The following is a 57,671-nucleotide window of genomic DNA, read 5'->3' as shown; positions in this document are numbered from 1 at the left end:
CGGCATTTGGTGGGGCAAGAGGGCGTACTGATGTGCCAAAAATTGTGGATTGGTATATGCAGGGCAAAATCAACATCGATGATTTAATTACTCACGTTATGCCAGTGGAAAGCATTAATGACGCTTTGCATTTGATGCATGAAGGCGAATCGATTCGTAGTGTGGTGACTTTTAATTAAATGTAGTAGCGCATCTAGGCTAATTTGTTGGGTAGAAATTAATCGGTTAATTAGTCTACAATCCTTTCCCCCCTGCGCCCCTGCCCCCTGCACCAGAGCAGCCTCAACCTAACATTTTAAGGTGGATGTGGTAGTAGGGTGGGCATAGAAGCGCCCTGTCAAGGTGACTCACAAAATTTTGATTCAGCCGACAATTTCTCATCTTTTTTCTCTGCGACTATTAATTTCCTGAAATTTTAATCCACCTTGACAGGGCTAGGTGGGCAGTGCCCACCATTTGACTATTTGGGCATTTAGTATTGCTGCTAAATCCTGGTGGGATATCGCTAACAGGAGCAGGCAAGCACAAGCTAGAAATCATCAAAAATAGACAGATATGGGCTTGAGTTGTTCTATGTACCTACCTGCTCGATTAGTATCGCCCATATTATTGATTTCGTTAATAAGGAATAATAGGGTGGGGTAATTTCGACTTGGATTACCCCCCTTAATCCCCCCTTATAAAGGGGGGAAACTAGATTTCTTGTTCCCTCCCCTTTCCAAGGGGAGGGCTAGGGTGGGGTAATTTCGACTTGTGTGTACACCGCAGCAAGGCATCGGGGGGATGAAAGGGGGGTGTACCTCATTCAGATGCAAAGCGCTGTATCATCCCGATCGCACTAAAATAACATGGGCGAAGACGTAAAAAATTAATTATGTCAAAAGTTGGAAGCCATAATTAAAAATTACTGAGAGAATAGAGAAAATTCTATGGTTTGCACTTCAACCGCCTTTTAGGGGCGGTTTTATCTGTTAGCTTCAGGCATTAGCTTGAGGTTTCCATGTACCGTGGAAACTGTGGGGAATAACGCTTGGCAATTCCAGTTTGCACGCAGGTTCTTCGTCTAAACGATCTGCATCATAAACCCAAACTTCACTACAATCGCAATTCCCATCATACACAACTGTCATCACCCAACCTTTTTCAGGATTTTGGGAATCTGGAGTGTAAATTGGTTCTGAAGGATAGCGATTTTCACCACTATCTGCAACTGTCAGAGTATCTGTTTTGTGGTCAAAACGGGCGATCGCACCGAAGATTTCTTTTCGAGAATCGACTCCAGTACGATGTAGCGTGAGATAAGTTTGACGGCTGGTTTGTCCCTGGTGTTGTGGCGGTACAACTGGAAACTCACAATGACGATCCATAATTTCTGCCATTGCTTTTACCTTGACTGAAATAGGATCGAGGCACATTCTCCATAACGTGCTAACTGCTAGGGTATGAGTTTCTCCCGTTGCAACTTCCCTTAAATACTGGTTAGTCTGAAAATTTGGATACCTGACCATATCCACAATAACCGATCCGCTAGCATCTACATAACCGTTAGCAAAATGCCACTGATACCAAGGTTCAACTTCACCCTGACTAACCACTTGCAGTGTGTGGCGGTCAACGACTAAAATTTGAGTTCCCTTGTTTGATTGCCACTCCAAACAATGACCAAAGTCACTCAATCCTATGGCGGTAGGTAAAAGGTTAAGCCGCACGGGGGGAATACAAAAGATAAGATATTGCCCTGCAAAAACAAAATCATGCACCAATGGCACTCCCTCTAGAATATGGGATGCTTTTTGCACAATTTTACCCGTGCGATTGCTCCTATAAATATTGAGTGTTGCATTTAATCCTGGGGTGATGCCAAAGTTAAAAATTTCCCCTGTCTGGGGATCTCGCTTGTAGTGGGCAGAATAAGGCATTCCCACCGTTAACCCACCTAAATCATCTTCACCAAGAGTTGCCAAATTCTGCAAATCAAGACTGTGAGGTTTACCACCTTCCCACAATGCCAAAAGTTTATCAGGTAGCGCTAATACATTAGTATTGGCAGCATTCTTAATTGGTTTCAACCATTGATTCCATATTGGTCCGGGTGCAGTCATGCCATAATTGCCATAAACCAATCGACCGTTTGCTTCTTCTTCTTGATAACCCGCCGTTTGTACGTAGCGATATACCCCTGTTGCACCTGAATCCGTAAAATGTACGGCAAGAATGGCTCCATCACCATCAAACCAATGCCCTACATGAACACCACCGCGCTCCAATCTTGCAGGACCATTACGGTAAAGTGTACCTCGCAAACCTTCAGGAATTTTGCCAGACAGGATTTGCAGTTGGGTTGGTGGAAATTCCTTGGCAGGTTGGGCTAGGGCTTTTGCCCACGCTTTTTTTGTTGACTTTTTTTTGTCAATGGTTTGCATGAATCGCTCTTAACCGTACTAACAACCAGAGTAGAGATATTGCACCTCTAGCATCTAATTATTGATACATTTTTGTTACACTGCTTCATTCGATAGCAAGAGAAGCTAAGTCAGCCGATGCAAATAATTTGGTTCGTACTAGCGAGATTTTGCCTTTCTTTGTATACTTCAATACAGTTCAGTTAAGGATAATTGTAGGTTGGGTAGAGCGATCGCTTTACTCAACAAACTCCGCGAGAATGTTGGGTTTCGTTCCTCAACCCAACCTACGCAATAGAACCGTATTGTACTATACTTGTGTACTGACAAACTGTTGAGCTAACTCCAAGAGCAGATCGAGACGAAAATTAATCAATTGTTCAAAACACGCAATGCTTCGCATTGAGGGTAGCAAGTTTTACTGAGATTTTCTTGAGAATTTATAGTGAAAATTCTCTTTTGCAGCCAATTTTGTGCTGTAAAAACACTTCAATGGGAACATAGTTGTTGAATTGTCGTCTACATTTTAGGCTATTGACTTGAATGACAACATATGCTAAAAAGCTTGAAAGCTTTGCAAAAAATTAACAGAAAATTTGTTGTTAATTTAGCGATTTTGACTCTGACAGTTATAGTGGGTTGTGCTTCGCTACCCACAATCAATGCCGATTCACGTCAAGGTAATGCCAACTCACCTCAAGGTAATGTCATATTCATTCATCCTGATGGTACGAGTGCATCGCATTGGGGTGCAGCCCGAATGCTTTACTATGGTCCTGATGGCAGATTGAATTGGGATAAAATGTCCAATCTCGCTGTCTACCTGGGACATATGAAAAACCAACTGACAGGAACTTCCAATGCTGGTGCAGTTACCCATGCAACAGGAGTGAAAGTGAATGCAGACTCCTATGGCTTAGATGAAGCGGGGCAACCAGTGGTAGCAGCATCCGGTCAACGTAAGACTATTATGGAGGAAGCCATAGCAGCAGGAAAAGCAACTGCGATCGTCAACTCCGGTATTATTCCCGAACCAGGAACTGGTGCATTTTTAGCCAAGTCAGCAAGCCGCCGTAATTTTGATGAAATTACCAAACAAATTGTTGAGTCTGGTGCAGATGTGATTTTGGGAGGTGGTGAAGCGTGGTATCTTCCCAAAGGAACTGCGGGAAGACACATAACTGCAGAACAAGCTCAACGTACTGACGGATTGAATTTGATAGAACTAGCAAAAAGCAAAGGTTACACCGTTGTTTACACTCGTGATGAACTTTTGAAATTACCAAGCAATACTAAGAAGGTTTTGGGGATTTTTGCGGCTGAAGATACTTACAACGACGCTCCAGAGGAAGAGTTGAAAAAGCAGGGTTTGGCGTTGTATGTTACCACCGCGCCAACGGCTGCTGAAATGCTGCAAGCAACTCTTAAAGTTGTATCGCAGAACCGCAATGGTTTCTTGATTGTGTTGGAAGAGGAAGGTAGCGATAATTTTTGCAATTATAACAATGCTGTAGGTTGCATTGAAGCAATCAAAAGAGCTGATGATGCGATCGGTGTAGCCATGAATTTTATTGAAAAGAACTCCAATACTCTCCTGGTGACTGCTGCGGATAGCGATGCTGGGGGGTTAGAAGTTGTAGGAGTGAGAGTTCAAGATTTTCCAATCGATAAACCCGTTCCTGAAAAAACTGATAATGGCGCACCTCTAGATGGTAGGGAAGGTACAGCAACATTACCATTTGTCTCTGCACCCGATAAACAAGGATCGCGCTTTCCCTTTGCTGTTGCTTGGTCGGGTTTTAACGATAATTCGGGAGCAATTGTTTCCAAAGCACATGGGTTAAATGCAAATTTGTTGAATGGAACTGTTGATAATACTGCTATTTATCGTTTGATGTACCGTACTCTCTTTGGTAAGGAAATCCCACAGCAGTAAATATTTTTCCTTGAACGATAATTTTGCTTTAAGAAGTAGGCAAGCGCCCTTTGCCTACTTCTTATATCTTTATGCGATGATAATTATTTTTATGAAGAGCCTTTAGCATAAATCAGTAAACTTTTGTACTGACCAATTAGTCTAATTTTGCCAGCTTCTTCAAAAGATTTAACGATTTCAGAACATTTCACGGCGAACTTTGGCTCGTTCCAAGCGAATGAACGCGAATAGAATAAAATTTTTCCATCAGGATTAAGCTTATCTAGAAATAGCTGCAATAGAGATTCATCATTATGATGAACAAAGGGAGCATCTTCACGTATATAAAATTCACATAAGTGAAAGAGGTTAACAATATCTAGCTGTGGTAAATTGTTAGCTGTTAATGTGTAAATGTTTCCAAAAATGACTTTATAATACTTTGCCAGTACCCTATTCTTAAGGACTAACCGGACGTATGCTTGGTGTTCGGGAGCAGAGGCTGTAATGCCGATAATCTCATTTGGTCGGTTTAGATTCTGATTTTCTAGACCAATAATATGGTGTACACCTGTACCAAAATGGAAGATAGTTTTCCCCTCAATCTTTGATTCCTTAATATACTCCACAAATTCTATATCACACGGGCAGCTTTTTGGATCTAGTTTCCAAGATGAATATTTCTGGTAGTAAAACATCCCAACGATTGAAGGTATTCCTGGTCGTCTAATCTTAATTGTGTAAAGTATCTTCTTTAGAAGAGGATTTTGGGATATAATATTAAGATTTAGGGCACCCATGTTATTTTCTCCTAAGAAATAAAACCTAAAATTGTGAATTTCTCATAGAGATTACAACTACTGCCATCTTGTTACAAGCGACTTTACAACGAATTCATGTGACTGCATACTAGTTCTATGATAAATTCATACAAAATTTATGTGACTGCATGCTAGTTCTATGATAAGTTCGCGTAGGAAATAAGTAGGGTGTGCAATGCCCACCACAAGTGTTAGTTGGTGGGCATTGCACACCCTATGTGTAGTTCAAAAATCAAATAGGATTGCTATATTCCTTGTAGTATTGACTTATGAATAACTTTTTAGTTTACTGAACTCTGCATAACATTCCATCTAAGAAAACTTCATAAAAACTTTAAAAAAAAGCTGCCTCTTCTTTAGATACTCTATTTAGTAAAAGCAACATTTGCGTACAAGATAATACAAAACTCATTGGAGGATTTGTGGTGAAAACGTGTAAAGCTTTTGCACTGTTTGCGATTTGTGCTGTGTCAACATTCAGCGTTCCTGCCTCAAGTCTACATCCAGTAGCGGCTGAACAAGTTGATACCCATAGTTACCGGGCTGATTTCCGCAAGTTTGCTGGTACTTATCTCATAACTGTATCCACATCAAATGGTGAATTTGCATCCCGCTCAATTATTACGTTTACACAAGATGGCAACTTCTTTGTTGTTGATTCGAACCAAGGGGGTGTTCCAGGTCAATTCAATCCTTTCAGCGATTCACAAGGTAGTTGGAAATATAGTGATAATCAAGAGATTATTGCAACAGCACTTAATTTCAGTTATCCGGGAAGTTCTGGTTCCGCCGGCATTGCTCGACAAAATTATCGTGTAACTTTCAATCCTCAAACTAAAACATTGCAAGGGGAGATCACGCTTCGTTTTTACGATTTAAAGGCAAATCCTCTAGAAACGAATGCTCCAGTTGCAGGAACGTTTACCTTCACAGGACAGCGAGTTAATGCTAAGTAGATTATCTTAAATAACTGGTTTACCCATGAAAATTAATGTGGTAGACCACTAGTAGTCTGTCAAGCCAAAATTGACGGGTTAAGGCAAGCTTCGGGAGCAGAGGAAGCACAGGGAGAAAGAGATTTTTCTTGCTGCTGTGAACCCAGCAGGCGTTAATGTGACGGACTACTAGTACTACAACGAGACTTTAACGCTTGCCCTGTGGTGTTGTGGGTAGGGGAATGAGAAAGGGCAAGCGATAAGCTGTTATAGGTCGAGTCTGCCATACCATTTAACTATAATTTAACTTTTAATTAACTAAAATATCTTCAATGTATAATTTAGTTTTAAATACATTGACAATCTGTTTAATCAATAAAATAAAAACTCCTGATTTTATAAAAATTTTTCACTTTTTATATAAAAAAATATGGTTCTTTCGTACAAAGCGCGTGCCTGCTTTATGATTACAGTCGATAACTTTCCTTTAAAATCAAGGCTTACAGGCACTTACAGTCGCGGATTTCAACCCGAATACGTTTGTTGCGGTCAATAATGGCTGTAATAGAAGCCCCGTAAAGATTTCAAGCTGATTTTTCAAATAATTTAGCACGCTAATTACGCAAGAACCGCTTTTCAATCCAAAATCCAAAATCCAAAATCCAAAATCCAAAATCCAAAATCCAAAATCCAAAATGAGTACCGTTAGGGACTGGGGAAGAGTGATGCTCTCTCGCCTCTCTCGCCTCTCTCGCCTCTCGTTCCCAGGCGGAGCCTGGGAATGCAAACTGCGAGGCTCTGCCTCGCAAGCAAGCTAGAGCACAGGAGGCGGAGCCTCCCGTAAGGCATTCCCAGGTAGAACCTGGGAACGAGGTGGTACAAAGTCTCTACAGCCCCTCAAAATTGATGTAGCAGACTACCAGATAAGGTCACTGCTCACTGATTACCGATCGCTGCTTACTGAACGACGATTTGCCAAAGGACAACGTTGAACAGTATCTGATGCCTGTTGCCGACCCCGCAATTGACGTATTGCAACCTCCATTTCGCTCAGCTTTTCCTGCATTGCACAATACTGTACTTGTACTGCAGTCAGTTTTTCTGTTGTAACTCGCTTCTTCTCATCCATCTGTCGTAATTCTACTTGAGAGAGTTTGAGTTTTTCTTCAGAAGTGCGTACTTCGCTTTGCAGCGCGACTATCTTCTGTTGTAAGGTTTTGACCTCAGTTTGAGATGCACTTAGCTTAGTCTCACTCGTTTTAATTTCCCCTCGTATAGCGACCAATTTCTGTTCTAGGGTTTTGACTTCAGCTTGAGATGCTGTTAACTTCGCCTCGCTAGTTTTTATTTCCTCACGCACAGCAACCAATCTTTGTTCTATTTTCCTAGTCTCGGCTTGAGAGATTTTTAGCTGTTCAGAGGAGGCGCTGACTTGTCCTCGCACGGCAATTAATCTTTGTTCTAGTGTACGTAATTCCGCATTGGAGGTTTTTAGCTTATCTTCGTTCGTCTTAATTTCTCCACGCACGGCAACTAATCGCTGTTGAAGTGTGTCTATCTCAACTTTAGAAATTTTTAACTTATCTTCAGATGTTTTGATTTCCCCTTTGAGAAACGCTAACCTTTCTTCTGATTGAACCACTGCCATTTGGGAGACTTTGAGCTTCTCTTCTGATTTTGTGATGTCCCCACGCAGTGCTACCAGTCTTTGTTCAAATTTGTCTGCGTTGGCTTGAGATATTTTTAGTTTTTCTTCTGCTTGGCGAATCTCACTTTGCAGTGCAACTAACTGGGTTTGAGAAACTTTTAATTTGGCTTCTGATGCACTGACTTCATTTTTAACAGCAACTAGCCTAGCTTCAGATGTCCTAATCTCAGCTTGAGATGTTTTTACTTTGTCTTCAGCTACGCGTACTTCGTTTTGTAATGCTATTAATCGAGCTTCCGATACTTGGAATTTTGAATCTGATTCGCGCATCTGATTTTGCACTAAAGCTAATCTTGCTTCAGATGTCTTGATTGCTTCTTGAGAAACCTTTAATTTATCCTCTTGAGTGCGAAGTTCTCTTTGTAGTTGAATAAGAGACTGTTGTGATGTCTGGCTTTGGCTTTGGTTTCCGACGAGTTGTCCTTGATTTTCCGAGCCATTAAAGTTTTTGAGAGCTACAATTAAGCCAGCAATTTCTAGGTCATCTGGTTTGAGTTTCGATGCAGTTTCTAAAGCAGAAATTGCTTCTTTATGGCGATTCAAGCGATACAGGGTAAGCCCTTTACCATTCCATGCTTGATAGTCTTGAGAGTCAATTTGAAGTGCTTTGTTATATGATGTCAGTGCTTCTTGGTATTGACTTGTCTGATAAAGTGCGTTGCTGCGGTATGTCCAAATTGTAGCCATGTTAGGATTTATGTTAACAACTTTGTCGCAATAAGCGATCGCCTCATCATAGCGTTTCAAGTCATTTATGAGAACTCGAGCAATTTTCTTAGGTAATATATTTTTAACCAGAGACACTTCCATCTCAGATTGAGGACGGATTTTGACTGCTTGCTTCCAACTATTAATTGCTAAGTCGTAACGTTGCAATTCATAAAGTGAGTTGCCTTTCTCAAATATAGCTAATAAATAATCAGGCTTGAGTTTGATGGCTTGTTCGTAAGCTGTGAGTGCTTGATTGTGATTGCCAAAATTGTTACTGTACGTGTAGCCTAGCAAGTACCAAGCCAGAAAATTATCTGGTTTAATTTTCACAACCTCTTCCAAGACTTGAAGCGCTTGTTTATAGTCTCCAGTTCCTCTTAAAGCACTTGCTTCTTTGAACAAATCATCAACTTTAACTCTTTGGGTGATGCGTTTCTGAGAAAGCGAATGATTATCAATATAAGATGGCTGTGCAACTGCTGCATTGTTAGTAATAGCGATGCCCGTGCCGATCGCAGTACTAAATGCTAAGAGAAGTAAACTATAATTTTTCATAGTTAAATTTAATTGGTTTTATAGATCTTATGTGCTATCCCAAAATAACCATCCTTTTAAATAGCAACCTGAGTAAAATCCCCTAAATACGTCTATAATTGCAATTTTAAAGATAAAAGCAAATTGCACCCATCGCTGCCAAGAAATATAACCATATTCAAAATCAATGTTCGCTACTTTATAACAATCATCCCTATAGTTTTAGCAATACAGCCTCGGTTTTTACTTGTAGTCGATTTTGGCAACATAACCGAAAACATACCGTCACTACTTGTAGTGATTCTTTAAGCTTAAATAAACTTTTTGCTAAAAACACTTTTAACTCTGCTTTCTTATGAGCAACAACGTATCCGTTCAAACAATTTTAATACTATCTGCCAATCCAAGAGGTACATCTTGGCTAGAAGGCTTGAGTGAAGAAGTCAGGGAAATTGACGAGGGATTGCGACGTGCAAACAAGCGCGAGCAGTTTAAACTGCAAATGAAGTTGGCTGTGAGGACTGAGGATTTTTATCGAGCCCTTCTAGATTATCAACCCCAAATTGTTCACTTTTGCGGACATGGATCTGGGGAAAATGGAATCGTGTTAGAAGATGATATGGGACAACCAGTATTGTTGCGAGCAGATGAGCTTGCTGGTTTGTTTAAGGAATTTGCTACTAAGGGTGTAGAGTGTGTGGTATTAAATGCTTGTTACTCAGAAGTACAAGCTAATGCTATCAGTGAATACGTTAATTATGTGATTGGTATGCATCAGTCTATTGGAGACAGAGCAGCCAAGAATTTTGCTGTCACATTTTATGACGCTATAGGAAGTGGAGAAAGTATAAAAGATGCCTTTAATTTAGCCCGCAATCGACTCATTGATTTAAGAGAAAACGAAGCTCCAATATTGAAAATTAATCCTTCAATAATCAACAAAGATAACTTAGAGGATATCTCATTAATTGAACTCAATAAACTTATAGAGCCAAGATATCAAATATTAGGAAAACTTATTAAAAGTAGTATTGCTCCAGTATATAAAGCATACGATCGCACGTTAGAACGTGATGTAGCTATAAAAGTTTTAAATCGTGAAGATTTACAAGCAGATTTTGATGAAAGTCTTAGAAAGGCAGTTCAGATTTCCGATGAAGCCAATTTTATTACTATTTATGATGCGTATTTAGACACAAAACCTCATTACTGCATCTTGCAATTTATTGATGGGGAAACCATCCGTCAAACGTTAACAGATAAAGGTAAATTACCATTTAATGTAGTTAGCAAACTCATTTTAAAGATTGGAGATGCACTTGTTCGAGCCAGAGAATTAAAAAATATTTATGGGAATATCAAGCCATCAACGATTATGCTTCTTTGTAAGGATAATGAATATGAGCCTTTTATCTCGCCCTTAGACTTGTGTAAAGATTTTTCTCCTAACCGAATTTTAGAAGAACTTGACCGGAAGTCAAAAAGTTATGGAAAGCAATCCATTTTAGAAGATTTAGCGTACTTACTTCCTGAAAATTTTAGTAAAGTAGCAATCGATTCTTCTACGCCCGACCAATCCGATCAATACAGTCTCGGTCTTTTAGCATATGAACTTCTTACCGGTGAATTACCACCTACTCTTAAGGATATTAAAGACTTAAAGAGAAATGGGAATAAAGCATTTAAGTCTCTCATATCAATAACAGACAAATGTCATGGATGTCCTACTATCTTTGAAAAAGCCATTCTTAAGATGACATCACGCGATCCAGCAAATCGTTATGAAACACTTCAGGATGCGTTAAACATCATTCGTGGTGTCAGTGTTTATTTGAACACTGCAAAGGAAAGTTATGCAAGGTGTACGAGTGATGCAGATTTTGATAAAAAGTTTTTCAAAACTTTCTATCATAAATTTTTGACACAATTTTGTCCTCATGCTGCACAAAAGTTTCTTTCTCTTGAAGCTCAAGGGCGTTGGAATCATCAACATCAGCAACTAAAAGAAGCTATTGTTTTATTATTTGCTTATTATGAACATATTGAGCGATTCCCCAAGGAAAACGAGCAAGAAGAACCCAATGTTCTCAGCCGTATTGCTGAAATGCACAGTCATACCAAGCATGATATTCCCAAAAATTTATATACAGACTTCGTCAATGCTTTGATTAATACAGTCATTGAATTCGATCCTTTGTGTCAGGAAAATGATGATTATAAAGAATTGATTGGGAAAGCTTGGCAAAAAGTTTTGGCACCGGGAGTTGAATATATGAAATCAAAATATTAATTTGACCCTCTCTCTTCTCTCGTTCCCAGGTAGAACCTGGGAACAAGGCGATCTGAGTGATTAATGAGGGCAAAACTATTCTTTTAGGTGATAGGCAATTGCAACCCATTCATCCAATTGTTCCTTGTCGATCGCTTCAAATCCGACTTCTGTAAAGGTTGCAGTCACTGCATCCTCATAGTCGGTATCAAAACCCGACGCAATCAACAAACCCGATCGCGTGCTATCCCGACGCAAAGCTCGCTGAAAATCTGGGGCAAGGGTAATGTGTATCCGTGCTAGAATATTAGCGGTAATTAGGTCAAAAGTTTGTGTTTCCTCGATAGCAGACACATTATCAATAGTACCGCCCATCCAATGCCCCAGTTCACTACCACGTCCCAGGCTTCCTCTCATAACCGTGACGTGTTTCTCTACCCCATTACGATGGACAGCATCTTGAGTTGATTGCACGGCAATGCTGTCGTTATCTACTGCCAAAACGTATGCTCCAAGTTTTGCCATAGCAACACTCAAAATTCCCGAACCAGAACCAAGATCGAGAACGTTCATCTTAGGAACTACGTGGCGTTCGAGGAGTCGCAGATTAAGAATGGTTGTCGGATGCAAACCACTACCGAATGCAAGATTTGTTTTGAGCCTCAAGACAATTTCGTCGGCTGTGGGTTCATAAGGGGTTTCGGGAGTCAGGACGACAAAGCGTTGCCCAATACGGTGAATAATGGGGTTAATTCCTTCCAACTGAGGTTTTTTCTCCACAAAAGCTTCTTGAAGAGGACTACATAGTCCAGCCCGTTGCAAGGATAAGAGTGAATTAGCAATTTCTTCTATATATACATCGCTAGCTAGGTAGAGACGGATTGTAAACGCCCATTGGGGTTGTGTGATATCTGGAGTAATTGGGAAGTTCGCATCTAAGTTAGTATATTTAGTCACATAAATATCATCTGTATAGCGGGTCGCAGCTAGCAGTGTACAAACCCAATCAACAGCCTCATGCTTGATGTTGAGGCTTAGTTCTACCCACGACATATTATTTATCTTTTGTTTTAACTTAAGCCTTATGATAAACTGATTACTCCACAATTAACACTGTACGTTTGCTCCTGATTGAAGGGTGAGAGGAGTCAGCACCCCGTACTAAAGTAACGGGGCTTCGTGCCTCGGAATTTTAGTTAGTTGACCAGCTTAAGTCTTAACTGACTACGTTATTGGCAAGAGTTAAAGTCTCACCTACAAATGCGTTGCCAGTTTGTAGCTCTGAAATTGGATGGTTAAACAGGTTTACAAGGGGTAAGCCAGTGCTGTCCGAAAAGTACCGACCAATAACCTTGGCAAGGCTAACATTACTCCTGAAAGGGAAGGCTCTACGGAGCAAAACCATTATGCGTACAGGGTAAACGGTTTGAGATGGTAACTGTCCCATTGAAAGTACAGCACAAAAGTACACCGAACTTAGTCACCCCAAGGCGGTAATGGTTCAAAAATATAAAGTCGTCCTAAAAGGACGAGGTTTCTACCCATTTTTCTGATGAAAGCCTTACTTCTGTACAATCATCCCTTAGTTATCGCCAACGCTGCCCAACATCAAATTGCAGTTAATAGTACAATTAAGTGAAATTAAAGCGCTTCGGGGATTGGAGAGCGAGTTTTTACCCAAAAGTGTACTTTTTTGTGAAAGTGAGAATTGCAATGGTAAGATTTATCAAGTTCCAACTAGGTGAATCAAAAAATGGACGATCTTTTATCAAGAGTTGTTATAGATTTGCAGGAAAAATACAAGCCGCATACCATCATTCTGTATGGTTCGCGTGCTAGAGAGGATTGTACTCCTTCAAGTGATATTGATGTTGTTTGCTTTGTAGAAGGTGCTACACCAATTCAGGATGCGCGTGAGTTTGAAGGACTTTATCTTGATGCATGGGTGTATGGTTCCGATGCAATGTCAGCCTCTAGTGATGAGTTATTACGGGTTGCAGATGGCTACTGTCTCTACGATTGTGAAGGGCATGGAGAAGCTTTTTTGAAACAGTTACAGCAGCGTATTGAGCAAGGTTCAAAGCCACTTTCTTCTTCTGAAAAACAGCACACAAAGCAGTGGGTTGACAAAATGCTGGAGCGAGCGAAGAGTTCAGATGTTGAATCTTTATATCGGCGCTACTGGCTTGCTATTGATTTATTACAGATATACTTCGAGTTACGCGGACGATGGTATTTGGGACCAAAGAAAAGCTTGATATGGCTAAGAGAACATGACTCTACTGGTTATCATCTTTTTTCACAGGTTTACGAGCGCAGTGTTAGATTTGACGATCTTGGTAAGTTGTCTGAATACGTTACAAATATTTAGAAAATAATTGTTGTTAACTCAACAAACAATCACCGTCCAGAGCAGAGGGATTATAATGCAAGCGTTACCTGCCAATTGTGATGTTACTGGCAATAATGCTGTGTGCTTTTGCGATAACTTCCGGGTTTTTTGAATCAATTGTGTTGACCCATTTATTACTTTCGGTGGCGCTTTCCATACAAAAGATGGGACTTACGCAACTGGCACAGGCGTTTGCATAAATACTTATGGATAAATATTTATATATTTTGTAAACCACTTCGATAAGATCGCACTCACTTGAGGTGGACGCCTAAGCCAGGAGATCGCCCTCTTGACTGAGGTGTCCCCAATTACCAGTTTTTCTGAGAAAGGAGAAATACATAGCCATCCCTCCTTTCCCATAAAAAACCATCAATACCCCAACTCAAGCCACCCAACCTAACAGCGACAGCAGGTAAATGCCCAACTGGCGATGAAAGATTAAAGGACAACTCATTAACTTGCATCCACTTCTGATGCACGCGCCATCCAACAAGATCGCCAAATGCTTCGTAAATTTTGTCATTAGCGTTTAAATTTCCACCGACACTTTTCCAAATTTCCTGTTGAACGCTAAATCCAAAGCGACCGTTGGAAGCTTCTACCCAAAGTTGGTCGATAGCGCGTAACTCTTGCTGGGGAAAGTTTTGAATGGATGCTACATCTAGCCAACCTTTTTCTTCTCGATTTGTTACTTGGAGCATAATTCTGAGCGTTTCTTTGTCCGCTTTTTTCCATCTGCCAGATCCTAAGAGTTCTTGTAGTGTTGCGGTTAACTTTGATTCCTTTTGCTCTTGTCGAAGTTGCTCGCTAGAAGACATCTCTGAAAGCAAATCTGTATCTCTTGTGTTACTTTGACTAACATCTAATTTCTGGAGATCTCCACTGCTGTCTTCCAGTTTTCTTGCTTGTTGAGGTTGGTGTTTTTCCTGGTTTAACTTAGCTGCATCGCGAGCGCTTCTGCGGGGGATGCTAACAGAGCTAACAGAGCGATCGTGCTTTTTCCGTTGAGATGACAGTAGTATGGCAACGAAGAATGTTACTAATACTACAAAAAATATACTGATGGTCAGCCAATTCATTGACATAGAAGGGGAAATAGGTCTGGGAAATAGGTCTGGTATATAACCCCTCCAATTTTAGCCAGCCCGTGATTAAGCTGCCTCTTCTGAAGATTTCTCTAATTTAGAACACTTTTTAGTTTTTCTTTGCGGAATATCTTCAGGTTGTCTTATGTGTAATAAATCACCCACATCCTTACCATTGAAACTGCTTTCAAACTCCTAACTTGCTATATGATAACAAGAGGTATAGAGTCTTTTGTTAAGGTTGCAAACCGAGCGGCAGTTGACTGTATTGGATGGCAAATCATCTTAATGAACGGGGGGATAGCTTGTTATGCTGTGCGTAGATGATTTACTGAAACTAGATGCCTTTCGACAGCTTCCACCAAAGCAATTGGAATGGGTGTGCGATCGCGTCGAACCTATCGATTTGCTTCAGGGAGAAACGCTCATTCATGAAGGTGACCCTAACAGTACCACAGGCGTGTTTATCTTGGCTAAGGGAAGAATGAGCATTACTCGTGTGAGCGATCGCGTTGAAATGCCCATCGGTCAGCACAATGCTCCTAATTTTTTTGGAGAAGTTCCAGTGTTGACAGAAGAACCGATGGCAGTGACTATGCGAGCAATAATAGATTGTAGGCTGTATAAACTGGCGGCGGCAGACTTCCTCACACTGCTTCATGAATATCGTGATTTTGAACGAGTTGTCTTTCGTACCGTTGAACGACGCTTGCGAGGTTTGGAGTCTTTTATTCGCACTCGTGAAAAGATGGCTGCATTGGGAACTCTAGCAGCAGGATTAGCTCATGAAATCAATAACCCAGCCGCCGCCCTGGTGCGATCGCTCAATGGAATGGTTCCAGCAGTACGAGAACTAGAGCGGATGAACTTGATCTATGGACAACAACGTGCAGACCCCGAACATACTCAGCAATGGCTAGACGTGAGAGATGCTGGAGTCGATTCTATTGTCAACGATTTGGTTGACCCCATCACGTTAAGCGATCGCGAAGATGAACTTTTAGAATGGCTGGAAAACTATGGAGTTGAGCAGGCGTGGAAACTAGCAACACCCCTAGCATCAGCAGGTATCAAGATAGAGATTCTTGAGAAGCTGATTCAACCTTGGCGAAATACGACCACAGAACTACGGGATTTGGGAATTCGCTGGCTAGCACTATCATTTGAGGTAACATCTATGATACGTAGCGGATTGCGCGGAGCCGAAAGGATTGATACATTGGTAAATGCAATGAAATCCTACTCCTATCTAGACCGAGGCGCACAACAAATCATCGATGTTCATGAAGGAATAGAGAATACATTACAGTTGTTCTCCCACAAACTAAAAGAAGGTATTACGGTAAAGCGTTGCTACGATCCATCCCTTCCCAAAATCTCAGCTTATGGCAGTGAATTAAACCAGGTTTGGACAAATCTTATCGACAACGCCATAGACGCAATGAACGGTCAAGGGATTTTAGAAATCAAAACTTTATCTAAGGGACATCGTATCCTAGTTGAAATTACCGACTCTGGTTGCGGTATTCCTGCGGATATACAATCCCGTATCTTTGAGCCATTCTTTACAACTAAAGCCGTAGGTAAAGGGTCAGGGCTGGGCTTGGAAACTGCTAGACGAATTGTGGAAAATCGTCATCATGGAGCTATTTTGGTTGAGTCCGTACCTGGGAAAACCTGCTTTATAGTCTGCTTACCTATCGATAAAAATTAGCACTCCATTTATTTCAGCCTTTTCTGCCAAAAATTGCGATCGTGTATGCCTTTGGCATTGCTGTAGGCTAGTGAACGTAATTTTTAGTATTGTGTAGGTTGGGTATAACGAAGTAACATCTAACAATTTCATTAAATGTTGGGTTTCGTTCCTCAACCCAACCTACTTATAAAAAATAATATTCTTGACTGGACAGCTTTATTTGTAATGCCCAACTTACAATATGCTATTTTTACGTATAACCGCTTCTAACTTAGCAGAAATTTTGTCAATCCTCTGCTTGATTTTTTCTGGGTCTATATTCTTCCAAATATCTACACTCATAGAGTGTTTGTCATCTTTATTAATATCAAACATGGCACACCTACAAATAATTGAACCTATACTTTAATTCTTTATTTACTACCAGCTTTACAAATTTTAAGAACTTTGGGTTCTTTCTTTCGGTGTAAGTTGATTTTGTACTTACGTATACCTTACACCCGAACGGTACAAGTTTAAACATCCAGCAAAACATTGGAGGAAAGCTTTGCTAACCTAGGTACTATGAACTACGAACAAACTGAAGTGTAAGGCTGTGCTGTCTGGTCAATCTCCATTTTTTATTGGTTGTGCTGTTTGGGCATATAAGGGTTGGATTGGTGAACTCTACCCCCAAGGTACTCGTGCTGCTGACTTTTTACACCTGTACAGCAGACGCTTTACCACTGTTGAAGGCAATACGACTTTCTACGCTGTCCCTAACGCAGAAACTGTCACTCGTTGGGCTGCGGATACCCCTCCAGGTTTTGAGTTTTGCCTAAAATTGCCAAGAGATATTACCCACAAAGGTTTGCTAAAACCCAACATCCCCACTGCTTTAAAATTTTTTGAGGAAATGAGCCTTTTAGGTAAACGCCTCGGACCTATCTTTGCCCAATTACCTCCGAGCTATTCACCCAAATTAATTGATGACTTAGCGTCCTTTGTCGAAGCATGGCAACAAACAGGAACTCGTTTAGCATTGGAAGTTAGGCATCAAGACTGGTTTGCAGAACCACATACCAGTCATTTAACAGCACTGCTAGAAAAGCTGAATGTAGGTAAAGTATTGCTAGACACGCGTCCTATCTATAGTGAAGATGATGACCCTCAAATAGAATCCGAACGGCGCAAACCCAAACTTCCAGTACAATTTAGCGTCACAGCACCCTTTAGTTTGATTCGGTTTATTTCCCATCCCACCTTATCGGTTAATCAGCCCTTTATGGAAGAGTGGGTTACTCAAATTAAGCAGTGGCTTTCGCTTGGAACGCAAATTTATTTTTTTGTTCACTGTCCTGTAGAAGAGAAGTCACCCAGTACAGCACGTTATTTCCAAAAATTATTAGAACAAAATCGTGTAGAAGTTCCTTCTCTACCTTGGAATACTCTTGATAGTACACCCAATCAACTGAGTTTGTGGTGAAAGTGATGGTTTTCTTATGTGGTTAAAGTATGGTGTAGATAAAAATGGAGCATTAGTCGGTATTGAAGATGTTCCTAAAGGGAAAACTCCGTTGCAGTGTCCCTATTGTGGTGGAAGTCTCACAGCTAAAAAAGGCAAGATAAAAGAGCATCACTTCGCTCATACTGAGGAAACCTGTCGTGCAGTTGCAGCTACTAACAGGGAGATACCCGTACTGCCTTTATATGAAAATTTTAACCTTCAGCTTTCAGGTAAGGAGTTCGATCGCTTAAAACTTCTTTGGCGAGAATTTGGCTCGAAGAATCAAATTATTATGAGAGAATTGATTTTTCCCAGCTTTTTATATCGTGAATTGCTGCAAGAAAAACCTGGCTTTAACCCTTCAGTTTATGAATTTACAAAATTAGGAAAAATTCCTTTTGGTGGTTTACCACTTGTACATTTTAATCAAGTGCAGGAACCACTCTTGTTAAAAAAACTATCGGATTTGGAAGAAAAAACAGAGCGTGCTCAACTTATTAACTTGTCTAATTTACCAGAATTGCTTGTTGATTTGCGAATATACCGCACCCAACTGAAAAGAATTTTATCTACGACTCTTTATTATTTAAAAATTCAATGTGATGGTAAAATCCTCCATAAGATTGGAGTGACACAGAGGTCTGTAGATGAACGAATTGAAGAGATACAACGCGAGCTAAAAAAGTACTTTCAGATAGTGAGTATAGAAGTGCTGGGAAGTTGGGTACATCGAGGAAATGTAGAAAAATATTTCAAGCATCGCTACCAAGAGTTCAATCACCCCATAGGAAATTTGACAGAATACTACAACTTCAATACTGAGGATGCTAAGATTGCGCTGCGGGATTTACAGCAAATGAAGCCAAAAGTGCTCAGTCAAGCTGAATTAAATATTCTGCAAACATAGAATAATATTGTCATTACCCTCGTTACAAGGCTACCTCCTCGTTACAAGGCTACCTCCTCGTTACAAGGCTACCTCCTCGTTACAAGGCTACCTCCTCGTTACAAGGCTCTGCCTTGTAATGCAGTTCCCGGAGGCTCTGCCTCCAATCATTGAGAGGTAGAGCCTCCAGATTTGCATTCCCAGGCGCAGCCACCAGATCGAGTTGGTATCCAGGCTGTTCGCGAAGCGCAAGCTGTACTCAACTTATCGCCACCGCAACCAAGACTGCGTAGGTTTTGCATAAAAACACGCAATTACGTACAAAAATTCTTATCCGAGCAGTATTGGAAGCTGTATGACTGACATTGTAGTTCTTGTAGAAGACACCAAGGAACCAAGAAATTTTTCCGTCTTCTATATGTACTAGTAAATCCGAGGTGATAATGAAGGCATTCAAGGTACTGACTGCGACCTTAATCAGTATTGGATCTGTGCTCGCGAGTTTACCTGCTAGCTGATTGCTTGCAATCCGGGCGAAAAGTTAACCCTAATTCTCAGCCAGAATCCGCGTCACGAAGCGTGCGCGGAGTGGCTCAATGTTTACATTACTGCTCAAGATATTAGAATGGCATATCAGCATGGAGATGCTGCTTTAGCTTACATTATTGGTCACGAGTATGCCCATGCTATGCAGACGGCTTATGGTTTTCAACCCAGAGTTACGCCTATCTCAGAACTACAAGCAGATTGTTTGGCAGGTGTTTACTTAGCATTAATTCCCAATATCGTTTTTGACAAGCGAGATATTTTGGAGATTGCAACTCTAGCTCATCGAATTGGGGATTATCAATGGGGTCACAGACACCATCATGGAACTCCGGAACAACGTGTGAGGGCTGTTGTTTTGGGAATGAAAGGTGCTGTTAATAGAAGTGGTATCCGTGCTTGCCAAGTTCGTAGAATATAAATGATGGCTCTCAGGGGAGATGGTCGGGTTTGCTGTAGCGCATGATTAGGGCGTTTTTCAATGTCTTTGAATGAGGATGACTCCAATAAGCAATAATGCCGTTCCCAAGACGCGAGACGTGTTGAGGGAAATCTGGGCAACGCCAAATGCGCCAGTAGAATCTAAAATGAGTGCCGCAACCATCTGTCCGGCAATAACTAAAGAAAAAACCACTGCGGCTCCTAATTTTGGGATCGCGATTAGGGACGCCACAAGGTAGTAGGCGGCAAAAACCCCACCGAACCAAGCCCATTTTGGAACAGAATTAAACGCGGGGATGGAACCACGGTTGGTTGCGCCGCTAATCCACAACAGCACGAGTGAAAGGAGAGTTACGAACACTGAGATCATCGTGGTGAGAACCGGAGAGCCGGTTGACGTTCGCAAACGTGCATTCCAAGCCATCTGAATTGCGAGACCCGCTCCGCCGAGCGCGACTAGAAGAAAGAGTACGAGTCTTGTAAACATGATGTAGAGCTGTGAATCATTTGTGCCGCCATGACACATCTGATGCTACGACGAATAACTCGCAAAAGCAATCCTTCAACTGCTTAAATTTCAATGTGATGGCAAGCGATCGCACCATGGCAGGCGCTACTAAAAACTCTTGATTGGATAGATACACGCTGATAATGTCCTTTTTTACATCCACCAGGTAGTACTGCAAACTTATGCGAATACTATTCCTTCAGAGCTTACGCTTGTATTACAAAATCAGCGGCACTCAGAGATGATGCCGAAGATATTGTCGCGAATTGTGCTCCACTACCTAAACCAACATCAATACCGTTTTGGTTGTAGAATAGCTTACCATTTGCAGAGTTGAAAACAATGCGTGCGCTGACTGAAGATGCGGCAGCATCACTCGTTACACGAGCAAACTCGGAAGCTACGCTGAAACCACTACCCGTAACACTTGTTAAAGCATTAAAAGTTGTTTTGTCTAAGACAATCTTATCTGTCCCAACAGTAAATCCTCCAATTGAATCGGTTCCGATGGAAGATGAAAACGCACTTGCTGTGTCAAAGACATGAAGATCGGTGCCACCTCCACCGAAAAGAGTATCGTTTCCAATACCTCCTATAAGAACATCATTACCGTTGTTACCGTTGATATAATCATTGCCGCTCCCACCAATAAGAGTATCGGCACCGCCACCCCCTTGCAAATTATCGTTCCCATCTCTGCCATCAATTGAACGATTGTCATTGCCAACAACCGTAATCGTGTTATTGAGATTATTTCCGATAATTGATGCAGTACCGCGAACCGTTAAATTCTCAACGTTATCAGGGATAGTGTAAACGCCACTTACTTCATACCACAAGTCAATCGAGTCGATCCCATTGTTTACCGTTTCAATAACGATATCTCCGACACCAATTGTATAGCTGTCGTTACCACTTTCACCATATAAGATATCTGCTCCACTGAAATTGTGAGCAAGGAGTGAGTCATTTCCGCTCCCACCATAAAGCGTATCGTTACCTCCCCAACCATTTAAAACATCATTACCACCAAGCCCATACAGAACATCATCGGTATTGATAGGATTCCATGTCCCATATACACCTTCACCTGCATCTGTACCAGTGAAAATAGCCATCTAAATTTCTCCAAAAAAATGATTTCAATAAGTACTGCACGGAAGTAGAGCACGGAAGAACAGCCCACCAAGGATAATTCGTAAGTCGTAATTCGTAATTCGTAATTGAAGTCAAAAATTACGAATCTAGAATCTATTTAACAACAACCCCAACCAAAACTGCTAGTCGCTTCGGTTACAACCGATCGCATAGAACTTCGAGTCTTGACTCAATGTGGAGTCAGCTCGCTAGTACAATTCGTCAGAAGTACATAAGGTCAGAGGGTAGAAGGCGCAAAAGCTTTTATTGTAAGCTTTTGGTCTGTTACCAATGGTTGCCCTATTTCCGCTGATTTGTACTAGTGATTCTACGTAATTCTCATCTATTATAAATCATATACTTACCGAAAAAGCTCTGACAATTTAAGTTATATTAAGCACAGTTCTGAAGTTTTCATCAGAGTAACAGTTGCTTTATTTAGGGCTAGAAAGCCTCGCAATCGTAGGCAAACTAAATTGACTCAGATTTCTCTAGATTTAAATTAGCAGTGTGGTTCGGTAGCGTACAGACAAAAAAAAGGGGTTATGTTAAGTTTTATGTTTAATGCTAAAAAATCGTCAAGATTGGATAAAACTGATGACTTTTAACCCAGAAAAACGCAGTCAAGAACTCATCGAAATAATTGAGCAGCAATTACAAAAAATTGATGAATTACTAAGTAGTACTAAAAATGAGTTTGGTATTGAACAATCAGCAAATAATTTAAAAATAAGTGAGCTTAAAGTTAATTGTGACAGGGATTTATCAGTAATAGTTGTCGCTCGGACGGATGAATTGGTAAAAAACGATTTAGATCTTTTACGCACTAGAGTTGAATTTAAGCGTGTTCAAGCTAAGGCTATGTTCACTCAGAATCAAATAAGATTTGCGAAGAGTCAAGTAAAATTTGCTTCGAGACAAGGCAGATCTACTGATAGTCTGTTTTTATGTTAAAAACCGGATTTGGTATCAGATACCAAGTTTCTCGTTTCTCACGAATGATGCTTGGAATTTTCTATTGGATAATTTCCCGGTTATGCGACTGGTGTGGAGATTCAACGAAGTCCTTGCTGCCGCAACCAAGCATCATTCCATGTGGCATTAGCTTCTGACAATGGTGGCACTGGCTCAAGGCTATAATCTATCACTAGATCGTAACTAGCGCGGTCATATAGTTCGCTTAATAATGTTTGTAAATCTATCACTGGTTCAACATCGTCTGAACGCAACGGCAACGGAGTTCCCAGGCTCTGGCTGGGAACGAGGTGAGTGCTTATCAAAATCAATGTGGTGAACCACTAGCGCGATTGGGTTAACTTTGGTTGATTGATATAGCCATAGACAAGTTTGGAAACTTGACTGATAAATTCCCTTGCTCTTGTATCACCAAAGGGTCTTTTAACAAAAATTCCTGCCAAATAACGCTTGCCTGTGGGCAATTCAACAATACCCGCATCCCCAAGGATAATTCCTAAGGTTCCTGTTTTATGAGCGATCGTCGCACCTTTACCAAGACCGGATGGCAACAATCTTCTGTTCTGCACCCGACGCATGATACCCAAAACTTTGGCACGGCTGGTATTACTGAGCATTTTGTCGTTATCTATCATGACCGACAGCCTTGCTAAATCTTTGGGGCTGGTTGTATTTGTTCCTTTAAAATCACCTAATAAATTGCGAATAACAGTATTTTGCAGTCCCCAACTCCGAAACCGCTGATTTAATTTAGCTTTACCACCTAAACGGTCAATGATCATGTTGGTGGCAGTATTGTCACTAATAGTAATCATCTTAGTGGCGGTCTCCAAAACACTGAGTTTGGTTCCCACTGGTTTAAATTGCAAGACTCCTGAACCTGCAGCTTCAGCCTTCAAACCGCGCCGCAAGACCAGAGTTTCATTGAGTTTAATCTTACCTGCGTCTATATCTTGAAATAGAGCAATCAGAATAGGATATTTGATGGTGCTAGCAGCCGGAAATACCTTTTCCCCATAGATATCTAAATAGTTGCCTGTTTCTAAATCGAGGAAAAACATCCCAGGTGAAAGAAAGCTGTAACGAGACATCAATTTTTTGACCTGAGGATAAATCTGTGACATTTCCTTGTTGAGTGGCACAGTCCCAGCAAAGGTGAATTCGTTGCTGATTTCAATGGGAATTTTTTCTTCACTGGATGTCGTATTTTCTGGTGTGGCGCGATCGATGGATGAAAATCTGACTATCCAGTGAGAGGAAGAATCTCCTTTAACCAGTGAGTTTTCTGGGGAAACGGTATAACCGGGTGCTAATTCAATCACCATTCTGGTTGTTTTGGCGTCTGGCTGTCCAATACGAATCTCCCTAACGGCTGAGCCAAAACTTTTACGAACTGTAGTATCGTTTAATTTAGTAGTTCCCGGTAAGTCAATAACCAGTCTGGTTGGGTTATTGAGTAGGAATGCTTGAGGTCTGACTCCAGAGTCTGTGGTTAGGTCGAGCTGATTTTTAGCCGGATCGAAGCGCCAAGACTGCAAACGTGCTCCAAAGGCTGGAGACGATAGCAGCATAATGCTGATGGCACTGAGTAATAGAACACGTAATCTCATCTGCGTAACTTTAGAGCGAGAGTGGATTGGCTTGCAAAAATTTTCCAGGTGTTAATACTCTTGTCCGGAAGAAAACCACATCCAAGTGTAGTTAACTATTTTGGCTGTACTTTCTACCAAACAAAGTTTTGACTCAGTTTTAACCTGCTTGGTTCGCAACGACAATCTACAAATCACTCAATTATTAGCAGCTCTGTTGGTTTGCAATTTTACATTTAGATAGCACGTGAAAATCTCTTTTCTTGCTTCTTCACATGTGTATCAAAAAGAACTGCAATATTTCTGACTAGCAATCTACCAATCTCTGTAACGCTAATATGGTTTTTCGATAATCTAACGAGTCCATCGTCTTCCAAGCGCTTCAACTCTTCTAACTCTGATGCAAAATACTCATCAAAGCTAAGGTGGTACTTGTGTTCAATATCTTGCTTGTAAAGTTGAAAATGACACATGATACACATGATGATTTCCCGTCTGAGGATATCATCTTGAGTCAGTTTAATGCCTCTGCTCGTTGGTAAAAGCCCTCTATCAATTGCTTGATAGTAATCTTTCAGTTGCTTGTGATTTTGAGTATAAGTATCTTCAAGCATACTGATAGATGTTGCACCAAGACCAAAGAGTTCTGCTTGTGCTAGGGTGGTGTAGCCCTGGAAGTTACGCTTTAAGGTGCGATCGCGTTGGGAAACAGCCAATTCATCATTAGGTTTGGCAAAATGATCCATCCCAATAAACAAGTACTGATGGTTTGTAAGTTCCTCAACAGTCATTTTGAGGATTTCTAGCTTTTCCTCTGCTTTTGGAAGTGCATCAAGTGAGATATTTTGCTGCACTGGCTTGAGCCACGGTACATAGGCAAAGTTAAAAACCGCAATCCTATCGGGGTTGAGTGCGATGGTTTTTCTGAGCGTTTCCTGAAAAGTCTCAACGGTTTGATGGGGTAAACCGTAAATGAGATCTACATTCACGCTTTCAAACTTTGCTTCTTGAATGGAGTTCATCACGTCAAACAGCATCTCTTCCGGTTGGATGCGGTTAACTGCTGCTTGAACTTGAGTATTAAAGTCTTGAATTCCAAAGCTAATTCGATTAAACCCAATTTCTCGCAAAGCGAAAATATAGTTTTTATCAATATAGCGAGGATTGATTTCTATCGAGACTTCTGCTGTAGGGTTGACATCAAAGTGTGAAGTGATATTTTTCCACAGATGTTCTACTTGTTCCAAACTCAAGTAGTTAGGAGTTCCACCACCCCAATGAATTTGAACCACTCTTCTATCTGCATCAATTAAGCTAGCTGTTTTTTTGATGTCGCGAACCAAATAATCCACATAAGGCTTAGCAATATTTTTGTTGTTAGAAATCACAACATTACAGCCACAAAAATAGCAAGCACTTTGACAAAAAGGAATGTGGAAATATAAGGATAGAGGAGATTTTCTTTGATTAGAGGCAGCGATCGCAGTTTGAAAATCCCTCTCTGTAAATTCTTCCGTTAACTCAGTAGCGGGTGGGTAACTCGTGTATCTAGGTACGGGGGTATCATACTTTTTGATGATATCCAAATCAAATTTAACATCAGGAATTTGAAAAACCATTGAGGTGCTTCCAATAGATGTACAAAGGATAGGTTGGTGGCTGGGCAATGCCCACCCTACTTAAACAGCTGTCACCTCGTTCCCAGGCTCAGCCTGGGAACGCCTTACTAGAGGCTCCGCCTCCTGTGCTCTACCTGAAGTGCGAGGCGGAGCCTCGCGACCTGCATTCCCAGGTAGAACCTGGGAACGAGAGTGGGGATCTACCTATCAGAATTAATGTGGTAAACCACTAGTAACTACTAGCAGTACTACCAGAGTTGTTGCCATTGATGAGAGCATTAAACATTGCTTGACCAATGGTTTTAATAAGTCCTTCCTCCAATTCTTGCGCTATCTGCATATTTAGCAGAAAAGCATGATTAGCTTCTGCAACAATTTTGTCTGCCGTTCCTTCATCTACAGGCAATAAATCCAAAGCTTGACGATAGCGATCCTTAAATGCCCTCTTATCTGGAATTTGCTCAAAATTGTAAAAAGATGTGCCTTCATAACCTGAAAGCTTTAAAACTGATTGAGCAACTTTTTGCAACATCTGACCCCCAGAAAGGTCACCCATATAGCGAGTATAAGCATGACCAATTAATAACACGGGTTCGCGAGCAGACAATTCTCGAATCCGGGCTATGTAACTTTGAGTCGCTTTTAGAGGTAAACTTTGTCCTCTCCAGTCATAACCGTAGTAAAACTGTAAATCTTGTTCCAGATTAGCTTTACGATTGAGTTCTGGAAAATATACAGAATTAATTAAAGAATGGTCTTTATGCTCCTCTAATGCTGCTTCTAATTCACCATAAATGTAATATAAATTACCTAAAAAATTGGCAAAGCTGCTTCTATCAACAACTCCTTGAAGAAAACATTTCATGAATCCCATATTTTCAATCGCTGCGTGAGATTGTTGTGTTCCACAGCGAAGTTTTTGAGCTAGATTACTACTCATCTTTGTGGCAGTTTTGTTAAAAATACACAATTTGTTGAACAGTTATCAGTTAACAGTTTGCTGCTAACTGTTAGCTGGTAGGACTTTCGCAGAATTTTTACACCTTATCAGGCAATTTTTTGCCCCTCTATTAATACTGCCCCTTCCTCACCTGTTAACTCAATAAGCATTTTTTCACTGGAATTAAATGCAGTTTGTCGCTAATCTCAAAGTTAGGGGCAAATCGTTCTTTTCAGTTATGAGCAAAACTGTATCAGCAATTACCACTGCCAATCACAGCATTTAACTTTGTTCACAACTCTTTCAAATATATAACTTTATCAGTGACCAGTAATCAGTGACCAGTGACCAGAAATTGATGAATTTCTATACTAAAAATAGGTAGATTTAAATCAAGTAGGGTGGGCAATGCCTACCATATTCTACTTTTGTGCAGCATAGCCTTACCTACTAAATTTTTTTTGAAAATTATTTTAAAATTGATAGATTTTTATCAAAAATTATGGTTAGATAACTTTAAAAACATTAATCAATTGTATATTCTCATGGCTAAGACTCTTCATACTTTGGAGCCTGAGTTGCTTAAGCCCGGTGTTAAAGCGCCTGTTAAGGAAACATTGTTAACACCTCGGTTTTATACCACTGACTTTGAGGCTGTAGCGCAGATGGATATATCAGCACACGAGCCTGAGTTACGGGCTATTGTGGAAGAACTGCGTGCTGACTATAACCGCCATCATTTTGTCCGTGATTCTGAGTTTGAGCAGAGTTGGGAACACATAGATGGAGAAACGCGCCGTTCTTTTATTGAGTTTTTGGAACGCTCGTGTACATCTGAGTTTTCTGGATTTCTTCTCTTTAAAGAGTTATCGCGCAGACTGAAAGACCGAAATCCCATTTTGGCAGATGCGTTTCATTTTATGGCAAGGGATGAAGCTCGCCATGCTGGATTTCTCAATAAGGCAATGTCAGATTTCAATCTCTCTTTAGATTTGCGTTATCTGACAAAAAATCGCACTTATACTTTTTTCCCACCAGAGTGGATTATCTACACGGTTTACCTATCTGAGAAGATTGGTTACTGGCGCTATATTCTTATGTTCCGTCATTTAGAGTCCCATCCAGATAAGCGGTTCTATCCTCTTTTCCGTTACTTTGAGAGCTGGTGTCAGGATGAAAATCGACACGGGGATTTCTTTAAAGCGTTACTGCGATCGCAACCCAAATTGTGGAACAATTGGAAATCTCGTTTGTGGGTCCGTTTTTTTCTCTTGTCTGTATTTGCTACCCATACTTTAACAGTGCTTGAACGGGCTGCTTTTTATCGTTCGGTTGGAATCAATCCCTACGAATATAACGTTCAAGTCATCGAAAAGACGAATGAAACCGCAGCACGGGCGTTTCCTGTGATTTTAAATACAAAGCATCCAGATTTTTTTGAGCGCCTGGAGCAGTGTTCGGACATCCAATTTAAAATGGCATTGATCGAGCGAAGCGATCGCCCGCAGATTGTCAAATTCTTCCAAAAGCTACCCAAGCTACTCTCAATCTTTGGGCATTTGTTGCGGCTTTACTTGATGAAACCCATTAACGCTGAATCTTCTCGGGAAGTTGTTTGTTGATAAACTTCGTGCATACCGGGTAAACCTAGAGTAAATTAAAGGGGGATTAAATTCGGATGTAGTATCAAAAACACAATGACTATTTGGGTAAACGAACAAATAGATCCATCAGGCATGATCCATGCCTGTATTGCTTGCTGTGATGAATCCCAAGCGTTAGCTTGCCATGAGTCCTTTAAGCAAAACTTGACTGAGACGCAAAAAACATGGGGGTGGGTAGCGCGATTGCGAACAGTGGATTCTTGGGATGAAGTTCCAGTCAATGCCTTAAAGTTGAATTAATCTTTGTAGAGACTAGCCATGCTTAGTCTCTACGCCAAATTGCCCGTATGAAATGGGCGATCCTACAAAATAGATAAGGCAAAATTATTGATGTAGAAGTAGGTTAAGAAAAGATAAGGTTTAGATGAAAAATTAAGTTTTTATTAAAAATTTTATATAAGGACTGGGGTTTTAGAAGAATTTGATAACTTTCTGCGCTATTAAAGAGTTATCATCAAAAAAAATATGAATTGAAAAAACTTGTAAAAAAAACGAATTAAGGTAAGTGAGCTACCCAACAGTTTACACTTTTGAACGAGTCAGCCCCATTCATTTGGTTGGTAATATGGGGCAATCTGTTCAAATTTCAATTCATTCTCCCAGTCAGTACATCTGTACCAACCGCGAGCAGATATTCCCTGATTGGAAAAATCCGCTTTCTTTATGGATAGCGATTGTTTTACAAGAAGCACGATTTGAACTGCTGGAAACAACACCAGAAATAGAAGCAGAAAAAGAACGATTGCGAGAAAAGTTTATGAGGTTTGGCTGCGATGTCGCATTTAATTTGCGCGATCGCAATTACCAAACAGATCTTGTCGATCCCCGCACGGGCTACCCCTTACTTTCCCGTCCTGGGAAAAAAAATCACGACGATACAGCAACAGTAAAAGCTTTACTCCACTACGCGATCGTTCAAAATAGGTGTCGGGTATTAGTCCATCCGGAATGGGGGACAGCAGTATATCCCGGTATCTTGATATCCGAAGCTCCCCCAAGCGTTCTTGAATGGATAATAAAGAGTATTGCTCCTTTACATGATTGGAAACCAAAAGAGATTAACAATGCAAAAACGTTTTTCTTCCTGGATTCGTAAACCTGTGTATTTTGTATTACTAAGTATTATTCTGACTGGATTTGCAGTGATTGCCAGTGCAACAGTAGCTGTAGCAGAGGGAGGAAATACTGCATCCTGGCATATTTCTCAACTAGTAGCAAGTAACCCAAAATCCGTAACTCATACCAGCATTTGGGAAAACGACATAGAAGCGAATACAGAAACCCAAAAAATCACCGTTTATCGCAGTCCTTCTTGTGGCTGTTGTGGGGCTTGGGTCAAACATATGCAAAAGCACGGGTTTCAAATCAAAGATATAAAAACCGACGAAATAGAAGCCATTAAACAAAAATACAACGTACCTCAAGAGTTAGCATCCTGTCATACAGCAATTATTGACGGTTATCTAATGGAAGGACACATTCCCGCCAACGACATCAAGCGCTTCCTCAAACAAAAGTCTACTCTTGCAGGTTTAGCTGTACCGGGAATGCCTGTAGGAACACCAGGGATGGAAATAGAAAACAAAAAACAGCCATTTGCAGTTGTAGCTTTTGGTAACAAGGGTGAAGTTAAAGTTTTTCAGGAATATCAATCATATTGAACCTTCAGACCCTCACTCGTTCCGGTGTTTTTACCTGGGAGTGCTGCACTGCAGGCTCTGCAGAGCGATACAGGAGGCGGAGCCTCGAGTAAGGCATTCCCAGCCTGAGGCTGGGAACGAGAGTGGGGGTCTCTTACCGTTGCAACTGGAATGTGTTTGATAGCCGATCGCTAATTTGTGCGATCGCCATCGCTTTGCGGTAGGCTTCTTCTACGCTAACGCCCAGCCAAACTAACCCTTCTGCATACCGACGACGCTTTAAACCCAGTTCTACATGGGTTCCAGGATTGCGATAAAGGGATAAGATTTCCGGTAGTTCTTCCCATTGCTTGTTTTTGAGGATGCGACGAATAGAATCAAAATCGCCCTCGGTCATAAATTTACTACCCAAGTTGTAACCAAAGGAGAGCAATGCTCCTTTTTGGTATTCATTCATCTGTTCCCAAAAAGGAACGCTTTGTTCTAAGTCTCTCATGTACCGAGCACCTAGCTGCGAGATTAATAATTTATCTGCTCGCTCTTGAGTGATGCGATCGCCAAGCTGCCATTTCGATCCATCTTCTTTGATAGTACTACCCCACAATGTTGTTATCCTAAAGGCTTTTTATCCTTTAGCTCTTACTATCCCTAGTAAGTTCAGCTCATATCTTTATCTGGTGAGAGATAATGGATTTTCGTGGGGGGATTATTTATTAGGCTTATCACCCCCTGAGCGTTGAACCTTCTACCTACTTTGATGCCCTTCAGTAGCTTGGCTGCTGGTTATCTGTTCTAGACTTTCCAGCAATTTATCCATTCATACTCCCACGCATCGCTACGTAGGACGGCTAGTCAATGACTTGCTCTTGCCTTGAAATTTTTTATCCGTCTTATGTGCTGACGAGTCAAATTTAATTCCCCTTTTTGGTATATCGTTCCAGTCTTTTTAGAGCGGATTCTTTGATTTCTTTGTTTTGCAAAAGCTCGTGAATTGTCTTGGTCATACATTTGAACAATCTCTTATAATACCGTACAAATGTACTTCTCAAGTTGTCAACCTATTGTAATGGGTTCGTTCCCTGAGAGTGGATCGGGATAGGCATCAAGGAAACAGCTTTCAAACTTTTTTATAAGTTCTACTCCTGGACGAGGGAGTGTGTTTGAGACTTGAAAAACTGCGTATACAGAAGGACAACTGCCAAGGTTCCAATCAACGTATAAGTATCTTGGATCTGTGTCGCGCAACCATGTTATAACTTTTTTCATATCATTTAAATGATACGTAACTGGACATCCTACAGAACCCAATTTTCCTTGTTGAGCGTTGTGGTCGTTATGAATAACAATTGCAGATCGTTCCGTCGTGCCAGGTCCATCGTAAGTTAAAGGAACGCTAACGGGTCCAATACCCTCGCCGTGACTGGCATTCCAGTTATCTTTACCACCTGCCCAAAAAAGATTTTCTATTCTCCAACGTCCTTCCGGTAGAGGTTCGCCACTGCCAGAGATGCTATCTACTCCTTTGCGGAAGTACTGCTTTGATGGCTGTCCGGAACGCATATTTATTTCATCAACCACTTGACCAGCTTTAAAATACTGTAGTTTAAGGACTTGGCAACCAAACTGGTCTTTTGCCGGAGTTCGGGTTAATCTTAAATAGTTTAATCCGGGCTGGGGTTGGGGGGCGGTACTGGTTTTCTTGAGTTTCAGTAATGCTTTAGCTGTGGTCGGTCCGAGGTATTCAGGATCTTGCAAGTATGATGCTTTCTTAAAGTCAGCAAATGCCTGCCTTGTGGCTGCGTCAGCAATGCCATTAATGATGACTTTGTAACCTCCATCGTTTAAACATTGCTGTACTTCTGTTATCAGTTCTTTGGGGAGTTGGCTGAGCTTTAAGTTAGTAGAGTAGGTTGCTAAATCCATGTTGTCTTGTTACCCTGATGCAATATTTATAGCATCACGATTGTGGTATTTTTTTGCATCCGTAGGTATAAGGAATTTTACATAAGGATTCTATGAGGACGTAAACAGTGACCAGTAAACAGTAACCAGTAACCAGTAATACGGGTGTAGAAAGAGAAGTTTTCTTGGCTGTACGATAGGATATGTAGTGCGTGGAATTAAAAATTTATTGGGTTCTTCCTAACACATGACATTTGATGTTTTACCGGGCAAAAGCTTCCCAATTGGTGCTACTATCCGTGATGGTGGTGTAAATTTCTGTTTGTTTTCTAGAGATTGCACTGCAATTGAACTTTTACTATTCGATCGCCCTAACGACCCTCAACCAAGTCAAGTTCTGCCACTCGATCCCAAACAAAACAAAACAGCTCATTACTGGCACGCTTTTGTCCCTGGGATTGGAGCCGGACAAGTTTATGCCTACCGGGGACATGGACTGTTTGCACCCGAACAAGGGTTGCGCTGTGATGGCAACAAGGTATTGCTCGATCCTTATACGAAAGCGATCGCAAACTGGGAAAACTACAGCCGTCAAGCGGCAAGTCAACCAGGTGACAACTGTGCTCAAGCTTTAAGAGGCGTTGTCATTGATAGCAGTGCCTACGATTGGGAAGGCGACGCTCCCCCAAAAACTCGTTATAACAGAACTATCATCTACGAACTCCATGTAAGTGGTTTTACACAACATCCGAACTCTAGTGTGTCTCCAGAAAAACGAGGAACATACGCAGGATTAATTGAAAAAATTCCTTATCTCCAACAATTAGGTATAACAGCTGTAGAATTACTACCAGCGCACCAATTCGATAAAGAAGACGCTCGACCGGGGCTAAAAAATTATTGGGGGTACAGTCCCATCGCCTTTTTTGCACCTCACGTTGGCTACAGTTCCCGTACCGATCCACTCAGCCCAGTCAACGAGTTCCGCGACATGGTAAAAGCTTTGCATCGGGCGGGAATTGAAGTGATTTTGGATGTTGTATTTAATCATACAGCAGAAGGTGACGAGCAAGGACCCACGTTATCTTTTCGCGGTTTAAGTAATTGGGACTACTATATACTCGGAGAGAACCGAGCAATTTATCGTAACTATAGTGGTTGTGGCAATACTTTTAAGGCAGATAGCGTAGCGGGAAATAATTTAGTTTTAGATTGCCTGCGCTATTGGGTTTCAGAAATGCACATTGATGGATTTCGCTTCGATTTGGCGGCGGTACTTGCTAGGGGAGCGACAGGGCAACTCTTGACTCGTCCGCCAGCATTACTGATGATTGATGCAGATCCGGTTTTGGCAGGAACTAAGCTCATCGCAGAAGCGTGGGATGCCGAAGGGCTATATCTGGTGGGAGCTTTTGTCGGCGAGCGCTTTGCTGAATGGAATGGACCTTATCGAGATGATGTGCGCCGCTTTGTAAAAAGCGATGTGGGAGTGGTGAAGGCGCTTGCCAATCGCATTCTGGCAAGCCCCGATATTTACTCTCAGCCAAACCGCGAACCTAACAGAAGTATCAATTTTATCACTTGTCATGATGGATTTACGCTAAACGATCTCGTGTCGTATAACGACAAACACAATCACGCCAATGGAGAAGACAACCGCGATGGCACTAACGCCAACTATAGTTGGAATTGCGGTATTGAAGGAGAAACAAATGATGTAGCAGTTAATAAATTGCGGTTGCGTCAAATCAAGAATTTTTTAACTATTCTGTTCGTGTCTCAAGGAACACCTATGCTTCTTATGGGTGATGAGGTAAGGCGATCGCAACAAGGCAACAATAATGCTTACTGCCAAGATAATGAATTAAGTTGGTTTGATTGGAGTGCGATTGACAAGCATACTGAGGTATTGCGATTTACTCAAAAACTCATTTCATTCACACAATCACTCAAAATTTTCCATCAAGACCAGATTTTAGCAGTCAGTTACGGTAGCCACCAACCACATATTATCTGGCATGGAAAGCAATTGGGACAGCCTGATTGGAGTTATGAGTCGCACAGTTTGGCATTTACTCTTCGTCACCCAAAGTTTCACGAGCATTTGTACGTTATTCTCAATGCTTATTGGGAATCAGTCGCGTTTGAACTGCCACTTTTGGAGAGTGGGTACAAATGGTATCGCATTGTAGATACTGCGTTACCAAACCCAGAAGATTTTTGCGATCTCCAAACCGCGCTTCCTCTTGAGAAAGAGACTTATCAGGCACACGGGCGATCGACTGTAGTACTTATGGCTCACCACTAACCATTACACTTTTGGCTTATGACCCACCACTCAGATAAAAGTATGTACACTGCCACCAGTTCTCATTCTTAGGGACTTTTTCGTTTTTGAGAAGATATTTAGTGACTTTCTTAACCAACGTTTACTGGCGGCGTTGCACGGTATCACAGAAGCTTATCTGTAAGAGCAAGCAATCATTTTGTACAATGATATAACTAATATAGCTTGTCATTCTTAGCTTTTTGTGTTACACATAGTTGACTATTTTTTAAAGAAAACTTTATCTATAAGCAGAAAAAATTTACTTTTTCTATTAAATCACAAACAAAATAAAAGACTAAAATTGAGTCTTTTTCTACTTGTAAGTGTGTTTCCTGAAAAAGATGTATTTACCCACATTTCTCCCAAAAAAATATCGATATCCTAATCATGCGTGAAAACTCGGAAATTGACCTGTGAAAGATTTATCTAATATTCTTAAAAAAGCAATTATTGAATTTTATTTCCCCAAAAAATATGTATAGCGAAATGATAGGCACTTATAACTTAGCATTAGTCATACTTTCTTTCATAATTGCCGTTATCGCCTCATACACAGCCCTGGATTTATCTGGGCGAGTCACACTTGCCACAAGATGGCGACGATTGCAATGGCTACTTGGCGGTTCGATTGCCATGGGCGCTGGAATTTGGTCAATGCATTTTGTTGCCATGCTAGCTTTTCAGTTGCCTCAGCCGGTTAACTACGATCTAAAGATAACCTTGCTCTCGCTGCTATGCTCAATTGTGGCTTCCGGGATGGCTTTGTGGTTGCTAAGTCAATCTGTCTCTGTACCACTTGTTTTAGGTGGAGGCATTTGCATGGGAATTGCGATAGCCAGTATGCATTACACGGGTATGGCTGCCATGCGGCTTCAAGCAAGCATAGAGTATGACTGGTGGTTGGTTGGTTTATCAGTTGCGATCGCAATAATTGCTTCTTTTGCTGCTTTGTGGCTGGCATTTAGGCTGCAAAATCGTCAATTGAAAGGAGCGATTTGGCAAAAACTTGGCAGTGCCTTATTAATGGGAGTTGCCATTAGTGGTATGCACTATACCGGAATGAGGGCAACTCATTTTACACCTCTCATAAGGGTGCCAGTCCAACCATCATCGCTTGTCACTCAGTCTTGGCTGGCTGTTATGATTGGAGTTGCAACACTGTTCCTTTTGATCTTAGTTCTGTTAACTTCTCTAATCGAGCAATATGTCATAGCTAAATCATTGCAGCAACAAGCTTTGGAAGAGAGTGAAAAGCGCTTCCGGACACTCATCTACAAGATGCAGGTAGGAGTTTTATTGGTGAATAGGAATGCCGAAATTCTTATTAGCAATCAAGCAGCCATTCATCTGCTCGATCTTCAGGAAGAAAATAAACAACCCCAGGTGTTTGGCGAGCAGTCGTTGTTGCGTGAAGATGGTACAAGCTTTCCCAAAATAGAATTACCCGTGCAACAAGCGATCGCGTTAAAGACTCCCATTCATAATGTAGTTGTAGGTATTAACCATTCTCAAAGCCAAAACGAACGTTGGTTGCTTGTCAATGCAGATCCTCAAATAGCTAAAGATGGAAGCGTAGAGCGCGTTGTTTGTACTTTAAGTGATATTACTCAAAGAAAGCAAGCTGAAGCGGCATTACAGATGATTGTTGAAGGAACAGCTTCAACAACTGGTAATGAATTTTTCCGTCCCTGCGTGCATTATTTATCCCAGATTTTACAAGTTAATTATATTTTTATAAGTGAATTTGTTAATCAATCAAACACTCATCTGCGTACCGTGGCATATTGGAATAATGGGGACTGCCATGAAAACTTTGAATGTGACATTGCGGGTAGTTCCAATATATCTTACGAAGAATTTATAGGAAAAACTCCCTGCAATAATCCTGAAACAATGGCAGTCTTGTTTTCTAAAATTATAGATGTAGCAGATACTAAAATCCAAAGTTATTTAAGTATTCCCTTGATCGATTCAAGCGGGGAAACTATCGGTTTGTTGATTGTGATGGACACTCAACCTTTAGTACTAGATTTAGGTCAAGAGTCAATTTTAAAAATTTTTGCAGCCCGTGCAGGAGCAGAACTAGAACGGAAGCAAGCAGAAGAATTACTAGCCTCAAGCGTAGAACGAGAAAAGGCTATCGCCTTCGTCATTCAACGGATGCGTCAAACTCTAGAAATCAAGCAGATATTTAGTGCGACAACACAAGAATTGCGACAAGTGTTGAATTGCGATCGCGTTATGGTTTATCGTTTCAATCCAGATTGGAGTGGAGAAGTTGTCGCGGAATCAGTAGCCGAAGGATGGCGAAAACTGATATCATCTCAAAAAAATCAGCCAGAACTCACACAGAATGCGATCGAAGGCGATAATTGCACCGTGAAAGAAATGGTCGATGCAAATGAAGTCATACAAGACACGTATTTATATGATAACCAAGGTGGAATTTATCGTTCTGCAACAAGTTACCGATGTATACCAGATATTTATACAGCAGGATTTGACCATTGTTATATAGAATTATTAGAACAATTTCAAGCACGCGCATACATTATAGTTCCCATCTATTGCAGCAATCAACTCTGGGGCTTGTTAGCAACATACCAAAACTCTGCCCCCCGTGAGTGGAAAGAAGCCGAAATTAAAATGCTTGTTCAGATTGGAGCACAGTTGGGAGTCGCAATTCAACAAGCAGGACTTTTTGAGCAAACCCAAAAGCAATCCACCGAACTTAAAACAGCCAAAGAAACTGCTGATGCAGCGAACCGTGCTAAAAGTGAATTTTTAGCAAATATGAGCCATGAGTTAAGAACACCGCTTAACGCCATCTTGGGCTTTACGCAACTCATGAACTACGATAACTCTTTATCTGCCGAGTATCAGCAGTATCTCAAAATTATTAACCGCAGTGGCGAACATTTGTTGGACTTGATTAACGATATTTTGCAAATGTCCAAGATTGAAGCAGGACGTGTCACGTTAAATGAAGATGACTTTGACTTGCACCGCTTGCTAGCTAGTTTAGAGGGAATGTTAAAACTCAAGGCACAATCTAAAAATTTACAGCTGATTTTTGAGCGGACTATAGAAGTTCCCCAATACATTAGATCTGATGAAAGCAAACTCCGTCAAGTACTCATTAACTTGCTTGACAATGCCATCAAATTTACTTCTCAAGGAAGCGTCAAATTGCGGATTTCCGTAGCTGTGGAAGGAGATAAAGGGACAAAAGAATACAAAAACAAAATATTTCCACCCCTCCCCCTCTCTTCCTCTTCCCTCTACCTCTTATTTGAAGTGATAGACACCGGACTTGGTATTAGTCCAGAAGAGTTCGGGCGGTTATTTCAAGCTTTCGGGCAAACCACAACCGGATTAAAATCCGGACAAGGCACTGGCTTGGGTTTATCCATCAGTTATAAATTTGTAGAAATTATGGGGGGACAAATCTGGGTTAACAGCACGTTAGGCGTTGGAACTCAGTTCAGCTTTACTATCCTGGCACAAGAAGCAACTGAGGAACAAGTGAATATTTCCCACGAGACCACACCCAAGCAGATTATTAGTTTAGCACCAGGAGAACTAGCTTATAAAGTTTTGGTTGTTGAAGACAAACAAACCAATCGGTTGCTACTTGTCAAACTTCTTTCCAGCATCGGATTCCAGGTACAAGAAGCAACCAACGGACAAGAAGCCCTAGCTATTTGGGACAATTGGCAGCCTCACTTAATTTTTATGGATATGCGGATGCCAATGATGGACGGCTATCAAGCAACTAGATTGATTAAGGAAAGGGAAAGGGAAAAGCAACTAGTGTCTGGGGATTTCCAAGCTCAAACCATCATCATTGCCCTCACAGCCAGCGCCTTTGAAGAAGACAAAAAAAAGATACTGAGTGCTGGCTGCGATGATCTTTTAAGTAAACCCTTTCAACAGCAAGAACTCTTGGCAAAAATTAGTAAACATTTGGGCGTGCAATATCTTTATAAAGAAGATAGTCAGAATGGAGATATGAGGTCATCTAATCGTGCATTGATTTCTAATTCGACTTATTTAGCAAATCAAATAGCAAGTATGCCTGCTGAGTGGGTAGCACAACTTCACAATGCTGCTTGCCAAGGCAATGATGAACTCATTTTTCAGCTCATGGCAAAAATTCCAGAGGAGCACACAGATTTGATAGAAGGATTAAAAGTTTTGGTTGACAATTTTGATTTTGAGCAAGTGATGGCGTTGACTAGATAAGAGATAGTAGATAGTAGATAGTGGTTAGTAGATAGTGGTTAGTGGTTAGTGGTTAGTAGATAGTAGATAGTGGTTAGTGGTTAGTAGATAGTGGTTAGTGGTTAGTGGTTAGTAGATAGTGGTTAGTGGTTAGTAGATAGTAGCAACTAACAACTATCAACTAACAACTAACAACTAAAAACTAACAACTAACAACTAACAACCAACAACTAACAACTAACCACTAACCACTAACCACTAACCAATTACAAAATTTAATTGTCAAGCCGTTCAAATAAATAAAGCCATAGGGGAAGAGAACTGTTAATTGCAATCAATCGTACTAGATGAGCGGCTGTGACAATTTCTACGTTATGATGTAGAGCTAAGGCAACTAAAATCATTTCTGCCGAACCACCAGGTGCAGTTACTAAAAGACAAGTCAACCAATCCCACGAAGTTAACTGCATGGCAAGGAAGGTGGCTGCAACGCCAGTGAGTAAGGTCATTGCTACAGACACAAAGGCATAAGCCACGCTCTTTTTGCCCAAACTTGGTTTGTCACCCCAGTACTCACCAATGGTAATTCCTAACAGCATTTGTCCTACTATATTAACTAGTGGTGGTAGAGTGTAATCGATACTATTGCCAAATAATGTAAGGATTGGATTAAAGGCTATACCAGCAACTATTGCACCAAAAAACTCACCTGCAGGAATTTTGCATAAGATAGCAATATAAACTCCTAAAGTGCCAAACAAGAGGGATATTGATAATAATCCTAATTGTGTTGGTTCAAAGTTGAGCAAAGTCCCTGAAACCGGAAGTGTTTGTGAATAGATTTGATTTCCGGATAAGATCCTGGCAATTAAGGGAATCAAAAAAACTACGGTAGTCACGCGTATTGCTTGAACCATCGCTACCAGAGGAACATTGCGGTTATAATCTGCTGCGATCGCTGACATCATACCAACACCACCTGGTACTGTAGCTAATAGCGCTGTTAACAAGTTTGTTTTACTTAAACGAGAGTAAATATAACCAATAAAAATACCACATAACAGCAAGAAAAAGGTAAGAAAAGCAAACACCGGAAAACTAGAGACAGCATTGGTTAAATGACCGTGAGAGATAGAAAAGCCAACGTTTAGCCCTACAAGTGCCATGCCCGTCTTTCTAGCTGCCCGATTGGGTTTCGGGGTATTTTTATAAAAAACGCGGTATGTTTGAAGTACTATAGCCCCAGAGATGATACCACCAAAAATCCAGACGACTCCACCAATATGGAATTTTGCCAAGACTATACCAAGGGGTAATGCCAAAAGCATTTCCAAAACTAAAATGATGAGTTGCTTGCCAGGTATGTGCTGTTTGGTAAGAACGCTTTGTGTTTCAGAATTAATTTGCCGACGATCGGATACAGTTAAAGTTTGATTCATTAATTTACGTTTTTCAAATTAAAATAACGTACTATTTACTCAAACTAGCGCGATCGCGATCGCTTTTCAGCAACTTTTTGGCATACCTCTTATTGGGATTAGCGATTTTGGATTTTGGATTTTAGATTTTAGATTTTGGATTTTGGATTTGTCTTTCTCCCTTGTCCCCCTTGTCCCCTTGTCCCCTTGTCCCCTTGTCCCCCTTGTCCCCAGTCCCTACTCCCCAAAAACTGCTGTTCCAGTTCACGGTACTTAGGAATACCAATCAGTTCTTGAAAATCCTGAAAGCTAACCATGTCTGGAAAATCAGCCGTAGTACCTTGTTCTTTTAACTGATGAAAACAAGCGGTCATGACTTTTGTAACTGCCAGTAAAGCAGAAAGTGGAAAAAACACAATTTTAAAGCCCATTTGCTGTAACTCAGAGGCAGAAAGTTGAGGAGTTTTGCCACCTTCTACGATATTTGCAACTAATGGCACATCGGGAAAAGCCGAAGCTATGCTTTGCAGTTCTTCAATAGATTGAGGGGCTTCTACAAACAGTGCATCCGCCCCAGCATCAATATAAGCACGACCTCGATGAATTGCCTCCTCCAAACCCAGAGGGGCGCGAGCATCAGTACGAGCGATAATAACCAACCCACTATCACCACGTGCTTGAATTGCTGCTTGAATTTTTCCTGCGTGTTCTGCCATAGGAACAACACGTTTCCCCTCAAAGTGACCGCATTTTTTGGGCCACTCTTGATCTTCCAAAATCACTCCAGCAATTCCCTGTTGTACCGCATCTTTGACTGTTCTGATCGCATTTAAAGCGTTGCCATAGCCAGTATCCATATCAGCAATCAGAGGAATATTAACTGACTGAGCAATCCGTCCCACGCTATACAGAGCTTCAGTAGCAGTGAGAAAACCATAGTCAGGCAAACCAAGTGTAGAAGCTGCAATACCAAAGCCACTAGTTGCTAAGACTTCAAAACCTGCTTGTTCGGCAAGCTTTGCTCCCAAACAATCATAAACGCCAGGAATTACCAAGATTTCAGGACGTTCTAGTAATTGTCGCAGTTGATTTGTAGAAGGTGAGTGCTTAGCGCTCAATGGCATAGAGTTGCAACCTGACAGCATCAAAAGTTTGCCGAGATATTTTAACACATGACTAATTTTTACAAGAAAGTGTGTTATCTTCGCTAAATTCTGGTATTATCCATCACACTATCTGTCATCGCTGTTTTCCTCTAACCCCTGTACGGGTGCAGTGCCCTGCGCCCATACTAGTAGGGGCGTGGCGGCAAAAGCGCCCCTACTAACCCCTGACCCTTTATAAATCACACAATTCAAGGTGTAGCTAGTGAGTCAGCAAACAAAAACAAAATGGGATAGACGCAACCAACAGGTTGCAACACCACCTACAGAAGTAAGGCGTAAGCGTAGAGCAACTGACCCCAGACGTCAGAGCAACGTTCAACCTCAGCAACAGACAGCATACTCTCAAAACAGACAAGGGTATCCGTCCGCACCTTTGAGAAGAAGAGTACCCCAACCACAACCTAAAACTCCAGGCTACAGGCAAGGGGAGTTAAGCAGCAGATCCGCAGTGCTTGAAGTTCCATATTCACAGGGAAACAATTTCGCCTACAGACAAGGGGAACAAAGGAGCAGATCTGCAGTTCTTGAAGCACCGTATCCACAGCCACCATATCCACAAGGAAAACATCCCAACTACAGACGGAGAAGACGCCGATATAAAGGTTCTCTCAAAAATCTTTTGATTTTGAGATTGGTGGCTTTGACGGTGATTGCAACTGGATTGGCTATCATGGGTTTTGGGTTGTATACCTTAGTGGGAGGATTATATGCTCTGATACACAAACCAATCCAACAGCAACCCACACAACAAGCAACCCCACACCCAACCCCACAGCCTACTTATCCCTCTTTTGTCCCTCCGCCATCCCCTAACTGGTCTGCAACAGATTCACGACCCATTCCCTCCCGTCAACCAGGGCATGAAAATATAGAAGTTGTTTATAATTTCCGAACGCCTCCTGAATTTAAGCAGAATCAGGAGTTACAAACAATTGTTAACAATGTTGTTAATTTAGCAGCAGATCGAGGCTTTCCGACACAGTCTTTATCAATTACTTTAATAGATGCTAAAACTGGTGAAATTGCTGGATATCAGCAAGAGACCTTAAAATATCCTGCAAGCGTCGCCAAGATGTTTTGGATGGTGTTTCTCTATGCACAAATAGCCAATGGTGTTTGGTCAGATGAAGCAGGTTTTTATCTGTATATTGCTAGAATGATTCAGGAGTCTGACAACGAAGCAGCTAGTTTTATTGTTGATAAAATAAGCGATACGGAATTTGAGCACAAGCTTGATGATGAAGAATTTGAAACATGGCGAAAGAAACGCGAACAGGTTACTCACTTTTTCGAGCAAGCCGGCTACGAAGGTATTAATTTGACTCACAAGACATATCCTATTGCTTCCCTTAAATTATTAGGACCACAGGGAAGTGAATTACGTATAAGAAAGAATCCTGACGATCCAAAAGATCCTTTTCGCAATGAAATCACAACGTTTCACTCTGCAAGACTTATGTATGAAACGTGTTATCTTCAGCAAGCTATTTCACCAGAAATTAGCAAAAAAATGTGTGGTTGGTTAAAAAGAGACTTGAATCCAGAGGTTTGGAAGAACCAACAGCAAGGTTTTAACCCGATTGTCGGTTTTCTCGGTCAGTCTTTAGCAGATACAGGCGTTAATTTTTATTCTAAAGCCGGTTGGACGACTGGTACCCGTCAAGAAGCTGCATTAATAGCAACAGCGGATGGGAAAACTGTTTATATTTTAGCGATCGGTGCTGACGATTCCATGTATGCTAAAGACTGGCAAATTTATCCAAAAATGTCTCGTTTTGTTTACGAACAAATGGTAGCGCGTCAACCACAAATACAAGGGAATAGGGAATAGGGGTTAGGAAAGAGGAATTTATGCCGCCAAACGACTCTGAACTGCAAAAGATGGCTCGGGAAATCCTGGATGCCATCGCCTTCACTCCCTTTGAGCAATGCCTTCCCTTGAGCCGCGAGTTTGGCAAAATTCCTGCTCGTCCTGGAATCTATGCCATCCAGCACAAAACTGATGGGTTGCTTTACATTGGCAAAACTAAGAGTCTACGGGGTCGTTTTGTTGGTGGGCATAAAGCTTTTTTGTGGGCGTGGCTCGACAAATATAGCTCGGAAGAGGTTCGTATTGCTGTGCAGCCAATTTCTTACTGGGAAAACCCTGCGCTATTATTAGAGCTAGAAGCCATCATCTTAAGAAGCTCCGAACCCCCTTATAATGTCCAAATACCAAGCGAATAGTAAAGCTATGCAAGCAAAACTTTTGGAGCAACTTTCCTCCTCTGATGCCGAAGTCATCTTGGAACGCTTACCTGAACGAATTAAAGCTGCCCTAATTGCTCGTGCCACTGAAATTGAGTATCCAGTTGAAGCAGTTATTGAGATGGCGATCGCCAGCTTCCTCGATACAGAGGCATTAGGTTTTGCAGATTGTAAACCAGGACGCGGACAATAAAATCGTAACGCATTGCCAGCGTTTGTAGACAGATTGTTTGTCACCAATCTAAATCCCTCTGCATTGGCTGTTCGATCAATTTCTACAAATTATTGTTAGAAAACCTAAAAATCAGACTCACCTAAAGTAAAGTTATAAGCACGAAGAACTTGACTTGTAATTTGTCGTTGCAGTCAAATAATCTGTCGCCCTACAATTGGTAAACAATTAAGGGCAAAGGGGATAGTTAAATGTTAAAAGAACTTCACCTCCAGCAAGTTGGCCCAACCGACCATTTTGATGTTGAATTCAGCGCTCGACTCAATATATTTACAGGTGATAACGGTTTAGGTAAAAGCTTTTTACTTGATGTTGCTTGGTGGGTACTGACTGGAAATTGGGTAGACCAACCTGCTTATCCACGTAGACATACAGAGGAATTACCAAAAATTCTCTCCAAAATTGATACACGAAATGGGAGACTTCTTTTTCATGAAATAGACTTTGAGAGCTACTTTGATTTTTCCGAGCAGAAATGGCAAGGGAATTGGTCTTTGGATAACTTCTCAAAAAGTGTAGTCATTTACGTGCGCGTTGATGGTGGTTTTTCAGTTTTTGACCCCGCTCGTAAACGGGATAATGCTTATAACTTTAATTCAGATACTCTTTGGAATGGCTTAAAACAAAAGGGTAAAGTTCTTTGTAACGGTCTAATTCAAGATTGGGTAACATGGCAAAACCAACCCAACAAATATCCTTTTCAACTCTTTACCAACGTCATTAAAAAACTTGCACCTCATCCTGATGAATGGATAGAGATTGGAGAACCTAAGCGAGTTTCTGTGGAAGACGTGCGCGATATTCCTACAATTAATTTGCCCTATGGTAATGTTCCTGTCACTCAAGCTTCAGCAGGGATGAAGAGGATTTTGGGACTTGCTTATTTACTTGTGTGGACTTGGTACGAACATAACATAGAAAAAACAAAACGCCACCTAATAAACAAATACAACTTTAGTGGGAATGATAGGTATATGGAAATTATATCTCTAATAAAAAAATAGCCTGTTTGGAGATATATAAATTTCTTGATAAACGTTTCCACTTATGTAACGCTATCTTAGATAACGCATTGATAGTATACACCTATTGTTTTTAATATAAATACCGTACAAAGTCGAGTTAATATGCCTTCTAGAGCGGAACAGATTGCCAACATTATTGAGCGTAGATCGAGTTATCTTCCGACGAAAATTGCAAAAGTTGAAAAAGAGCTTCAGGCACAAGCGTCTAACTTATATCAGTTGGAAGATTGCCGAAAGTTATTATTACAAGAAAATGCTATTCTTCAAGTTAAAAATTATTTAAAAAAAATTGATTTTAGTGATATTCAACAGCGCATTAAATCGGAACTGCTTGTGTTGTCTAAACTCAGGAATCGCTTTTCCAGAAATACCCTGAATATTGGCGTTATGGGGTTGATGGGACAAGGAAAGAGTACCTTGCTCAAGAGTTTAAGTGGACTTACCGATCGGGAAATTCCAGCCTATGAGGGAGCAGCTTGTACAGCCGTTCGTAGCCTGGTTCATAACAAGCAAGGTTCAGTTGAAGTTAGAGTCATTCTGCATTCAGAAACAACTTTTTTAGAGGAAGTCATTCTTCCTTACTACAAATCGCTCAAACTCATGCCTGAACCGCAACGCTACCAATGGCGCAAGGTTGACACAGATCTTTACGATATTGCTGCTCAAAAGTTGAATAACCGGTTCTTTCGTACATAGCGTGCTAAATTTTCATTAAAATCTACAAGTATGCTTGTATTTACAAGGCTTACAGGCACTTATAATTTCAATTTTAACAAGGAGTAACATTTTGAAACTAATAATAGCTGTAAGCTAAGCCCAGCAATAGTTTTAAGCTTATTTTTCTACAATTTTAGCACGCTAAGTACGCAAGAGCCAGATTTCTTCAGAGAAGATGAACAGTATCACAAAGTGGCAGTAGTCGTAACACCTGTGCAAACCATTGGACACATTACCTTTTCTCATGCTGAAACTATTAATGGTTATACGCGGTTCTTTTATAACAAAGTACCGATAGATGCGCCTTATCGGCAACGGATTGTTTACAAGGGCAATGTCTGGAAAGCACCTAAAACTGAAGCTGAAAAAAAAACATCAGTACCGACACCAGAAACATTACTACCAACACAACCACCAATACCACTTCCATCTCCAACAGTTCCGAGTCGTCTCATAATCGTCATGTTGGGTCTCGTAATTCTGATAGCAATTCTGATAATTGTTTATCACAAGACCCCAACTCCAATTCCAACCCCAACTCCAACTACAATTCCAACTCCAACCCCGACTCCAACCTCAACCACAATACCCAAAGAGAAGATATCCAACGAGACACTCAGCAATCCGAATTCTCTTCAGTCAGCCAACAGTCCGGTATTACCAGGCAATCAGACCCAGTTCCCCCAAACTCGATCGCCAAACTCTTAACTGGTTACGATCGGCTTGTTGTGCATAACGCAATCAGTCCTTTGCATCAAAATGATGTTGATAAACTTTCTCGTTTAATTGACGCTTTAAAACGAGTTAACCAAAATAATAAATCATGTAAGACGCCTAAAGTACTTAACGAGGTAGAGCAGTATCTTAACCAATGCTTAATAAATTTAAATTCAGATGCTTCAGAACTCTTACAAGAAAAACCTAGAGAATGGTTGCAAATAATTTATAATTGGGTGCCAAATGGATTGGCGATTCATGGGGAGATAAATTATCTTAACTCCAATCAAAAAAAAGAACTGCTAGCACTAGGTTATTTCTTACAAGGGACGTTAAAAACAAAAGAAGAGAGGGATTACATAGGAAAAATTTTACGTTCTTTTTTAGAAACAATTAAGACATTCCAAAGTACTCTACCTCCTCAGTAATAGGGCTTTGAAGCTATGATATTGACTTGGTGAGAAATTATCTGAAAAACTTCTCTAGATTTATAGGTGCAAGATATAACCATAGTAATTACTCCGTTCTTTCAGGGAACTGTTGTCTGAGAAACTGCTCAAATGTCAGAACAGCATCGTACTGGTCGGGCATATCAATATATTGCAGTAACACATTTGGCTATTTGCAAAAAAACTTCAACCAATCAATCGCGGCGATCGCTACAGGAGAATAATAACTTACTGAAACTCAAATATTGTGGAGATGGAGGGATTCAAACCCATCTTGCTCCGGCACAAACAGCACTAAGCGGCTGTTCAAAATATTGCTAAATTAAAGCTTTTAAAGTATTATTTTGAAATTTGGGTTCAAACAAGGATTCAAAATCTATGTATTCAAAGTCAAAAGACAACAAAGTAAGTATTATTGCTCATGGTAAGTCTCTAAAATTAGTGCTCCCTAGGGCTTGGGCAAAAGATGGTAAGCAAGTCAAAGTATCGTTAGGCTTAAAGGATAATGAAGATGGTTGGAGAGAAGCGGAACTAATAGCACAGCAAATAGAAAGAGACTATGCACAAGATCGATTAAAACCACTTAATGAGTACAAATACGATAAAGATAAAGAACAAAAACCCAAGCTATCGTTAATACCTTCAAATGACGTTCAACTTATAGAATTGTGGGACAAATACGTAAATTTTCGAGCCAACAATAAACAAGTTGCAGAAACAACTGTAATTTTAAACTATCAAAGAGTATCTGGACATATTCAAAAAAATCCCTACAAACTCTTAAGTCAAAGTCATGAAATGTTTACATTTTTGGTAGAAAATAATTCTCTAAAAACAGCTAAAAGAATAATCACTCAGTGGAATGCCTGTTGTCATTGGGCGTTAACAATGAAGTATATTTCCAAGAATCCTTTTGAAGGACTAGCAGCAACAATTAAGGAACCTAAAAATAAAAAGTCAATCGAGGAGCAAATAGAAGATACAGATTTTATTGATATTGACCCTTTTACTATTGATGAAATGAGAAAAATTTTAGAAGCGTTTAAAAACCATCATAAGTATCATCACTATTACTCATTAGTAAAATTTTTCTTTTTAACAGGTTGTAGAACATCAGAAGCAGTTGGATTAAGATGGCGACACATTAACAATGACTGTTCAATGGTTACTTTCCAAGAAGCTGTAGTGTGTGCATCAGGAAAACTAATTACTAAACGATTAAAAAATCAGGATTTTAGGAAGTTTCCGTGCAATAAAGAATTACAAAATTTATTGCTATCAATTAAGCCAAACATCATAGGAGAAGACGATAGGATCTTCAAAAGCTTAACTGGTAAAACAATTCGTGCAGATGTATTCAATGGTTTTGTATGGCGTGGTTGTGAAAATAAAGGAGCCACTTATGTTGGTATTGTTCAACAGCTAGCCGAAGATGGCGCAATTGACCATTATCGACCACAGTACCAAACACGCCATACTTTCATAACTTTGGCACTAGAAAAAGGTATGGAAGTCAAAGATATAGCAAGACTAGTAGGGAATAGTCCAGAAATAATCTATAAGCATTATGCTGGAAGCCGTTTAGAGTCTATCACAGTTCCCGATCTAAACATTTAAGGAGTACTTAAAAAATAAGTAGCACACTAAGTGTAGGAGAAAGTTGGGATTAATTGGACACCTTGACTTTCTTTACATTTTCGCATCACCTCTATAAGGGTAGCCAGAGCATTGTTTTACTAGAAAACCACTCATCTATTAAAATTGGCATACCGCAATGGTAGCAGCTACTTAAAGGGTAGGTGATTGTCATCCCTCTACACATGGGACTGACGTAAAAGCATATAGCTAGTACGCCAACTTAAACATGACTGCCTAAGCTTTTTGAAATAATAAACTTGGTGTCGGGTTTAGATCGCTGATAGAACCTTATTCCTATATTTCTAGCGGCGTTCAAACCTGAATGAATCCAGTATCCATTATGGGCAATAGCGTGCAATCCTGGCATATACTTCTCGTTCTTGTATCTTGTTAACCAGATTTTCTCATTATTGGCTAGTAAGTCTGCTAATTGATGATCTGACGTTCTAATTAATTCAGTATTATCAATAGCAGAGAACTTTGAAGTATTTTTTGGAGAAACTCTAGAAGTTAAAATATTAAATTTTGTTCTAGCAATATGACAAGTACGATCAACTATTTTTGACTTCAACCAGTATGCACGCTTTTGGTTTGATCTAGCAGAATATTTACCTCTTTGAGGACGTAGATTGCCTAAGTGTTCAAACACAATCACTCGGCAATGATGCTCGTTGGCAAACTCTGCGATCTGGGATGCGATTCTATAACCCTCACTTCGTTCTCTTCTACTAATTTTTGACCAAATGGTGCTAGCAAACCCCTTACCAATAGTCCCAGTCTGGTTCATTTTCTTTGCGATCTTCCCTAGTTCCCTCTTCCTACGTCTGACATGAGAAGCGTGTCCTTTTATGAAGTGTCTCGCTACTTCTTTTACTTCTGAGTTAACGTCGGGTTCTAGAATTGAAAGAGTGCAAATTGTGTCGCCATCTAAATCAATATCAACCGAGCATACACGCTCGTTTTGTAATGCTTTTAATCCTCCCGTTGCATCATGATATCTTTCTAACGTCCAATTTATCCAACAAGAACCATCTCTTTTAATCACGATACTTGGACAACCTTTTCCCCATGCAGCATCAAACAAATAAGCCGAATAATTAAATCTTACCCATGCCCAATTGTGATTTTTTCTAATTTTCAGAATGACCGAGTTACCCGTGTCATCCTTAAACATACTGTACTTGTAATAGGTTGGGCTATCAAACACTTCTGCGGGAAGTAGTGGTGGTTTTGATGGTTTGTGTTTCTTATTCTTTTTGAGAGAACGAGTTAATCGTTTAGCCTCATTTACCTCCCAGTTTTTATAATTAGAACGCCACGATTTATAATGACCACACGCAGTACTAATTACATCCCACCTTAAATCCCGTGGCATATCTTGAAACAGAAAGGGGTATTTTGCGTCGTCACCTAAAGTTAATTCTTCATAAGCTTGACGCATTTGAGCCTGACTCAGATCCACCGACTCAGGATGCTGATTAATAACCTGAATATAAAAAGCAACACTCTCTCTATAAACTTGTAGTGTTTCGTTTAAATCAATGCCATCCCGAATCAGCTTAGCTCTTAGAGTTTTCGTCTCTATACGCTTCCCTTTTTGTTTTTTTAATGCCATAACTCTGCTCGACCTCCAAAGCTGGTCTGTTCAATATATTGCTATTTGTCTTATTTGTCAAGGCTATTTTGATAATCCTGTTCTATTTTTTTTTCATAGTGTCGGAGAAAATATAATTGGCTGCTAAAACAATGCATTATAGACATAAAGTCTTGCATCAATTCATCATGGGGGCTTAGCAATGAAATTGTTAAGTACTACAATCTGACAATCATGAAGATTACACAACCATTCAAAAAAATCAAAACCAAATCTAACCAACCTGTGGTTGTTGCTACGACAATTAAGGAGATTTGCTTTAAGAAAACTCGTTCTATTAAGCCTAAGAATTTTTGGCGCTGAAAATTTAATCTTGATCCTATCTCACTAATACACTCATTCCCAGGGGATTTTTCTTGGAGATCTAATAGTTGTGCTTGCAAATCGTCTTTTTGGCTTTGGGTAGAAACTCGTGCATACAATACGGTTTTTTTATTTCCTGGTAACTTTAAATGCTTTTCAATTGAATTCGCATTATATCTTCGGTGATTGCTACCGGGCATTGTCAAGCAGCGAAGCGCTGCAATTCGGTCATGCACTCTATTATCCCTTTGTCGGCTAAACGGCTAAGGGTTTTAGGGTGGATATTATATCTTTCACTAGCTTCTTTAGGTGATAAGTACATATTAGACTTACTGGCTACTTTATCCCTTGAATATTCTAATAATATATCCCAATAATCAATTATTAGGTGTCACGTCAATAAACAAGAAAAGCTAGGCTTTTAAAGCTAGCTTTTTCCTCAGGTATTTAGCTAAAATAGCTAGAACCCTTGTATAACGGAGAGGGAGGGATTCGAACCCTCGAACACGTTGCCGCGTTACAGCATTTCCAGTGCTGCGCCTTCAACCGCTCGGCCACCTCTCCAAGATGTCACGATTTACCATAGTACAAGCAAGTCTAGGAAAACGCAATAGGTTTCCTCTAAAATAATTCAAAATCTCAAATCAAAAATTCAGATGTCCCAAACTTACACTGTAAGAGTTCGCGATCGCGCTAAGGGTATTGTTCACACGCTACAAGTTCCCGATGACCGCTACATCCTGCATACGGGAGAAAAACAAGGCGTGGAACTGCCATTTTCTTGTCGAAATGGGGCTTGTACCACTTGTGCTGTTAGGGTACTGTCGGGAGAAATTTACCAACCAGAGGCAGTTGGGCTATCCCCAGAATTAAGAAAGAAAGGTTATGCTCTGTTATGTGTGAGTTATGCCCGTTCCGATTTAGATGTAGAGACACAGGACGAAGATGAAGTTTATGAACTACAGTTTGGACAATATTTTGCTCGGGGGAGAGTTCGGAAGGGCTTACCGCTAGATGAAGAGTGAAATTAGCCTCACGCAAAGACGCAAAGGCGCAATGGTAGTTAGGATTCTAACTTTACTGTGTTTATTGCTATTGGTAGGTTGTCAACCGCAAAAGAAGGTGGAAGATCCAAACCGAGTAGTGGTTAAGGTAGCACAGGTTGTGAGCGGGCAAACTCTGGAAGTGGTCGGTATAGGCGAACAACCTAGTTTAATTACTCAAGTACGGTTGCTGAATATCGATGCACCAGATTTGCAGCAACGTCCTTGGGGTGATGCAGCAAAACAACGCTTAGAAACGCTGATTGGAGGCGAACAATTTGTCACGCTGGAGTTTGACGTGGAAGTGAAAGACTCTTTTGGCAGAACTTTGGCTTATGCTTGGAAAGATAGGGTTTTGTTGAACCAACAGTTAGTGAAAGAAGGACACGGGCTGTTTGCACCGCGATCGCCCAACAACAAATACGATCGCCGTTTGGAGCGTGCTCAACAATGGGCGAGACTCATGGGGGAAGGCATTTGGAACCCGCAAAAACCCATGCGTCTCACTCCTGGTGAATTTCGGCGTCAGTATCGTTAGAGAATAGTTATTGGTTAGTGGTTAGTGGTTAGTAGATAGTAGTTAACAACTAACAACTAACAACTAACAACTAACAACCAACAACTAACAACCAACGTATGAATAACTTACAAACCTTCTTAGACATTGCTACGGAAGCAGCCCTTGCTGCAGGTGCGGTGTTGGAAGATTATTTAGGGAAGATAGAAGATGCTGTTGTTGAAAAGGGGCGACCTGGGGATCTAGTAACGGCTGCTGATAAAGCTTCAGAGATTGTGATTTTAGATATTGTGCGGCGTCACTTTCCCCAACATTCCATTTTAGCTGAGGAATCCGGAAAACTGGGCAATCAAGATAATGAATTTCTTTGGGCGATCGATCCTCTAGATGGTACTACCAACTTTGCCCACCAATACCCCTTCTTCGCTGTTTCTATTGGGCTGTTGATTCATGGTGTCCCACAAGTTGGTGTGATTTACGATCCTTTCCATGATGAATTATTCCGTGCGGCGCAAGGTTTGGGTGCTACGCGCAATCGCCGCCCAATTCAAGTTTCAAGTACGTCTGAATTGAGTAAGAGTTTGTTAGTTACGGGATTTGCTTACGACCGTCGTGAAACTTCAGACAATAACTACGCAGAATTTTGTCACCTAACCCATCTTACTCAAGGAGTTCGGCGCAGTGGTTCCGCATCTCTAGATTTGGCTCACGTTGCTTGCGGGCGTATCGATGGCTACTGGGAACGAGGTCTTTCGCCCTGGGATATTGCTGCTGGTGTGATTCTATTACGAGAAGCTGGGGGAAAGGTGACAGCATATGACGGTAGCCCCTTAGATATAGCCTCAGGAAGGATTCTTGCCACTAATAGTTATATTCACGAGAGTTTGAGCCAAGAACTTATACAGGTGCCATCGCTATCTACGTGGAAGCGATAAGCTTGTTAATTTTATAGCCATTTCTCAGAAGCAAAGTAAACTAGAGAAATCCTATAAACCCTATTGGTGCAACACCTGTTACATATATGTCATTCAAGATAGAACGCGGTCTTTTTAGATACGATTTCATCGACCATCACGCAATTCTTTGCGTGTGTGTTGATGCGGATGTGAAAGATATTCGCAAACGCTACCTCAAAATCGCTCGTCGCTTGCACCCTGATAGTTGTGAGGCGCAAAGCAGTGCTGAAAAACAACTGGCTGGTGAATTGTTGTCTAAGCTGGTAAACCCATCTTATGAAAAACTCTCTCAAGAGAAAAATAGATCGGAGAACCTTTTAGTGCTGTCACAAATGGGCAAGCGCTTGGTTCAAGAATCGGCTTCTGTAGAACTCACAACAGATTTAGCTAAGCAGCTTGCCAGTACATCTAATTTTGAACAAATTTATAGAAATGCGATCGCTAAAATTGCTGAAACTCAGTATGATTCTTTGCAGAAAGTACAACAGCTCATAGGCTTAGTCAGCGAGTTAAATTTGGTTTACTTAATGCGGACATCAGGTAAAACATTTGCCGCCCCACAACCAGTCACTCCACCCAAAGCCCAAACACCTCCCCCAACAAACAACACACCTGTACCCCCACCGCCACCTTCACCACCTAAAGAAGATTCAGCCGCGACTCATTATATCCGTCGCGCTCAAGAATTGATGGCAAAGAATCAACTGGCACAAGCTAGGGTAGAATTACAAGATGCCCTCAAGCTAGAGCCGAGTAATAGTCGCTGTCATAGCATGATTGGGTTAGTGTATTTGAAGCAAAATCAAATCACGATGGCAAAGGTTCATTTTGACCGCGCCCTACAATTAGACCCAAAAGACCAAACAGCGTCGGATGGGAAACGCAAAATTGAACAGATGACTGGTCAAAAACCCAATGGAACGAAGCCTGCAGCAACGTCTCCCAATGGGGCGAAACAACCAGATAAATCTGGGGGTGGCGGTTTGTTTGGTGGTTTGTTTGGTGGGAAGAAAAAGTAATGGTGTATCAACCGCCTGCGGGAGCTAGGGATTTATTACCCCTCGATGTGGCTCAAAAACGATGGATTGAAGAGAGGCTACAACAAGTTTTTCACCGTTGGGGGTATCACCAAATTATTACCTCAACGCTAGAACGTATGGATACGCTCATGGCGGGAGGAGCAATTCAACGCTCAACGGTGATTCAACTGCAAAATGCCGAAGATGAAGATTTGGGGCTGCGTCCAGAACTGACAGCTTCCATTGCTCGCACGGCTGTGACACGCATGGGTGGCGTCACCTATCCACAGCGCCTGTACTACAATGCCAATGTTTTCCAACGCACGCGAGAGTTGAAGCACAACCGCCAACAGGAATTTTATCAAGCTGGCGTGGAATTACTAGGAAGCGGAGGATTGCTTGCAGATGCAGATATTTTGCTGTTGCTAGCAAATTGTTTGCAAGCTCTGGGTTTACAACAGTGGCACTTAATTATAGGTGAGGCAGAAATTACTCGCTCGCTCATAAAGGCTTTTCCCCCGCATTTACAAGGAAAAGTGCGAAGTGCGATCGCTCATCTAGACCGCATTACAATAGACTCCTTACCTCTAACCGACGAACTCAAAGAACGTGCCAGAATCATGCTGGATTTGCGAGGGAATCCGGCTGATGTCTTGCAAAAAGTCAGCAGTTTGGGTTTAGACGAGCCTTTACAAGCAGCAGTCAATAACCTGAAAGCATTAGTAGAATTACTATATGAATCAGAAAAGATAAACACTAATTCACATCAAGGGACAGGGATGAAAATCATCCTTGACCTAAGTCTAATTCAAACATTAGATTACTACACGGGTATTGTGTTTGAGGTAGTGAGCGATACAGATGGACAAGCAAGGGTTGTGGGGCGAGGCGGTCGTTACGACCATCTTTTAGGGCTTTATCATCCGCAAGGAGAAAATATACCTGGAATTGGTTTTGCACTTCTCCTAGAAGATTTACAGCAAGTTCTCCTATCTAGCGGTCAATTACCACAAACAGCTCCACCGATTAATTGGTTAGTAGTACCAGAAGATAAGAGTGCATATACTGCGGCTTTCACCTATGCGAAAAAACTCCGAGATTCTACTCACTTAGTCAGAGTGGAAATAGATTTGGGAGGACGGAATGCAGACGAAATCCGAGAATATGCACGCGATCGTCATATTGCCCAGATTGCTTGGATTAAAGCTGATGGTTCCACAACGATTGAATCAGTGAGAAGTAACCAGTGACCGATGACCGGTACCACTTACCTCGTTCCCAGGCTCCGCCTGGGAATGCAGGCTGCGAGGCTCTGCCTCGGGACGCCTAGTGACATACTGGAGGCGGAGCCTCCCGATCGGGCATTCCCAGGTAGAACCTGGGAACGAGAGGACGAGAGGACGAGAGGACGAGAGGACGAGAGGACAAGAGGTGAGGGTGAGGGGGAGCTAAAGCAGTATTGTGCGGCATACTGAAGAACTTCTACATCGATATACTGAATTAGATACAGCAATTTTAATCCAATAAAGAGGGGAACTATGCCGCACACTATTGTTACTGACGTTTGTGAAGGCGTCGCGGATTGTGTGGATGCATGTCCGGTAGCCTGCATTCATGATGGTCCTGGTAAGAATGTCAAAGGAACCGATTGGTACTGGATTGACTATGCCACTTGTATCGACTGTGGCATCTGCATTCAAGTTTGCCCCGTAGAAGGGGCGATCGTTCCAGAAGAGCGACCAGATTTGCAAAAAACTCCTTCTTAAGTATTTCTACAGAAAAACTCTTTGAGAAAACAGGCACACAACAAAATTTGCCTGTTTTTATCGTAAAATTACAGTATAGTATGTTTCCTTCATAAAAGCTTAACAGTTGGTTTGTAAAAGTTTGATAAAAATGTAACAGTACATACTCTCTTGCCTAAAAAGTAAGTGCTCCTCCGTATAAATTACTGGGGTACTTCTCCTTTAAACAAACCATGCTAAAAATTTTTCGTGTATTTCTTAACAAAAACTTCTTCAAGATAAGTTTTGCTGCCACTGCCATCAGTCTGATGTCTGCTCACAGTGCGACAGCAGCGACATTTAATCTCGATAAATTTATCAAGTTACCCGGTTTGACAGGTGGCAATCCTAAAGGAACTGCTGTTTATTACGCGGAAATATCCAATCTTCCTTCCGATATCAAATCGATTACGATCGCTGATAGTGATAACAAGCAAGGTGGTACGACTGGAAGATTTAGTGGCTTTGATTTAGATGCCATTAAGATTAGTAACATTTTATTAAACGATGCAGCTAATATCAACAGCATCTCAAGTTTAAATGTATTTGATTTTACCTCTACTGGAGTTGCCCTCACTCCTGGAACACAACGCGATCCTGTCACTACAGTAGATGCTGTAGTTGGAACAGATTTATTTGGAGCGGTAAATGGTGCTGTAGATAACTCAGTGGCTACATTACAAAGTTTTGACGCCAACTCCACATCTGCTCTAGTGCAGAACTCCGCAAATCCTTCAACAGCTTTTGGATTTATCAGCTTGGGTGATGGTGGGAAAATATCGTTTAATCTTAAGGACGCTATTTCTTCCAATAGCAGCCCGTTATATCTTTACATTGGAGAAGTCGGCGATAACGGAGAAGTCGTTAACGGTGAAATTACTTTATCAGATAAGCCAGTTCAAGTACCAGAACCCACAGGTGTAGCTGCGTTCTCATTGCTTGGTTTGTGCTTTGCTATAGGGCAAGGTAAGAAAAGAACAGCTTCCTAAAGACTGCCAGATATCAAGAATACCCCGTAACTCTAGGTGAGTATTTAACGGAGTAATTCGGAGTAATAACCCGTTAATCTGATAAAATATGACTAGAGAGTTCTTTTCACGCCATATAGGTTGATTATTAAAACTACACATGACTGGGTAAATGTGTTTGAAATCAATTCTTTACCTTCAAGGAATGGCTTGAAATACTGATTAGAGCTCGATATGGCTATAACCACCACGGCGTAGGTGGTAGGGTCTAGATACGGCGTCCTAAGAGGTTTAAAAAGGATATAGCCATTTCTACTTTTTAAACGCTGCCAGAGATCGGACCGCGAACTAAATGAACAATCGTATATTTTGGGATTTACTCCGATTTACTGCGATATGTTGTTACGCCAGATGTATTTTATTAGAAAGCACCTTCCGTACTCAGTATGGAAGGTGCTTTTGTTTTTAATGCCTTTCAACAAACGAACGAACTGTAGTTAAATTAAAGATATTTTACTTATATTGTAAGAAAATTATGTCTAATTCACCAAGTTCATCCCCGATACTCGAAGCTCAAAACGTCCACGCCGGTTACATCAAAGATGTTGATATCCTGCAAGGTGTCAATTTCCGCGTAGAAACAGGAGAATTGGTTACAGTTATCGGTCCCAACGGTGCAGGCAAATCGACGCTAGCAAAAACTATCTTTGGGCTTTTGACTCCCCATACAGGGACAATTACTTTTAAAGGTGAGAATATCGTTGGGCTAAAGTCAAACCAAATCGTTCAACGAGGAATGTGCTACATACCACAAATTGCCAACGTTTTCCCATCCCTAAGCGTGGAAGAAAATTTAGAAATGGGAGCTTTTGTCCGTAATATTCCCCTAAAACCGCTTAAAGATAAAATATTTGCTATGTTTCCTAAGTTAAGCGATCGCCGTCAGCAACGTGCGGGTACTCTCTCAGGTGGGGAACGTCAAATGTTAGCAATGGGTAAAGCATTGATGTTAGAACCTAGTTTATTACTACTTGATGAACCATCTGCGGCATTATCTCCCATACTTGTCACACAAGTGTTCGAGCAGATTAAACAAATCAACCAAAGCGGTACGGCAATCGTACTTGTAGAACAAAATGCCCGTAAAGCTTTGGAAATGGCGCATCGCGGTTACGTACTCGAATCTGGGCGCGATGCAATTTCCGGTCCCGGTTTGGAATTACTCAACGATCCCAAGGTAGGCGAATTGTATCTGGGGGCTGGGAAGAGGCATTAAAATTTGTTAGTGGATAGTGGATAGTTGTTAGTGGATAGTGGATAGTTGTTAGTGGATAGTGGATAGTTGTTAGTGGATAGTGGATAGTTGTTAGTGGATAGTGGATAGTTGTTAGTGGATAGTGGATAGTTGTTAGTGGATAGTGGATAGTTGTTAGTGGATAGTGGATAGTTGTTAGTGGATAG

52 protein-coding genes and 1 tRNA gene (1 of these 53 running past the window's edge) are annotated in these 57,671 nt (G+C 41.0%); 33 read left to right on the top strand and 20 right to left on the bottom strand.

Features of this window, described 5'->3' with window-relative positions; all coding sequences use genetic code 11:
* On the top strand, positions 1 to 179 hold the 3' end of the coding sequence (locus F7734_RS21850; RefSeq protein ID WP_155746633.1) for an S-(hydroxymethyl)glutathione dehydrogenase/class III alcohol dehydrogenase. The gene continues 934 nt to the left of window position 1, outside the view; only the last 179 of its 1,113 coding nucleotides appear in the window; its start codon lies beyond the left edge, outside the window; the stop codon is at positions 177 to 179.
* Between the two features lie 798 nt (positions 180 to 977).
* Here F7734_RS21850 and F7734_RS21845 read toward each other — a convergent pair.
* Complete coding sequence (locus F7734_RS21845; RefSeq protein ID WP_155746632.1) at positions 978 to 2,423, bottom strand: carotenoid oxygenase family protein; 1,446 nt, start codon at positions 2,421 to 2,423, stop codon at positions 978 to 980.
* A 532-nt stretch (positions 2,424 to 2,955) separates the two neighbouring features.
* Here F7734_RS21845 and F7734_RS21840 point away from each other — a divergent pair.
* Positions 2,956 to 4,338 carry an alkaline phosphatase gene (locus tag F7734_RS21840; protein ID WP_155746631.1) on the top strand — a complete coding sequence of 461 codons (1,383 nt, stop codon included), beginning with the start codon at positions 2,956 to 2,958 and terminating at the stop codon, positions 4,336 to 4,338.
* Positions 4,339 to 4,427: 89 nt separating this feature from the next.
* Here F7734_RS21840 and F7734_RS21835 read toward each other — a convergent pair whose 3' ends face one another.
* The gene (locus tag F7734_RS21835; protein ID WP_155746630.1) at positions 4,428 to 5,117 is read right to left on the bottom strand and encodes a hypothetical protein; all 690 of its coding nucleotides are present in this window, start codon (positions 5,115 to 5,117) and stop codon (positions 4,428 to 4,430) included.
* A gap of 446 nt (positions 5,118 to 5,563) precedes the next feature.
* On the opposite strand from F7734_RS21835, the gene F7734_RS21830 reads away from it, so the two are divergent.
* Entirely contained in the window at positions 5,564 to 6,094 is a 531-nt protein-coding gene (locus tag F7734_RS21830) for a hypothetical protein (RefSeq protein WP_155746629.1), read from the top strand.
* A gap of 922 nt (positions 6,095 to 7,016) precedes the next feature.
* Here F7734_RS21830 and F7734_RS21825 read toward each other — a convergent pair.
* On the bottom strand, positions 7,017 to 9,047 hold the full coding sequence (locus tag F7734_RS21825; protein WP_155746628.1) for a tetratricopeptide repeat protein: 2,031 nt from the start codon (positions 9,045 to 9,047) through the stop codon (positions 7,017 to 7,019).
* A gap of 334 nt (positions 9,048 to 9,381) precedes the next feature.
* On the opposite strand from F7734_RS21825, the gene F7734_RS21820 reads away from it, so the two are divergent.
* The gene (locus F7734_RS21820; RefSeq protein WP_155746627.1) at positions 9,382 to 11,316 is read left to right on the top strand and encodes a CHAT domain-containing protein; all 1,935 of its coding nucleotides are present in this window, start codon (positions 9,382 to 9,384) and stop codon (positions 11,314 to 11,316) included.
* A gap of 75 nt (positions 11,317 to 11,391) precedes the next feature.
* On the opposite strand, the gene F7734_RS21815 is transcribed toward F7734_RS21820, so the two are convergent.
* On the bottom strand, positions 11,392 to 12,348 hold the full coding sequence (locus F7734_RS21815; protein WP_155746626.1) for a 50S ribosomal protein L11 methyltransferase: 957 nt from the start codon (positions 12,346 to 12,348) through the stop codon (positions 11,392 to 11,394).
* A 700-nt stretch (positions 12,349 to 13,048) separates the two neighbouring features.
* Between F7734_RS21815 and F7734_RS21810 the strand changes: the two genes are divergently transcribed.
* A complete protein-coding gene (locus F7734_RS21810) occupies positions 13,049 to 13,666 on the top strand; it encodes a nucleotidyltransferase domain-containing protein (RefSeq protein ID WP_155746625.1) in 618 nt (205 codons plus the stop codon).
* 332 nt (positions 13,667 to 13,998) lie between these two features.
* On the opposite strand, the gene F7734_RS21805 is transcribed toward F7734_RS21810, so the two are convergent.
* On the bottom strand, positions 13,999 to 14,775 hold the full coding sequence (locus tag F7734_RS21805) for a GUN4 domain-containing protein (protein ID WP_155746624.1): 777 nt from the start codon (positions 14,773 to 14,775) through the stop codon (positions 13,999 to 14,001).
* Between the two features lie 310 nt (positions 14,776 to 15,085).
* On the opposite strand from F7734_RS21805, the gene F7734_RS21800 reads away from it, so the two are divergent.
* Positions 15,086 to 16,489, top strand: coding sequence for an ATP-binding protein (locus F7734_RS21800; RefSeq protein ID WP_155746623.1), 1,404 nt, complete (start codon positions 15,086 to 15,088; stop codon positions 16,487 to 16,489).
* A 216-nt stretch (positions 16,490 to 16,705) separates the two neighbouring features.
* Here the strand turns inward: F7734_RS21800 and F7734_RS21795 are convergent, their stop codons facing one another.
* A complete protein-coding gene (locus F7734_RS21795) occupies positions 16,706 to 16,846 on the bottom strand; it encodes a hypothetical protein (protein WP_155746622.1) in 141 nt (46 codons plus the stop codon).
* 220 nt (positions 16,847 to 17,066) lie between these two features.
* Here F7734_RS21795 and F7734_RS21790 point away from each other — a divergent pair, with 220 nt between their 5' ends.
* The 3 genes from F7734_RS21790 (at position 17,067) to F7734_RS21780 (ending at position 19,810) form a co-directional block, all read left to right on the top strand.
* Positions 17,067 to 17,936: a DUF72 domain-containing protein gene (locus F7734_RS21790; protein ID WP_347566256.1), complete on the top strand. Its 870-nt coding sequence runs from the start codon at positions 17,067 to 17,069 to the stop codon at positions 17,934 to 17,936.
* Positions 17,937 to 17,952: 16 nt separating this feature from the next.
* Positions 17,953 to 18,864 carry a GIY-YIG nuclease family protein gene (locus F7734_RS21785; protein ID WP_155746621.1) on the top strand — a complete coding sequence of 304 codons (912 nt, stop codon included), beginning with the start codon at positions 17,953 to 17,955 and terminating at the stop codon, positions 18,862 to 18,864.
* Positions 18,865 to 19,468: 604 nt separating this feature from the next.
* Positions 19,469 to 19,810 (top strand): neutral zinc metallopeptidase, encoded by a 342-nt coding sequence (locus F7734_RS21780; RefSeq protein WP_155746620.1) that lies wholly within the window; start codon positions 19,469 to 19,471, stop codon positions 19,808 to 19,810.
* Between the two features lie 57 nt (positions 19,811 to 19,867).
* On the opposite strand, the gene F7734_RS21775 is transcribed toward F7734_RS21780, so the two are convergent.
* The 3 genes from F7734_RS21775 to F7734_RS65455 all read right to left on the bottom strand — a co-directional run bounded on the left by F7734_RS21775 (position 19,868) and on the right by F7734_RS65455 (position 21,456).
* The gene (locus F7734_RS21775) at positions 19,868 to 20,317 is read right to left on the bottom strand and encodes a DMT family transporter (protein ID WP_166482059.1); all 450 of its coding nucleotides are present in this window, start codon (positions 20,315 to 20,317) and stop codon (positions 19,868 to 19,870) included.
* A 16-nt stretch (positions 20,318 to 20,333) separates the two neighbouring features.
* Complete coding sequence (locus F7734_RS21770) at positions 20,334 to 20,474, bottom strand: hypothetical protein (RefSeq protein ID WP_155746618.1); 141 nt, start codon at positions 20,472 to 20,474, stop codon at positions 20,334 to 20,336.
* A gap of 70 nt (positions 20,475 to 20,544) precedes the next feature.
* Complete coding sequence (locus tag F7734_RS65455; protein ID WP_155746617.1) at positions 20,545 to 21,456, bottom strand: calcium-binding protein; 912 nt, start codon at positions 21,454 to 21,456, stop codon at positions 20,545 to 20,547.
* Positions 21,457 to 22,072: 616 nt separating this feature from the next.
* Between F7734_RS65455 and F7734_RS21760 the strand changes: the two genes are divergently transcribed.
* A complete protein-coding gene (locus F7734_RS21760; protein WP_155746616.1) occupies positions 22,073 to 22,429 on the top strand; it encodes a hypothetical protein in 357 nt (118 codons plus the stop codon).
* Between the two features lie 101 nt (positions 22,430 to 22,530).
* Here the strand turns inward: F7734_RS21760 and F7734_RS21755 are convergent, their stop codons facing one another.
* The 4 genes from F7734_RS21755 to F7734_RS21740 form a co-directional block, all read right to left on the bottom strand.
* Positions 22,531 to 22,755 (bottom strand): DUF4058 family protein, encoded by a 225-nt coding sequence (locus F7734_RS21755; protein WP_347566255.1) that lies wholly within the window; start codon positions 22,753 to 22,755, stop codon positions 22,531 to 22,533.
* 18 nt (positions 22,756 to 22,773) lie between these two features.
* Positions 22,774 to 24,060 (bottom strand): serine hydrolase, encoded by a 1,287-nt coding sequence (locus tag F7734_RS21750; RefSeq protein ID WP_155746614.1) that lies wholly within the window; start codon positions 24,058 to 24,060, stop codon positions 22,774 to 22,776.
* 215 nt (positions 24,061 to 24,275) lie between these two features.
* Positions 24,276 to 25,658: an oxygen-independent coproporphyrinogen III oxidase gene (gene hemN, locus F7734_RS21745; RefSeq protein ID WP_155746613.1), complete on the bottom strand. Its 1,383-nt coding sequence runs from the start codon at positions 25,656 to 25,658 to the stop codon at positions 24,276 to 24,278.
* Positions 25,659 to 25,887: 229 nt separating this feature from the next.
* Complete coding sequence (locus tag F7734_RS21740) at positions 25,888 to 26,598, bottom strand: heme oxygenase (biliverdin-producing) (RefSeq protein WP_155746612.1); 711 nt, start codon at positions 26,596 to 26,598, stop codon at positions 25,888 to 25,890.
* Positions 26,599 to 27,143: 545 nt separating this feature from the next.
* Between F7734_RS21740 and acsF the strand changes: the two genes are divergently transcribed.
* The 4 genes from acsF to F7734_RS21720 all read left to right on the top strand — a co-directional run bounded on the left by acsF (position 27,144) and on the right by F7734_RS21720 (position 29,923).
* Positions 27,144 to 28,220, top strand: coding sequence for a magnesium-protoporphyrin IX monomethyl ester (oxidative) cyclase (gene acsF, locus F7734_RS21735; RefSeq protein ID WP_155746611.1), 1,077 nt, complete (start codon positions 27,144 to 27,146; stop codon positions 28,218 to 28,220).
* A 75-nt stretch (positions 28,221 to 28,295) separates the two neighbouring features.
* On the top strand, positions 28,296 to 28,502 hold the full coding sequence (locus F7734_RS21730) for a glycogen debranching protein (protein WP_155746610.1): 207 nt from the start codon (positions 28,296 to 28,298) through the stop codon (positions 28,500 to 28,502).
* A gap of 265 nt (positions 28,503 to 28,767) precedes the next feature.
* Complete coding sequence (locus F7734_RS21725) at positions 28,768 to 29,358, top strand: methylmalonic aciduria and homocystinuria type D protein (RefSeq protein WP_166482058.1); 591 nt, start codon at positions 28,768 to 28,770, stop codon at positions 29,356 to 29,358.
* Positions 29,327 to 29,923, top strand: coding sequence for a DUF411 domain-containing protein (locus F7734_RS21720; RefSeq protein WP_166482057.1), 597 nt, complete (start codon positions 29,327 to 29,329; stop codon positions 29,921 to 29,923). The genes F7734_RS21725 and F7734_RS21720 overlap by 32 nt, the downstream gene beginning before the upstream one ends.
* Positions 29,924 to 30,056: 133 nt before the next feature.
* On the opposite strand, the gene F7734_RS21715 is transcribed toward F7734_RS21720, so the two are convergent.
* Both F7734_RS21715 and F7734_RS21710 read right to left on the bottom strand, forming a co-directional pair.
* Complete coding sequence (locus F7734_RS21715; protein ID WP_207714171.1) at positions 30,057 to 30,506, bottom strand: hypothetical protein; 450 nt, start codon at positions 30,504 to 30,506, stop codon at positions 30,057 to 30,059.
* Between the two features lie 449 nt (positions 30,507 to 30,955).
* Positions 30,956 to 31,825, bottom strand: coding sequence for a hypothetical protein (locus F7734_RS21710; protein ID WP_243147012.1), 870 nt, complete (start codon positions 31,823 to 31,825; stop codon positions 30,956 to 30,958).
* A 226-nt stretch (positions 31,826 to 32,051) separates the two neighbouring features.
* Between F7734_RS21710 and glgX the strand changes: the two genes are divergently transcribed.
* The gene (gene glgX / locus F7734_RS21705) at positions 32,052 to 34,112 is read left to right on the top strand and encodes a glycogen debranching protein GlgX (RefSeq protein ID WP_155746608.1); all 2,061 of its coding nucleotides are present in this window, start codon (positions 32,052 to 32,054) and stop codon (positions 34,110 to 34,112) included.
* Positions 34,113 to 34,607: 495 nt separating this feature from the next.
* Positions 34,608 to 38,378, top strand: coding sequence for an MHYT domain-containing protein (locus F7734_RS21700; RefSeq protein ID WP_155746607.1), 3,771 nt, complete (start codon positions 34,608 to 34,610; stop codon positions 38,376 to 38,378).
* 254 nt (positions 38,379 to 38,632) lie between these two features.
* Here F7734_RS21700 and F7734_RS21695 read toward each other — a convergent pair whose 3' ends face one another.
* Together F7734_RS21695 and F7734_RS21690 are read right to left on the bottom strand one after the other, a co-directional pair.
* Positions 38,633 to 39,796 (bottom strand): AbrB family transcriptional regulator, encoded by a 1,164-nt coding sequence (locus F7734_RS21695; protein WP_155746606.1) that lies wholly within the window; start codon positions 39,794 to 39,796, stop codon positions 38,633 to 38,635.
* 128 nt (positions 39,797 to 39,924) lie between these two features.
* A complete protein-coding gene (locus tag F7734_RS21690) occupies positions 39,925 to 40,899 on the bottom strand; it encodes an oxaloacetate decarboxylase (RefSeq protein WP_243147011.1) in 975 nt (324 codons plus the stop codon).
* A gap of 244 nt (positions 40,900 to 41,143) precedes the next feature.
* Here F7734_RS21690 and F7734_RS66200 point away from each other — a divergent pair, with 244 nt between their 5' ends.
* The 9 genes from F7734_RS66200 (at position 41,144) to F7734_RS21645 (ending at position 47,945) form a co-directional block, all read left to right on the top strand.
* Positions 41,144 to 42,772, top strand: a complete 1,629-nt coding sequence (locus tag F7734_RS66200) for a serine hydrolase (protein WP_155746605.1) — start codon at positions 41,144 to 41,146, stop codon at positions 42,770 to 42,772.
* Between the two features lie 20 nt (positions 42,773 to 42,792).
* Positions 42,793 to 43,167: a GIY-YIG nuclease family protein gene (locus F7734_RS21680; RefSeq protein WP_155746604.1), complete on the top strand. Its 375-nt coding sequence runs from the start codon at positions 42,793 to 42,795 to the stop codon at positions 43,165 to 43,167.
* 7 nt (positions 43,168 to 43,174) lie between these two features.
* Entirely contained in the window at positions 43,175 to 43,381 is a 207-nt protein-coding gene (locus F7734_RS21675; RefSeq protein ID WP_155746603.1) for a hypothetical protein, read from the top strand.
* A gap of 230 nt (positions 43,382 to 43,611) precedes the next feature.
* Positions 43,612 to 44,424: an AAA family ATPase gene (locus F7734_RS21670; protein ID WP_155746602.1), complete on the top strand. Its 813-nt coding sequence runs from the start codon at positions 43,612 to 43,614 to the stop codon at positions 44,422 to 44,424.
* A 123-nt stretch (positions 44,425 to 44,547) separates the two neighbouring features.
* Positions 44,548 to 45,141 carry a hypothetical protein gene (locus F7734_RS21665; protein ID WP_155746601.1) on the top strand — a complete coding sequence of 198 codons (594 nt, stop codon included), beginning with the start codon at positions 44,548 to 44,550 and terminating at the stop codon, positions 45,139 to 45,141.
* A 213-nt stretch (positions 45,142 to 45,354) separates the two neighbouring features.
* Positions 45,355 to 45,870 (top strand): hypothetical protein, encoded by a 516-nt coding sequence (locus tag F7734_RS21660; protein WP_155746600.1) that lies wholly within the window; start codon positions 45,355 to 45,357, stop codon positions 45,868 to 45,870.
* 20 nt (positions 45,871 to 45,890) lie between these two features.
* Positions 45,891 to 46,307, top strand: coding sequence for a hypothetical protein (locus F7734_RS21655; RefSeq protein ID WP_207714170.1), 417 nt, complete (start codon positions 45,891 to 45,893; stop codon positions 46,305 to 46,307).
* 132 nt (positions 46,308 to 46,439) lie between these two features.
* Complete coding sequence (locus F7734_RS21650; protein ID WP_155746598.1) at positions 46,440 to 46,649, top strand: hypothetical protein; 210 nt, start codon at positions 46,440 to 46,442, stop codon at positions 46,647 to 46,649.
* A gap of 57 nt (positions 46,650 to 46,706) precedes the next feature.
* The gene (locus tag F7734_RS21645) at positions 46,707 to 47,945 is read left to right on the top strand and encodes a tyrosine-type recombinase/integrase (RefSeq protein WP_155746597.1); all 1,239 of its coding nucleotides are present in this window, start codon (positions 46,707 to 46,709) and stop codon (positions 47,943 to 47,945) included.
* Positions 47,946 to 48,186: 241 nt separating this feature from the next.
* On the opposite strand, the gene F7734_RS21640 is transcribed toward F7734_RS21645, so the two are convergent.
* From F7734_RS21640 to F7734_RS21630, 3 genes are all read right to left on the bottom strand, one after another.
* Positions 48,187 to 49,581, bottom strand: a complete 1,395-nt coding sequence (locus tag F7734_RS21640) for a hypothetical protein (protein WP_155746596.1) — start codon at positions 49,579 to 49,581, stop codon at positions 48,187 to 48,189.
* Between the two features lie 197 nt (positions 49,582 to 49,778).
* Positions 49,779 to 50,159, bottom strand: a complete 381-nt coding sequence (locus tag F7734_RS62175) for a recombinase family protein (RefSeq protein ID WP_207714169.1) — start codon at positions 50,157 to 50,159, stop codon at positions 49,779 to 49,781.
* Between the two features lie 241 nt (positions 50,160 to 50,400).
* Positions 50,401 to 50,487, bottom strand: a tRNA-Ser gene (locus F7734_RS21630).
* A gap of 92 nt (positions 50,488 to 50,579) precedes the next feature.
* Here F7734_RS21630 and F7734_RS21625 point away from each other — a divergent pair.
* From F7734_RS21625 to F7734_RS21590, 8 genes are all read left to right on the top strand, one after another.
* A complete protein-coding gene (locus F7734_RS21625) occupies positions 50,580 to 50,948 on the top strand; it encodes a 2Fe-2S iron-sulfur cluster-binding protein (RefSeq protein WP_155746595.1) in 369 nt (122 codons plus the stop codon).
* Between the two features lie 31 nt (positions 50,949 to 50,979).
* Positions 50,980 to 51,504: a thermonuclease family protein gene (locus F7734_RS21620; protein WP_155746594.1), complete on the top strand. Its 525-nt coding sequence runs from the start codon at positions 50,980 to 50,982 to the stop codon at positions 51,502 to 51,504.
* A 98-nt stretch (positions 51,505 to 51,602) separates the two neighbouring features.
* A complete protein-coding gene (locus F7734_RS21615; RefSeq protein ID WP_155746593.1) occupies positions 51,603 to 52,418 on the top strand; it encodes an inositol monophosphatase family protein in 816 nt (271 codons plus the stop codon).
* Between the two features lie 86 nt (positions 52,419 to 52,504).
* On the top strand, positions 52,505 to 53,458 hold the full coding sequence (locus tag F7734_RS21610) for a DnaJ domain-containing protein (RefSeq protein ID WP_155746592.1): 954 nt from the start codon (positions 52,505 to 52,507) through the stop codon (positions 53,456 to 53,458).
* On the top strand, positions 53,458 to 54,708 hold the full coding sequence (locus F7734_RS21605; RefSeq protein ID WP_155746591.1) for an ATP phosphoribosyltransferase regulatory subunit: 1,251 nt from the start codon (positions 53,458 to 53,460) through the stop codon (positions 54,706 to 54,708). Before F7734_RS21610 ends, F7734_RS21605 begins: the two co-directional genes overlap by 1 nt.
* Before the next feature lie 288 nt (positions 54,709 to 54,996).
* Complete coding sequence (locus F7734_RS21600; RefSeq protein WP_050046643.1) at positions 54,997 to 55,224, top strand: 4Fe-4S dicluster domain-containing protein; 228 nt, start codon at positions 54,997 to 54,999, stop codon at positions 55,222 to 55,224.
* Between the two features lie 212 nt (positions 55,225 to 55,436).
* A complete protein-coding gene (locus F7734_RS21595) occupies positions 55,437 to 56,231 on the top strand; it encodes a PEP-CTERM sorting domain-containing protein (RefSeq protein ID WP_155746590.1) in 795 nt (264 codons plus the stop codon).
* 514 nt (positions 56,232 to 56,745) lie between these two features.
* Positions 56,746 to 57,486: an ABC transporter ATP-binding protein gene (locus F7734_RS21590; protein ID WP_155746589.1), complete on the top strand. Its 741-nt coding sequence runs from the start codon at positions 56,746 to 56,748 to the stop codon at positions 57,484 to 57,486.
* The last annotated feature ends 185 nt before the right edge of the window (positions 57,487 to 57,671 follow it).

This window comes from Scytonema sp. UIC 10036 (assembly GCF_009725235.1).
The sequence above is the reverse complement of the archived record's forward strand: the minus strand, read 5'-3'. Positions and strand labels throughout refer to the sequence as shown.

Excerpts from the sequence above, each read along its gene's own strand:
- F7734_RS21845 (WP_155746632.1), bottom strand. The coding sequence starts at position 2,423 with ATGCAAACCATTGACAAAAAAAAGTCAACAAAAAAAGCGTGGGCAAAA.
- F7734_RS21840 (WP_155746631.1), top strand. The coding sequence starts at position 2,956 with ATGCTAAAAAGCTTGAAAGCTTTGCAAAAAATTAACAGAAAATTTGTT.
- F7734_RS21835 (WP_155746630.1), bottom strand. The coding sequence starts at position 5,117 with ATGGGTGCCCTAAATCTTAATATTATATCCCAAAATCCTCTTCTAAAG.
- F7734_RS21825 (WP_155746628.1), bottom strand. The coding sequence starts at position 9,047 with ATGAAAAATTATAGTTTACTTCTCTTAGCATTTAGTACTGCGATCGGC.
- F7734_RS21820 (WP_155746627.1), top strand. The coding sequence starts at position 9,382 with ATGAGCAACAACGTATCCGTTCAAACAATTTTAATACTATCTGCCAAT.
- F7734_RS21815 (WP_155746626.1), bottom strand. The coding sequence starts at position 12,348 with ATGTCGTGGGTAGAACTAAGCCTCAACATCAAGCATGAGGCTGTTGAT.
- F7734_RS21810 (WP_155746625.1), top strand. The coding sequence starts at position 13,049 with ATGGACGATCTTTTATCAAGAGTTGTTATAGATTTGCAGGAAAAATAC.
- F7734_RS21805 (WP_155746624.1), bottom strand. The coding sequence starts at position 14,775 with ATGTCAATGAATTGGCTGACCATCAGTATATTTTTTGTAGTATTAGTA.
- F7734_RS21800 (WP_155746623.1), top strand. The coding sequence starts at position 15,086 with ATGCTGTGCGTAGATGATTTACTGAAACTAGATGCCTTTCGACAGCTT.
- F7734_RS21795 (WP_155746622.1), bottom strand. The coding sequence starts at position 16,846 with ATGTTTGATATTAATAAAGATGACAAACACTCTATGAGTGTAGATATT.
- F7734_RS21785 (WP_155746621.1), top strand. The coding sequence starts at position 17,953 with ATGTGGTTAAAGTATGGTGTAGATAAAAATGGAGCATTAGTCGGTATT.
- F7734_RS21780 (WP_155746620.1), top strand. The coding sequence starts at position 19,469 with ATGGCATATCAGCATGGAGATGCTGCTTTAGCTTACATTATTGGTCAC.
- F7734_RS21775 (WP_166482059.1), bottom strand. The coding sequence starts at position 20,317 with ATGTTTACAAGACTCGTACTCTTTCTTCTAGTCGCGCTCGGCGGAGCG.
- F7734_RS65455 (WP_155746617.1), bottom strand. The coding sequence starts at position 21,456 with ATGGCTATTTTCACTGGTACAGATGCAGGTGAAGGTGTATATGGGACA.
- F7734_RS21760 (WP_155746616.1), top strand. The coding sequence starts at position 22,073 with ATGACTTTTAACCCAGAAAAACGCAGTCAAGAACTCATCGAAATAATT.
- F7734_RS21750 (WP_155746614.1), bottom strand. The coding sequence starts at position 24,060 with ATGAGATTACGTGTTCTATTACTCAGTGCCATCAGCATTATGCTGCTA.
- hemN (WP_155746613.1), bottom strand. The coding sequence starts at position 25,658 with ATGGTTTTTCAAATTCCTGATGTTAAATTTGATTTGGATATCATCAAA.
- F7734_RS21740 (WP_155746612.1), bottom strand. The coding sequence starts at position 26,598 with ATGAGTAGTAATCTAGCTCAAAAACTTCGCTGTGGAACACAACAATCT.
- acsF (WP_155746611.1), top strand. The coding sequence starts at position 27,144 with ATGGCTAAGACTCTTCATACTTTGGAGCCTGAGTTGCTTAAGCCCGGT.
- F7734_RS21730 (WP_155746610.1), top strand. The coding sequence starts at position 28,296 with ATGACTATTTGGGTAAACGAACAAATAGATCCATCAGGCATGATCCAT.
- F7734_RS21720 (WP_166482057.1), top strand. The coding sequence starts at position 29,327 with ATGCAAAAACGTTTTTCTTCCTGGATTCGTAAACCTGTGTATTTTGTA.
- F7734_RS21710 (WP_243147012.1), bottom strand. The coding sequence starts at position 31,825 with ATGGATTTAGCAACCTACTCTACTAACTTAAAGCTCAGCCAACTCCCC.
- glgX (WP_155746608.1), top strand. The coding sequence starts at position 32,052 with ATGACATTTGATGTTTTACCGGGCAAAAGCTTCCCAATTGGTGCTACT.
- F7734_RS21700 (WP_155746607.1), top strand. The coding sequence starts at position 34,608 with ATGTATAGCGAAATGATAGGCACTTATAACTTAGCATTAGTCATACTT.
- F7734_RS21695 (WP_155746606.1), bottom strand. The coding sequence starts at position 39,796 with ATGAATCAAACTTTAACTGTATCCGATCGTCGGCAAATTAATTCTGAA.
- F7734_RS21690 (WP_243147011.1), bottom strand. The coding sequence starts at position 40,899 with ATGCCATTGAGCGCTAAGCACTCACCTTCTACAAATCAACTGCGACAA.
- F7734_RS21680 (WP_155746604.1), top strand. The coding sequence starts at position 42,793 with ATGCCGCCAAACGACTCTGAACTGCAAAAGATGGCTCGGGAAATCCTG.
- F7734_RS21675 (WP_155746603.1), top strand. The coding sequence starts at position 43,175 with ATGCAAGCAAAACTTTTGGAGCAACTTTCCTCCTCTGATGCCGAAGTC.
- F7734_RS21670 (WP_155746602.1), top strand. The coding sequence starts at position 43,612 with ATGTTAAAAGAACTTCACCTCCAGCAAGTTGGCCCAACCGACCATTTT.
- F7734_RS21665 (WP_155746601.1), top strand. The coding sequence starts at position 44,548 with ATGCCTTCTAGAGCGGAACAGATTGCCAACATTATTGAGCGTAGATCG.
- F7734_RS21650 (WP_155746598.1), top strand. The coding sequence starts at position 46,440 with ATGTCAGAACAGCATCGTACTGGTCGGGCATATCAATATATTGCAGTA.
- F7734_RS21645 (WP_155746597.1), top strand. The coding sequence starts at position 46,707 with ATGTATTCAAAGTCAAAAGACAACAAAGTAAGTATTATTGCTCATGGT.
- F7734_RS21640 (WP_155746596.1), bottom strand. The coding sequence starts at position 49,581 with ATGGCATTAAAAAAACAAAAAGGGAAGCGTATAGAGACGAAAACTCTA.
- F7734_RS21625 (WP_155746595.1), top strand. The coding sequence starts at position 50,580 with ATGTCCCAAACTTACACTGTAAGAGTTCGCGATCGCGCTAAGGGTATT.
- F7734_RS21620 (WP_155746594.1), top strand. The coding sequence starts at position 50,980 with ATGGTAGTTAGGATTCTAACTTTACTGTGTTTATTGCTATTGGTAGGT.
- F7734_RS21615 (WP_155746593.1), top strand. The coding sequence starts at position 51,603 with ATGAATAACTTACAAACCTTCTTAGACATTGCTACGGAAGCAGCCCTT.
- F7734_RS21610 (WP_155746592.1), top strand. The coding sequence starts at position 52,505 with ATGTCATTCAAGATAGAACGCGGTCTTTTTAGATACGATTTCATCGAC.
- F7734_RS21605 (WP_155746591.1), top strand. The coding sequence starts at position 53,458 with ATGGTGTATCAACCGCCTGCGGGAGCTAGGGATTTATTACCCCTCGAT.
- F7734_RS21600 (WP_050046643.1), top strand. The coding sequence starts at position 54,997 with ATGCCGCACACTATTGTTACTGACGTTTGTGAAGGCGTCGCGGATTGT.
- F7734_RS21595 (WP_155746590.1), top strand. The coding sequence starts at position 55,437 with ATGCTAAAAATTTTTCGTGTATTTCTTAACAAAAACTTCTTCAAGATA.
- F7734_RS21590 (WP_155746589.1), top strand. The coding sequence starts at position 56,746 with ATGTCTAATTCACCAAGTTCATCCCCGATACTCGAAGCTCAAAACGTC.